The sequence below is a fragment of the Collinsella aerofaciens genome, assembly GCF_015554145.1.
In the GTDB taxonomy this organism is placed as follows: Bacteria; Actinomycetota; Coriobacteriia; order Coriobacteriales; family Coriobacteriaceae; genus Collinsella; species Collinsella aerofaciens_AA.
The window spans coordinates 1-57671 of the sequence record NZ_JADNHZ010000005.1 but is presented as its reverse complement, the minus strand read 5'-3'; the positions used below and the strand labels follow the sequence as shown (position 1 = coordinate 57671).

The window sequence follows — 57671 nt, the reverse complement described above, 5'->3', positions numbered from 1 at the left end:
GCCGCCCTCACGCAGGGGCAGGCGCACCTTACCGCCTGCGAGATGAGCATTCCCCGCGTCGAGAAGCTCGAAGCCAACCTCCACCGCCAAGGCGCAAAAAACGTGCCCGTCATGCGCATCGACGCACGCGAGCTCGACGAGTTCTTCCGCTTTGACCGCATCCTGCTCGATGCCCCCTGCACCGGCACGGGCACCGTCATCAGCGGCAACGAGAAAAGCCTGCGCGGCCTGACCGAGCAGCTGCTGAGTAAGTGTGCCCGCTCGCAGCGAGCGCTTCTGGACCGCGCCATGGGAGCCCTTAAACCGGGCGGCACGCTCGTCTATTCGACTTGTTCGATCTTGCCGCAGGAAAACGAGGACGCCCTGCAAGAGGCCCTCGACAAGCACATGGATTGCGAGCTTATCCCCCTCGACGGCACGCCGAGCGAAAGTGAAACGCGCCGTGCTCAGGAAGTTGGCGAAGAGCCACGCATCGAGTGCAACGCCCTCACCGAGGCCATCGCCGCCAGCCACGTCTCGTCCGTCGCCAACGGTATGCCCGGCACGCTGACCATTCCGCCTAGCCGCGACTTTGAGGGCTTCTACATTGCCCTGATCCGAAAACGCAGCTAGCGCACGGATCCAAAACTCAACAAGCTATCTCCGTGCGCGTTTGCCCTGCTGGTCGCGATGCTGTTTAAGCATCGCGCGCTCCTTGCGTTCGGCCCTTTTGCCTTTAATGGCCGTAACCACAAAGTAGATGACCGCGGCGGCTACGATTGCGCCCACGCATAGGCCAATCGAGCCCAACATTGCCGAAAATTCCATACCGCGTCACCTCTCTTTTAAACGGGACTTTCAAGATAGCACCTCGATCCCCGCCACCACAGCTCCTTCACGTTCGCCGCCCTTCGGTCTAACGGAGGACGCGGCGGGGAAAAATCAACTCGTCAAACGATTTAGTAAGCACAACGCTGCCGGCACCCTGCCGGCCGTCATCACATAGAATCGAGCCTCCATGGATACCCTCAACGATCTAAACGAGCGCGTCGACGCCTTCGTCGGCACCAGCTCCTTCGACACGCCTGCCGCGGCAAACGACCAAGCTCCCATCGATGTGCCCGCCGAAGTTCACGAAGACATCGTCGCCTCGGTCGATTTCTCCGAGGTCGAGCTCGCAGACGAGTTCACCGAGCCCCAGGTAGCCGTCACGCCCAACGGCCTGCTCCCTATGGAGCCCCTGCCCATCGACGGACGTCTGCGCAAGGCTGCCCTTCGCATGCCCGACGAGATCGAGGAGGCCAGCGGCTTCACGCTCTTCGGCCGCCGCATCAAGTCGCTCATTTACACCACCGATGTCGCGGTTATCCGCAACTCCAACGCCGATGCCGTCTTTGCCGTTTACCCCTTCACGCCGCAGCCGGCCATTACGCAGGCACTGTTGACCGTCGCCGAGTGCCCGGTCTTTGTAGGCGTGGGCGGCGGAACTACGACCGGTAAGCGCTCCGTGCAGATGGCAGCCGTCTCCGAGATGCAGGGCGCGGCGGGCTGCGTGGTCAACTCCCCCGCTACTGCCGAGATGGTCGAGCACATCACCAACATCGCCGACATCCCCGTCATCGCTACGGTCGTTCGCTGCGACGACGATGCCCACGCCAAGGTGCGCGCTGGAGCCAAGATTCTCAACATCGCCGCCGGCAAGAACACGCCCCAGGTCCTACGCGAGCTGCGCAAGCACTATCCCAACCTGCCGCTCATCGCACCGGGCGGCAAGACGCCCGAGAGCATCCGCGAGACCATCGCCGCCGGCGCCAACGCCATCATCTGGACGCCGCCTTCGGCACAGCAGCTACAGACCGACATGATGCAGCGTTATCGCAAGATGAAGGAAGACGCCACGCCTGTCATCTCGCACGACGATGTGCCCATTATCGACCAGGTCGCCGCCGCCGAGGTCAGCCAGGTCGAGAACATGAATCCCGACGTGCCGATTCCCGACGAAGTCATCGAGCGCGTCGCTTCGATCCACGATCATATCGAGGAGCGTCGCGCCAACCGTGGACTCAAGCCCTCGCTGCACGGCTTCTTCTTCCGCGGAAAGAAACGCTAGCAAAACATCTTGGCCCGCCCCACAAACGTGAGGCGGGCCGTTTTCGTTTGAGCAATCATGCAGCGACGTGATGGGGCAAATTAATCCACGCGCTTGTCGCCCATAAAGAAGAGCGCCACCGTACCAGGTCCGGTATGCGAGCCAATCAGAGTACCGATGTCATTGATCTCAATCTTGCCTTTAAGCTGCGGAACCTGTTCCTCAATCAGCGCCGCAACTGCCTCGGCATCCTCGCGGCACGCCGAGTGCGACATGATGCACTTACCCGAATAATCCACACCGTCCTGCACGTGTGCCATCATGGTCTTGGCCATCTCGGAAATCGCGCGCTTCTTAGTGCGAATCTTCTCACGTGGCGACAGCTTGCCGTCGCAATCGACCGTCATAAGCGGGCAAATCTTAAGCGCCGTGCCGATGATCGCACTCGCAGCCGAAATGCGACCGCCGCGCAGGTAGCTCGACAGATCGGTCGAGAAGAACCAGTAGTGCAGGTTGAGCTTGTGCTCCTCGATCCAGGCAGCCGTCTCGTCGAGTGAAGCCCCGCTATCGCGCACATCGGCGGCATATTCCAGCAACAGGCCAAAGCCCGAAGACGCCCCCAGCGAATCGATGACGCGCACCTTGCCGCCCTGGGGATAGCGATCTGCGAGCATCTGCGCCGCAACGCAGGCCGATCCATACGTGCCCGAAATACCCGACGACAACGTCAGGTGCAGCACGTCTTTGCCCTCGGCAACAAACGGCTCCCAAAACTCCTCGTACTCGCCCACGCTCACCTGAGACGTCTTGGGCATGGCGCCTGCGGCAATCTGGGCAAAAAACTCGTCCGGCGTAATCGACTGATACAGATCGTCCGTATAGACAACATCGTCGATCTCGTAATGAAAACACACGACAGGGATATTGCGCGATTCAAAGAACTCCCGAGTTCGATCGGCGGCGGATTCACAGGTCAGGACAAAATCACTCATATGAGGCTCCTTACTCATTGCTGCGCAAATTATCGCACAGTGAGCTTACATACGGTACATATGTCCACTATTTACCAAATCGAACCAATAATAGCGAACATCTCTACCACCATCGTCTCCACCGACCCCACGCATAAATATCTGAGAAAACACCTTCTGTCGTCTCCATCCAACCGCCATATCTACCTCAACTAAATCGATTTACCAAACCGTTCGGCCAACAATTCGACCTCCCACCCCCAATCGAAACAAAAGCGGCGCATACTGATAAACGTTTGACGCTGTTTATCAGTTTTACCAACCCCATCGGAAGGTGTTTCATGGTCGCATTCGATCGCAATCCGCAAGACTTCAAGTATCTGCGCCTGCTGTCGAGACGGTTTCCCACCGAGCAATCCGCGTTTACCGAGATTATCAACCTCTCGGCCATCCTCAACCTGCCCAAAGGCACTGAGCATTTTATGAGCGACGTGCATGGCGAGTACGAAGCCTTTATGCACATCCTCAACAACTGCTCGGGCGTCGTGCGCGAGCATGTCGACGAAATCTTTGGCGAAACGCTCACCTTTGACGAGAAGGGCGAGCTGTGTACGCTCATCTACTACCCGCGCGAGAAGATCGAGCTGGTCCGCAGCCAGCGCGAGGACTCGCCCACCTGGTACAAGACGATGCTTGACCAGCTCATCATGGTCGCCCGCTCGCTTTCGAGCCGCTATACGCGCTCCAAGGTGCGTAAGGCCATCCCACGCGATTACGCCTACATCATCGACGAGCTGCTACACACGCATCCGGACGAGAACAACTATCGCGTGCGCTATCACGAGCGCATCGTGGAGTCCATCCTGGAGACCGCAAGCGCCGACGACTTTATCGAGTCGCTTGCCTCGCTCATCAAGCGCCTGGCCGTCGACCACCTGCACCTGGTGGGCGACATCTTCGACCGCGGTGGCGGCGCGGCCAAGATTATGGACCGCCTGCTCACCTACCATTCACTCGACATCCAGTGGGGCAACCACGACCTGCTGTGGATGGGCGCTGCGGCCGGTGAGCCCGCCTGCATCGCCACGGTGCTGCGCAACAACCTACGCTACGACAACTACGAGATCCTGGAGAACGACTACGGCATCTCGCTGCGTGAGCTTGTCGCCTTTGCCGATGCCACCTACACCGCCGGTGAGTCCATCACCCCGCTGATCAAGGCCATCAACGTGCTGCTCTTTAAGCTCGAGGGTCAGATTATCCAGCGCCATCCCGAGTTCGACATGACCGACCGCCTGTTACTCGACAAGATCGACCACGACACCGGCACGGTCACGCTCGCCGACGGCAGTGTGTGGCCGCTCACGACCAACGACTTCCCCACCGTCGACCCGACGGACCCCTATACGCTCACGTCTCAGGAGCAGCACATCATCGACAAGCTCGTGTCCGAGTTTGTCACCGCCGATCACCTGCATCGCCATATCGATTTCCTCTATTCCCACGGCTCGATGTACAAGGTCGCCAACGGCAACCTGCTGTTCCATGGCTGCGTGCCGCTCAACGAAGACGGCACCTTTAGCAGCATGAACTGCCTGGGCACCTGGCACGCTGGCCGCGATTATCTCGATTTTTGCGACCACATCGCCCGCCGCGCCTGGCGCGTGGGCGACCGCGACGCTCTCGACTGGATGTGGTACCTGTGGATTGGCTTTAACTCACCCGCCAGCGGACGCCTGGTGCGCACCTTTGAGCGCGCCTATATCGCCGATAAGAGCACCTGGGTCGAGCCGATGGACCCGTACTTTACGCTTACCAAGTCGCCCTCGGTCTGCGACGACATCATGCGCGAGTTTGGCGTCGCGCCCATGGCATGCTCACCGACCGGTCACATCATCAACGGCCACACGCCCGTTAAAACCACCAAGGGCGAGCGGCCCATCCGCGCCGAGGGCAAGCTGCTGGTCATCGATGGCGGCTTCTGCCGCGCTTACCATCCCAAGACGGGTATCGCCGGCTATACGCTCATCTCGAGCTCGCGCGGCTGCCGCCTCAAGTCGCACCGGGCCTTTACGACGGTTGCCGAGGCACTCACCCGCAACGTCGATATCGAAAGCGAGACCAACCGCTTTGACGAGGCCGACCGTCGCCGCATGGTGAGCGACACCGATTCCGGTGCCAAGATCCGCAGCCAGATCCAGGACCTGCGCCAGCTGCTCGATGCATATAGAAACGGTGCTATCGAGGAGCGCGCCTAGCACCACCCGTGGGGATTGGCTAAACTTGCTGAGTTTGTCATCCCCGCGGCGCCCCGGCGCCACCATAAGGCAGGTACCATGCAAAAGCTCCTTGCACAGATCATGAAATTTGGCGTCGTCGGTGTCATTGCCACGGTTATCGACTTTGGCATTATGAATCTGCTCCACTACGGTCTGGGCCTCAACATCCTAATCGCCAATACCAGCGGCTTTATCGTCTCGCTCATCTTTAACTACCTCGCAAGCATGAAGTACGTGTTTGCGCACAAGGAAGGCATGAGCCGCCGCCGCGAGTTCATTATCTTTGTCGTGCTGTCCGTGATCGGCCTGGCACTCAACGACGGTATCGTGTTGACACTCAACGCCGGCCTGGGGCTCGAGGCCAATATCGCCAAGATTTGCGCCACCGCGCTTGTCATGGTCTACAACTTTGTGACCCGAAAGATCTTCCTGGAAGGCGATGAGACCAAGTAACTCGCAACCTTACAGCTTTACAATGCCCACGGACGACGCGCGTCGTGCGCTGTGTTGTTCGTGGGCATTGCTCGTTTACGGGCAAATTTTCAACGTTTGCGGATTAGCTCTTGAAAATTTGGCGAGTTCGTATAGTTCTTGGCAAGGACCTTACGTTTCCCTTGCAAAAGCTCTAAAGTATCCTCTGCTCGATTCATCAACGCATTGGATGTGATTACGTGCGCAAGGCACTGGCACAACCTCATACCAAGCAGTTCCTCAAGTTCGCTGTCGTGGGTCTTATCTCCTTTGGCATCGACTGGGGTATGCTCATTGCGCTCGTCGAGCTGTTTCACCTCGACTTTTTGATGAGCACCACGGTCTCGTTTACCACGTCCGTCGTGGTCAACTACTGGCTCAGCATGAAGTACGTGTTCGACCATCGCGAGGGCATGAGCCGCAAGCGCGAGTTCACGATCTTCACCATCCTGTCGGTGATCGGCCTGGGCCTCAACGACCTGTACATGTTTGTGGGCGTCACGTTTTTGAGCATCGGCTACCAGGCCATGAAGGCCATCGCCACGTTCCTCGTCACCTGGTACAACTACTTCAGCCGCCGCTTCTTCCTCGAGGGCGCACGGTCGTAGTCGATTCGCTATTTGCTTGAATGTATAACCGGTTGGAATTCCCATTCCAACCGGTTTTTTGTTTGCCGAGAGACCCGGCGACCCAATCCCATTCGCATGAAAAACGGGCGACCCGGATGTCTGTCCGAACCGCCCGTCTGGCGCGCTATGTCGAAGCCTCTAGCCTGTAACGTAATACCAGACCACGTTGTCGCCGTTGGAGAGAACGTAGTTGCTGCAGGCCGTCATGGGCGTTGTGCCGTTGACGGAGTACATCCAGCCGCTCGTGCCGCCGTACCGTTTCTCGGCCAAACCACCAATCGCGGAGACATACGTGCCGTACGACGAGCCATGTGCGTTGACAGAAAGGCCCAGCGCGCACAGGGCATCGTAGACGGTAGCGCCTTCGTTAAAGGTAAAGGTGCCACCAGAAGACACAGGATTGCCCACAGCGCTCGATGTGACCGAAACCGTCACTGTTATGTAGCTGGACTCCTGCGAGCCGCTCTGGCCGCCCGAGGAGGCGTTTCCACCATTAGAGGATGAGGCTCCATCGGACGACTGGCCACCGCCAGACGCATTGGAAGTATCACCGACTCCCGTATTTTGGGCAGCGGATTTATCGCCAGACTTCTTGCCGTCCTGACCATCGGACTTCTTGCTATCCGAGCTTTTATCCGATTCCTTGTTTGAAGACTCGGAATCGTCCTTGGACTTGGACTCATCAGAATGCTTGGACTCATCTTTTGCGTCATTCGATGACTTGGAATCCTTGGAACTGGCCTCGCCCGAAGTCGTAGTCGAGCCAGACACCTTGGTGTCCTTGGTTACGACGCTCTCCCCCGTCACGGTCTGAATGATCCAGTCGATGGACCAGGCACCGCTTGTGGAAGGGTGGACGAAACCCAGCGAGACGACGATCAGAATGGTGCAAGCGGCAGTCAGAACGCCAAGGAGTGCCTTGCGACGAGGGGCGGACGCCGCCGAAGCGGCGCCCTTTTGCTTTGGATCATCGAGCTGGATAAACGAGGAGTCGGGCTGTTGCCCGTTGGTCTCCTTGGGCTTATCGGGCATTACCGTCACCCTTGTCGCGCTTGGTCAGCACGAAGACGGCGATTAGCGCAAGGCCAATCACGCCGGCGGCGATGCCAACGATGGCGAGCGGATTGGTGCCAGTCTCCTGCTCGGCAGCACTATAGGACTTCTTAGCAGTGGTCGTGGAAGCAGCACCCGTATCGGACTTGGAATCGGACTTCTTGTCGGACTTGCTGTCCTTCTTGTCAGACTTCTTGTCAGACTTCTTCTCGTCCTTCTTGTCGGACTTATCGGAGTCCTTCTTGTCGGACTTGTTGTCCTTGGTCTCAGTCTTGGTCGACACCGTCGTCTTGGTCGTCGGCTTATGACCCGGGGCGACAGCGCCGCCAGCCTGCTGGCCCTTCGTGCCGGAGCCGGAACCCGTGCCAGCGCCAGCACCGGAACCGTTACCAGCGCCACCATTGCCGCCATTGGAGCCAGAACCGCCATTGCCGCCAGGGTTAACGGCATTCTTGGTCCACTTGGCATACAGCGTCAGATCGGCCGTCACCGGCGTACTGAAGTCATACGCCTGCGTGCAAGCCTCATCGGTATACCAACCGCCGAAAGCGTAGCCATCGCGCGTCGGATCGGCCGGCTTGACCAGCTTGCCATCGGCCGTAGCAACAAACTTAGTGTCGCAAGCAGACCCGCCGTTGGAATTAAAAGCAACCGTCCAAGACTCAACGGCCCCAAGCTTGAACAGCGTGCCCGAGTCATTGATGTAGTAGAGATTGCCAGAAGCATCGGCAATGACCGGAGAGTCGCAGTGCTGGTAATGGCCAGCCGCATCATAAATCTGCGTCGCCTCTGCATCGCCGAGCGTATAGCGATACACGCCACCACCAGCAGAGTAGTTGACGTAATCCTTGCTATCCGCGCTGTTAACGGTGAAGTACACATGGGTCTTTCCACCCTGAACACTCACCAGCGGAGTAGCAGCAATACCGTTGAAGCCAGCCGGCAGCGCCTTGCCGTCAGCAGCGGTGACCATCGTGGTCTTACCGGTCTTCAGATTATAGAGAGCCAGAGCAGAGCCAGTAGCCGTCTGTCCGCCGACAATCAAGTTTTCGCCAGCCACCGCCGGTGCGCTCATGTTATTAGTAAGACCCAGGTCGACCGTCTTCTGCTCGCCCAGTACGCCCTTCGCCGAAAGCGAAATCACATGGAGCTTTCCATCGTGCGTCATCTGATAGAAGGTCGAACCATTGGACGGATCGGCGACACAGTCGGCGTTCGCGAGAGCGCCGAGCTTCATGGTCGAAACGACGTCGCCCGTCGTCTTATCAATGCACTTAAGCGTACCCGCGCTCGTAGGAACGATGGCATACTTATCCGTCAAAGCCGCACCAGTCCAGTAATAGCCCTCGGCAGGGTCGATGTTCTGCCAAGAAACTTCGCCCGTGGCAATCTTAATGCGCGCAAAGGAGCCGTTGCCGTAGGTCGCGTTGTAATTCTCGTCATACGAAATATCGACCGAGCCTACATAGACGTACTCGCCGTCCGAAACGACGGTGCAGGAGCTCTGCGTCAAGTCCGTCAAACCAGGCGTCAGCCACTTGCAGATCAGCTTGTCCGCAGTAATCGCCTGGACCGCACCGCCGTTGAGCGGAACGATGATAAGGCCATTGGCATAGATCGGACGAGAGGTATAGCTCACCTTGGAGGCAAGCGGCGCAGAGGCAACCTTTTTACCCGTGGACGAATCGATCTTAATGAGCTCGTTCTCGGTCGCGATGTACACAAAACCGTTAGCAATGACAGGCTCGCTGCAGTTGGCATACTGCTGGCCAGACTCGGCCTTCCAATCGAAGGCCCACTTAAGACCAGCGGCCTGCGCAGGCGTCTTGGCATCCGTTACGGTCGAACCGTTGCCACTGTTGCCGTAGCCGGCCCACTCGGCATCCCAATCAGGAGTCGTCGCACTCGGGTCCACGACAATCTTGTCAGGATCGGGCATGGGCGAATCGTCGGTGGTATAGGCAAGCGTAACCTTATCGTCGCTCTTGAGCGTAATCTGATTGGCGCAGAGTAAGGAGGGCTCTCCATTGATATACAGATGCCAATATTTATTGGTCGCAGCATCCCAGACATACGGCTTGTGATCGAACGGCGAAGTAATGGAATTCAGGAACCAGTATGCACCGCTCTGGGAGGCGTTGTAATCAACGCTCTTCGCCTTCAGAACCGTCTCAATAAGGTCCTGGGCCGTAGAGCCTTCGGGCAGAGAAACATTGCTTGCCGAGCCCCAGCGAGTATTGTTGCCGTTGACATCGGGACCGATAACATCGACGGACCCAAGAACCTGACCGGGGAGGGCATCGGCGTCAGCACCATACATAAAGGTGACGGCGTCACCCTCCTGGAGCTTGTAGGCACCGGCGCCAACGTCGGCGAACTTGCCATTTACGTAGAAGCGCCAATAGCTATTGGTCGCAGCATCCCAGCCATAGGACTTACCATCGAACGGCGAAGTAATGCCGTTGAGGAACCAGCCCCAAGACGATTCGCCAGCATCGAGAGTAAGGCCGGTCTGCTCAAGGAGATCCTTGGCAGTAGAACCCGCCTTGAGACTCGTCTGGCCCGTCGAAGCCCAAACCTGCTGCTTGCCGTCCTTGTCCTTACCGAGGACCTGAACGGAAGCATGGACGGAATCGGACGGCAACTGGTCGCCCCAGCCACCGTAGAACCACGTAACGGTATCGCCAGCATGAATGGTGACATTGTCTGCCGTGTAGTCGCTCGACTTGCCGTTAATGAACAGCTGCCAATGGGTCGAATAATCGAGCGGCGTACCCAGCTCAACGCCGTTGTACTTAAGGCTCAGAATGAAGGAGCCCGCAGCAACGGCGTCGATGTCATTCGCCTCGAGCGCGACCTTCGTAAGGTCAAGTGCGCTCGAGCCGGACGTCACCACATACTGCGCGTTATCGACCCAAGTCTGAGTCTTGCCCTGGGCATCGCGACCAATGACGGTCACATTCGCAGCAAGCTGGTCCTTAACGACAGGGGACGAGCTACCAGCCGTATAGGCAAACTCAATCTTCTGCCCCTGGGTGAGCTTGACGCTGCTCGCGCCAACCGAGGAAGACGCGCCATCAACAAAGAGCTGCCAGAAGGCACCAGTTGTCGCGTCGTAGGCAAGCGTGCGGCTATCCGTCGGGGACGTAATGCTCTTGAGGTAGAACCCGTATGCCGTGTTTGCATCGTAGTCCGCCTTGAAGCCCGTCTTCTGCTGCAGCTTAACGAAGGCGTCCGCAGCCGTCGCGCCCTCGTCGAGCTTGAGTTGCGTAGGTGCCACCCAGGTCTGAGCCTTGCCGTCGGCATCGGTGCCGACAATCGAGAACGAGACCTCGACTTGCTTCTTGGCGACATCGCCGGTTTCTGTCGGGTTCTCTGTCTGGACGGCAGTCGCGGCGGCAGATCCTGCTTGGCCAGCGGATGCCGTCGAAGACTGCACGCTCGTGGCAGGGCTCTCCCCCGTCGCCGAGCCTTCGTCGCCAGTTGCCGCCTCTGTAGTGGCGGCACTAGCTGCAGGCGCGCCCTCGGAATCCGAAACCTCGGCCTTACCCTGGTCGGCAGCACCATCCGCAGGCGCTGCACCCTCGTCCGGCGTCGTAGCCTGAGCCACAGCCTCGGCAATGCCCTCGGTGCCCTCGGCCCACAGCTGAGCCGGCGTGGTGCCAAAGGCCATCGCGAAGGCCAGGAATGCCACCAGGCCGCGCTTGGCTACGCCGCGCGCAATTGCGCCACGGCGATGCGAGACGCGCTGACACTCGTCCACAAACATATCCATTTGTCTCCCATTGTCTGTACTTGGAGCGTTGCCTTGAGGCTGCCCCACGTCATCGCGCATGTTGCGCTCGAGTTCCCCCATCGGGGTCCCCCTTCCCTCCAGAGCCCTATGCACACCGGCGGCATACGCCGCAGCCGCATGCAAGATGGGAGGCGATCCGACTTAACCTTAACGACTCGGGCACGTCGTCCGATCTGCGACGCGAACATCCCGAGCCAAGAGGAATTACGGTTACTGGTACAGCCGGGGACTTGCACCCCAATTCTCCCAAACGCGCAGGTAAACCGCGCATTCATGCGTCTCCGCACCACCATCTAGGCCATCGATTATTACCGTCAAAATGGTATCACGCAAAAGAGCCTCGCACGCAGGCGAAGCCCAAGGTAAAAGCTATTGTTTGCGATAGGAAAATGCGGTGACGGTCGCGGCCTCTAGTGCTTGCCGCCGTGACTGTTGAGCCAGATATTGCGGCCCAGCATAAGCGCCAGCACCAGCGCGCTCACGTAGCCCATAAAGCCAATGACTGGGATACCAAACACAACCGGCTCGATGCGCGCGTAGTACACCACCGACGAACCGATAAACAGGCCAGCAATCACAATTGCCATCGACATACGGTCGATAATTCCGCCCAGCTGTCGCAGCGCCTTATCGCTGCTCATGATCTGCGTGTTCACCTTAAGCTGGCCGCGCGTGAGCATGCGCGAAGCCAGGCCAAGATACTCGGCCGCCTCGAGCGAGCCTTTTGCCGCGCGATAGCTGCTCGCGGCAAGATCGCGTCCCATGTCGCGCACGCGCGCATAAGTGCTTTTTTCGTTTTTGATATGCGTCTGAATGATCTGGATCATGTTGACGTTGGGCATATACTCAGTCAGCAGGCCCTCGAGCGTCACCATGCCGCGGGCGAACATCGTTACCACGCTCGGCAGCTCAACGTCGTTTTTGCGCGCCAGGTTTAACAGCGAGGTCAAAAACTCGCCGATATCCAGATCCTTCAGGTCAAGGCCCGCAAAGTCAGCCACGATAAAGTCCAAATCGGACAAAAAGGCCGAATGATCGAGCTCGGCCGAATCGCCACGCGTCACGGCGAAGCGCATGAGCGAATCCTTGAGCTTGGGCACGTCACCCTCGGCCACGGCGAAAATCATGTCCTTGACGATACCGCGATCGTGACTCGACATGCGTCCGACCATGCCCAAGTCGATAAAGTAAACGATGCCGTCCTTGAGAATAATGTTTCCCGCATGCGGGTCGGCATGGAAAAAGCCGTCATCGAGCACCTGCGTCGAGTAATCCTCGACGATTGCGGCACCGATCTTTTCCAAGTCATAGCCCTCGGCCACCAAGCACTCAGGATCGGCGATCGAAATGCCGTCGACGTAGTCCATAACCACCACGTGCTCGGTGCACAGGTCCAGATAGGATTTAGGGCACGTCACGCCATGAACGCTCTTATGGAACTCGTAGAAGTCGTTGAGGTTTTTGGCCTCGGCCAAAAAGTTGGTCTCCTCGCGAAACGAGGTCCACAGCTCCTCGACTACGCCGTGCAGGTCAACGAATTGATCGGTGTTGACGAACTTGGAAACGATACGCACCACCGAGCGGATGATATCGATGTCCTGTGCCATAACCTGCTGCGCACCGGGGCGCTGCACCTTGACGGCCACGTCCTCGCCCGTCACCAGACGAGCGCGGTGCACCTGCGCGAGCGATGCGCTACCAAGCGGATTGGGGTCGATCGCATCGAACATCTCTCCCAGGCGCAGGCCGTATTCTTCTTCCAGACAACTGAGTACGACCTCGTACGGCACCGGCTCCACGTCGGACCGCAGACGACGCAGCTCGTCGCAAAAGCGTTGCGGCAGAATCTCGGACCGGTTGGCCAGAATCTGCCCCATCTTGACGAACATGGGGCCGAGTTCCTCGAGCAGGCGGCGCAAACGAACCGGCGTGAGGTTATCCCACACGCGGTACTTTTTGACCAGGCGAACAATCTGCCCGATGCGCTCGCGGCGACCCGCCGGCGTGAGCTGGTATTCTTCATCCGGCGCCATCGCGTCGGGCTCCTCGGGGACCATATCGACAGCGCGCGGCTTCTTGCGAGCGCCCGAGACGGCGGCATCGACCTCATCGACAACCGCCGCCTCGTCACCCAAAGGATCTAGATTGTTGTAATCGGTGGTGGAATCTGCCATCTGCGCTGCTACTCGGCCTCTTCGGTATCCTTCGCATCGTCGGGCTCAACGGACTCGACGGGCACCGAGGTCACGTTGTCCTCGACCGAATCGACGATGTCGCGCACATGGGCCAGGAAGGCCGTGCGCTCGGGGGCTGTCATGACGCGGACGCGAGCCAGAATGAGCTCGTCGAGCACGCGCTGGGCCGCGGTCTCGCCCTGCATACCCAGACGCTCGGTCAGATCGGAGATGGTACCGCCGGCCTGTTCGAACATGTCGGATACGCTGCGGGCGATACCGGGGGCGCCTGCGTCCTTGCGCACCTGCTCGCCCTTGGTGTTAAGGTCGTCGAGAACCTTCTTGCTGCCCTCGACGGCAACGGCGGCGGCGCCGAAGCCCACGTTGATGGCGCCGTTAACAAGCTGATCGAGTTTCATAACCATGGTTGTCTCCAATCACAAACAACTGCATTGGCGTTCTTGTACCCAAGATTGAGTGAAAGCGACAAAGCGTTTAAGCGCTATTCGATCGACGGGAAATCCCTATCTCACGTTGTCGTTCATCGCGAAAGAGTTCTTCATGGCGCAGCTCGTGGTGTAGAGCACCTTGCCCAACAGGGCATCGGTCTCCACGCGCACGAGCTCGGCAAACTCCTCGTTGGCGCGTGCAAGCTCGGCAGGCACCTCGGCCTCGGGCAGAACGGCTACGGCAGCGTCGACGTCATGAATCTGCTTGTGGCCCATGCCGCCGACCTTCTCCTGATAATCCTCGACTGCGCGGCCGCACTCATGGAAGCGGACGTCGGCCAGCGCGCCGATCAGGCGGTTGGCCCAGTAGAAGTTTTCGGACGTCACGCGAGCCTGCGTGTCGGCAAAGTACTCGGGCATGGTCTCGACGTTGGCGTACAGCGGAACCAGCGCGTTAAACGAGTTGGAGCCAAAGGCCATCCACTGCACGGCGCGGTAGGCCGGATGCGCATAGGGGCGCAGCTGCAGCACAGCGAGCTGGCTGTTGCGGTTGATGCCGATGGGGCGATAGGCGCCACGCGTGGCGGGCGTACCCTTGCTGCCGTAGCAGTCGTACTCCGTGCCCTGGTAGTGGCTCGAAAGCACGTACTTGATGTCCTCGATGGTCACCCTGCGCTCGGGCACGCGGCTCCAGGGAATATCGTCGCTCTCGGGCGTGTAGTCGGCCTCGGGACCGTCCCACACATCGCTGGGGTTAAGGCAGCGCTGCATATACCAGGCGCGCGGCGTGTTGTAGACGTGGTCGCTGTCGCTGTGCGAGCCAAAGGCCTCGCGCGGGTTGAAGACCGCGGCCGGACCGTCGCCCTCGACGCCCAGCGTCAGGTCCAGATGCCACTCGGCCATCCAAGCGCGCAGGTCGGCGGAGCACATGTGATCGGCCTGGGCGCCCTCGGCGTCATCCAGGTCAAAGCTATCGATACCCAGCTGGTTGGGCATGGTCACATAAGCGTCATCGGGCACGCGCTTGGCGATCCAGTGGTGACCGCCGATGGTCTCGAGCCACCAGATCTCGTCCACGTCGCTAAAGGCGATGCCGTTGTTCTCGTAGGTGCCATAACGCTCGAGCAGGTCACCCAGAATGCGTACGCCGTCGCGGGCGGATTTGGCATATGGCAGCACCAGGGTCACCATGTCCTCCTCGCCCAGACCGCCGGGCTGCGCCGGAACGTATCCGTCCTCGCCCTCGTTGCCCTTGGCGGGCACGTAGTCCACGAGCGGGTCGGCGCCGCGAACGCGCTCGTTGGTGGTGAGCGTCTCGGTTGCAGACATGCCCACATTGAGCTCGTTGAAACCGGCCTCGGCCCAGATGCCGTGGCCCGGGACAACATCGGGGACGCTCGTGTAGCGCATGGGGTTATCGGGCAGTTCAACGGTCAGGTGACTCAGAACGCTCGTGTAGACGCGCGGCTGCTCGTCGGGATGCACCACGCGCATACGCTTGGGCTCAAACACCCCGTTGGACGAATCCTCGTTGCGGGCGACCAACGTCGACCCGTCGTAGCTCGCGTTCTTACCAACCAAAATCGTTGTGCACGGCATGCGCATCCTCCTTGAGCGAAGAAATCAAACGATAACAGTGTATCGCTTCGGCGCAGAAAGGGCGAAACCACGGCGCTGGCAACCCCTGTGGTCAAAAAATGCCAAATATGAGTACTGTCACCAATTTAGTAACAGCAATTTTGCTACGTATGGGTGTCGAAAGTCTACATTTGTTCAAAAATTAGATGATGTAATTCCTCATAGGTCCAATAAAATAGGCTCTCTATCGATAATAAATATCGTTAGAGAGCCTATTTGACCTAAAATATATGTGACTATCTTGGCAACAGTACTCATATTTGGCATTTTTTGTCCACGGGGTATAGAGCTAACCCCTCAAACAGCCCAAAACGCCTATTTCGATGCGCGCTCGGCCGCCTCGATCACGTGTTTGGCGAGGATCGCCGTCGTCACAGCGCCCACGCCGCCCGGCACGGGCGTGATGGCGTTAACGACCGGCTCCGCAGCATCAGAATCGACGTCACCCACCAGCTTGCCAGCGGCCTCGTCCCAATTAATGCCAACATCGATGATCGTCTGGTCCTCGCGAATGGCATCCACGCCAATCGTGTGCGCGCGTCCAACGGCGGCAACCACAATGTCGGCAGCACGGCACTCGGCAGCAAGGTCGCGCGTATGCGTATGGCACGTCGTCACGGTCGCATTGCGCGCCGTAAGCATGGCGGCAACAGGACGCCCGATCACCAGCGAGCGCCCGACCACAGCAACCTTAGCTCCATCCAGCTCAACGCCGTAATGATCCAGCAAAGCAAGCACGGCTTCGGCTGTGCAGGGGGCAAAACCCTCGCCGCGCCCCGAAAGCGTGGTGAGCAGCGAAGCCGGCGTCATGGAGTCAACGTCCTTGGCAGGATCGAGTGCCGCGGCAACCGCGTCCTCGTCAAGGCCGGCGGGCAGCGGGCGGAACATCAGGCAGCCATGAACAGACGAATCGGTATTGATGTCCTCGATGGCCGCCAACAGCTCGTCCTGCGAAACATCGGCGGGAAGCAAAACGCGGCGAGCTTCAATGCCAACCTTCTCGCAGCGCTTGAGCGCACCGCGCTCGTAGGATAGGTCGTCCTCGCGTTCACCCACACGCACGATAGCCAACGTCGGAACAACGCCCCGCTCGCGCAGGGCTGCGCAGCGAGCAGCAAGTTCCTCAGTCAACGCGCGGGCGACGGGAGCACCCTTCAGTAGCTCAGCCATGGCTATCCCCTCTTCCTTGCAGCGTCGGCGGCGCGGCGCGCCAGCGCATCGGCGCGCGGCAACCACGTGTCGAGCAACTCATCACACGCCGTCTCGAGCTCCTCAGCACGAGCGCGATCCTTCATAGACGTGGTGTTGGCAAAGAGCGTCAAGCTCGCGCCCTGCATAGCGGAACGGCAGAACACGGCGCCGCACGCCACATCGGACAGCAGCTGACGCGAACCCTTGTCGGCCATGTCCTCGAGCAGCGCCAGTGCACGCCCGCAGGCATCCATAATGCGATACGGCGGCATAGCGGCCACATGCAGCGCATCCTGAATCGCGGTCGCTCGAGCCGGATCGCCACGCGGAATACCATACGCCGCGGACACCTGCCCATATGCACGAACGTCCTCGGCAACCAACTCGACAAGCTCCTGGGCCAACTCATCTGCCTGGGCAAATGCGCGCGTCAGGTCATCCGCACGATCAACAAGCGCGGGATTGGTCGCACCGTAGCGGGCAACCATTCCGCACAGCGAGGCGCCCAGCGCGCCCACAAAGGCGCTCGCGCTGCCACCGCCGGGAACCGGCTCGCGCGCGGCAAGTGCCTCGGCAAACTCTCGACAGGTTTTATCCATCATCTCTTGGCTCATACGCACGCACCTTCAAGTCATATACATCGGTCAGGCGGCAACCGCCGACCAACCGCATCGATCACGTAATGGTGCTAAGTCTAGCCCATAAGCACATGGGCGTCAGCGCACCTGGCCATCGCGGATTTCTATGGCACACGATAGGCGGCAGCGACACAAACATGGGACACATGGCCCACCTTTCGAGACTTCCGGGCAGCGGCAACTGGGGCATACATATAGGTAAGGAGCCCTATGTTGGGGCAAGCTCATCACGGCACCGGACGACGAATGGAGGAATCACCGCACAGCAAACAAAGTCATCATGTGCACGCGCAACCGCTGCCCCAGCGATCCGCGGCGCACGATGTCCCTGGCAGACAAGGAGGACGCCACCATGAAGAAAAAGACCCTATCGATTCTTTCCCTTTGCATCGCCCTCTTTGCCGCGTTTGCCCTTGTCGGCTGCGGCGGGAGCGCATCGGGCGGAGGCGGCAGCACCACCAAGAGCGAGAGCAAGGAAAAGGCCCCCGTCGCCAAGAAGACCGACTTTATCTGGTTTAAGGTCGAGATGCCCGAGGGCGTCGGCGTAAGCGACTCCGCCGGCAAGAATGCCGACAGGGTCCAGCTCACCTTCCCCGAAGACGAGAACGCCTCGGCCGATCGCTTTATCCCCGTTTGGAAAAAAGCGATGACAGCCGAGGAATCCCACGCCGACCAGGCGGAAAAGAAGGGGGATACGTTCCAGTGGAAGGATGGCGGGTCCATCGAGTATAACGGCAGGACGTGGCTCGTCGGAACGTACGAGGACAACAGTGGCATCACAACCCTCCTCTTTACCGACGTTGAGCCGGGAAGCATCTATGTCCTTATCTCGAACTTCGACCAGCACAAGAAAGAAGCCGAGGCGCTCCTCAACTCCATCGAATTCCCCGATGACATGGCAGAGGCAGTTTCCGAGGCGCGCGAAGTCGAGATTTCGAGCATCGAGCTCAAGTAACGGGACACCCGCACGCGCCTACGCGCACCTGCGCACATGCGCCCCATTAAAGCAACGGGCACCCAACCCCGGGGAGGGCCGACAGCATCGGCCCTCCCCTCTTTTGCGTCCGAGCATATTGCCACTTAACGGCGCAAATCCGGCCCCCAGAATGGGACACATGGCCCACCCGAATGAGCTGCTCACGCGTACAGTAAAGACAGGTAATCCATGGGCGGTTACAGATCGAGGAGGACACGACCATGAAAAAGAAGGCCTTTGCGATTCTCACCCTCTGCATCAGTCTCTTTGCCGCGGTTGCCCTGGTGGGTTGCGGCGGAAGCGGCGGCGCTACCGGCAGTGGCGGTGGCGGCGGCGCAGAAAAGCCAGCCGTGGATATGAGGACCGACTTCATCTGGTTTAAGGTCGAGGTGCCCGAGGGCGTCGAAATCACGGACGTCGCAGGCGACACGGCCGATAGGGCCCAGTTTAAGTTCACCGAGAGCGAGCACGCCAGCGACCGCTTCATCCCCGTCTTCGACACTGACAAGAACGCCGACAAGCTGTTTGACTACGAGGCAAAGTGGAAGGCCAACTCCGGATGGACCGAGAGCGATCCCGTTAAGTACAACGGCAAGACCTGGCGCAGCGCCTACTTTACGCACTCGGGCGGCGTGACGACCGAGTACTTCACCGACGTTGACGGCGGCAGCGTGTACGTGCGCATCGACAACGTCGAGGAACACAAGGACGCCGTCGAGACCATGATGAAGTCTCTGGAGTTTGCCGACGACATCGCCGAAGCCAAGACCGAAGCCATGGACGTCAAGCTCGACGACATCGAGATCAAGCGCTAAACGACTGGCGAGCGCAGCGGGAAACACGGGCACAGTGCAAACAAGCGACGATACCCCAGCGCTTCGCACCAAGGGAGGATCGGCTCGCCGGTCTTCCCTTTCTTATGCCGATAGCCGGCGAACGCGAGGGTGCCGGACGCCGGAACCGCCCCAAATGTGGCAACGGTACGAAAACGGCAAGCACCCAAACACGTCCGCCCGCCGATTTATAGCGCCGCGCACACAATTTAAGCCGACACCTTTAAACATCTGGGCAGTATAGTGACCAAAACTATCGCATAACCGCACCCTGCGAACGGAGGAGTTATGACCGAACACCACGCCATCAGCCGTCGAGCATTCACGTTGGGCCTAGGACTCGCAGCATTGTCGCCATTTGCAAGCCTGCCCGAAACCGCAGCGCCGGGCATTCCCCTGCGAGCGGCATTTGCAGACGACACGCCCAAACCGGCGGAGCACCTCGGTAATTTCGTCATTCGCCTTCGCCCCGCGGGCTATTTTCGCACCGCGAGCGTCAACCAAGACGGCAACGTTCGCGGCAACGTCTGCCACCTGTTTAACGACGGCACGTCCAGCAAGCTCATCCTTGAGAACGTAACGACCAAGAATGACGATACAAACTGGTATGCTATCCGCACCTTGCTCAATTTCGAAGAGCATAAAAAGACGGGCTACAGCATTTGGTCGGTCGACGACGACTCGGACAAAGATGGAAAGGTCATCCACGTATGGGGCGGCGAGTATGACAACAAGCCCAGCCGCGCTTTTGCGTTCGAGCGCCAATCAAACGGAACCTATATCATCCGAGACCGCACGGTCGAGAAAGAAACCGAGAAAAAAGACATTAAGTACTTGGCAATAGAATCGAACGGCAAAGACCAGGACAACAATAAGATCTGCCATAAGAGTAAGAGCATTCCGTGGGAGCTCGAACTTATCGGTTACGACATGAAAAAGAACGATGCCACGGTTAGCAGCCTCGACTGGATCACGTACAGCAGCTACGTCGATGGGCCATGTTGGATGAAATACGTCGACGACAACAAGTTCCTCGACGAGCTGAGCATCCCGGGTACGCACGATTCGGGCACCTGCAGCGTGGACAACGACACTGAGCCCCAATCCTCGCAAGTAAAATGCCAGCAGGATTACATTCCCACGCAGTTGCTCGAGGGAATCCGCTATTTTGATATCCGACTCGGAAAGGGCGACGACCCCGGTATCGACCACGGGATTTTCTACCTACTCAAAAAAGACGGGAACTATCTGCATCTCTCCGATGTCATCGGGTACTTCAAAACGTTTTTGAACGAAAACCCGTCAGAAGCGCTCATCATGCTCGCATCGCGCGGCAACGATGAGGCTGCCGACGAAAGCATAACGACGGCCTTCGCCAAGGTTATGGCCGATAACCCCAACCTGTTCTACACATCGAGCCGCGTTCCCACGCTACACGAGGTGCGCGGAAAGATCGTTCTGCTGCGTCGATTTAGGCTCGCCGGCAACAGTGTAAGCGGCCATACGTGGGGCCTCGACCTTGCCGAATGGGATGACAAGATCAAGGCTCACTCCGACAGCACCACTATGTGTCTCGTCCAAGACGCGCGGGGCTTTGAAGCCGCGGGGGAAACAGGCGACAAAGAGCCCTATTGCACCAAGGTATACGCCCAGGACAAGTACAAACTCACGGGAACCGACAAGCTCAGCTGGGTCGATAATGCACTGAAGGAAACGACCGGGCGCACGCGCAACAAGGTGGACGTCGTGGACGATGGCGGGGCCAAGGTGCAAGCGCAGGAGCGTTGCTGGTCTATCAACTACACCAGCTGCACGGGCTTGTCGCACGGAGGCAATCCTTTTACCTCGGCACGAGTAGTCAACGAGCATCTGTATAAGAGCCCGTACATCAACCCCAGCGGCAACGAGGAAACAAAGTCAGATTACCTCAAGCACATTGGCATCATCGCATCCGACTTTGTTGATGCGGCACTGGCCCGGAGCATCTACCAGCGCAATTACAATTACGATACGAAGCACACGCAGTCGGCTTCGTACTACCTCCCGACCCGTATGCGCATGACATACGGCGACTCGCTGAGCGATGCCTCACTCCAGGATGGCAAGACCGTTGGCGAGGGTCATTTCCGTCTCGTCGACAGCAGCAACGTACTCAACGTGGCGGCTTCGGGCCATGCGTTTACCATCGAATATGTGGATGTCGACGCCTTGGGCAACGAGACCGTTACGGAGCTGCGGGGTCATGTGCCCATCGATATCGATCCGCGCGCGTTGACGCCCCATTTTGAGGGGCTCGAAGGCCTTAAGGCCGGCGAAGACGTGCGCGCCAAGATTGCGGCATCACTCGAGGGCAAGCTCGAAACCGATGCCTGCACGGCCCAGCTCGAGTTTGCGCACGACGCGGACGGCGCTCCGGGCACGGCAATGGTCGAGGGCGAGGCATTTACCGCAGGGACGTACTGGGTGCGCGCGAAAGGCCTTTTGGGCGACGCGGCGCAGAACTACACGCTCGCCAGCGACGGAGCCGCAAGCTTTACCGTTGCAGCCTCGGGCAACGCGGGCGGCAACGGCGCCGGCACCGACGGTGGCACGGGCTCCAACGCAGGTAGCGCCGACAAGAACGGCAAGGGCAAAAGCTCGGCCGGAAAACTCGCCGACACGGGCGACGGCTCTGGCGTTGCCGCCGGGCTCGCTGCCGCCGCCGTGGCGACGACGGTCGCAGGTGCAGCAATGCTTGCCAGTGACCGCGAAGACAGCGAAGGCGCTAGCGAATAGGCAAGCCAGCCTTTTAGACACATCGACTCAATCGGGGGCGCAGAACACCGTTCTGTGCCCCCGATTTTTACCTTGGCCCGAACGCCGCTTTCGACTACATCACCATGTTCAGCGCGTTAACAAACTCCTGGGCCTTCGCACGACTGCTCAGGCTAAAGACACAAGCGGTCAACAGCCTGTTACGTAGGAAAACGTCGCGGCCCTTGATCCTGTTGACCCCAGTGATGTCCTTAAGGTAAACAATCTCGGTGTGCTTGCCACCAAACGTGCCCTTCTTGAGCACCTCAATACGGTTAGGGTAGATCTTGACGTCTTTAAACCTACCCGAACCTTTGTCCTGGAATAGCAGCGTGTTCTTGTCCGTGCATGTCACTCCCGTGGGGTTCGCTAAAACTGCCTTTATGGTCACATTTTAACCACCGCAAGGCCCCCATGCGAAGGTGCCAGACAACGCAGCAATTCGTGTCCGCGCGAGGCTTTAAACTAAATGTAATAAAGATGCATTCCTCAAGAGGAAAGTCGGGCGATATTGATGGGTGAACTGGTAAACCGCGGGGAATCGACAATCGTGCCAGAAGTTTTTTACAAGCAGGTTTCCTCGATTCTCAACGCCGCTCGCAACAAGGCATATACCGCCGTTAACTTTGCGATGGTTGAGGCATATTGGGAGATCGGCAAGAGCATTGTTGATGAACAGGGCGGAGAGGAGCGCGCAGCATATGGAGAGGCATTGATTGCGGGCCTCTCCAGAAGGCTTACCGCGGATTTCGGAAGAGGCTTTGGCATCGCAAACCTTCGCAATATGCGTCAGTTCTTTCTTGCGTTTCCAATTCGCGACGCACTGCGTAGCGAATTGAGCTGGACTCATTACCGCAGGTTGATGCGCATTCCCGACCCTGATGCTCGCGCCTGGTACATGAACGAATGCGCCAATTCTCGCTGGAGCACGCGCCAGCTCGAACGCCAGATCAACACCATGTTCCGAGAGCGCCTGCTTGCCAGCAAGGACAAGGAGGCCGTCACCCAGGAAATCCAAAAGAGCGCCCCGGCTCGTCGCCCCGAGGATATCATCCGCGACCCATATGTACTGGAGTTTTTAGGCTTCTCGGACGATACTGCGTTTCGCGAGAGCGATCTAGAGCAGGCGCTCATCACGCATCTTCAGAAGTTCCTGCTGGAGCTTGGCCGTGGTTTCGCTTTCGAGGCGCGCCAAAAGCGCATCACCTTTGATGGGCGCCATTTCTATATTGACCTGGTGTTTTACAACTATCTGATACGCTGCTTCGTGCTCATCGACCTTAAGACCGATGACCTTACGCATCAGGACCTGGGCCAGATGCAAATGTATGTGAACTACTACACGCGCGAGCTCATGAACGAAGGCGACAATCCGCCCATAGGCATCGTGCTCTGCGCGGACAAAAGCGATTCGATCGTCGAGTACACGCTGCCCGAAGACAACGACCAAGTGTTTGCCGCCAAATACCTGCCGTATCTTCCAAGCAAGGAAGAGCTGGCGCGCGAGCTGAGTGCCGAGTACCGCGCCATCAACGAAGCGACCAATGGCGAAACGCAAGGGTAGCAGCACGTTGCGACCGAAACGCCCGCACGCCTGTGAGCCGTCCCGCGCTGCGCTTCCCTACTTCCCAAAGATCGCAGCGAGCAAGCCCTTGCGTTTGGGCTTCTCCTCTCGGCAGGAACCCTCGGCCACCGCTACCACCTGACGCGGCTGCTCGCCGCCTCCACGGCGCACGATCTGGTACAGGAAGGGCGATTTAACGTATTTGACCTCGATGGGCGTGGCGTGCACGGTGCTTTCGCTCGACAGCATCACGTTGGGATTGAGCGGTGCCACGATATGCGTTTCGCGCTTGTCGCTAAACACCACCGCGGCCGCGCGGCCCGTCTGGCCGTTCACGGCGATGCGCACCTGCTCGCCGTCGCGGCTGTCCGTCGCCGGACGATCGACAAAGTAGACCGGCACCATAACTAGGCCGTCCTTGTGCTTGCGGGCCTTGCATGCCCACGTGCGGATACTCTTTTTATTGAGCCCCAGTACAGCCTCGGCGTCGTTGCCGGCAATGTCGAGCGCCAGCTTATCAATGACCACCTGGTCCTTGGTAGACGCATCGACGGAGACGACGCGGAAATCGCCTTCCTGCATGGCGGGATCGAACGGACCGACCTTGGCAAAGTCCCACGGCTCCAAAATGCCCATGAGACGAACGTCCAGGTAGTTTGCCCGCGGATACGCCCAGTCGAGCACCTCGTAGTACACCAGGGTTTCCTTGCTCAGGCCCTTGCCCGGGAAGCTCGCCATCATGCGCAGATCCGCGAGCGCCATGGGGAAGTAGAAGAGCATCATGTCGTTTTGGATCGCGTCTTCCACATCGTGCCCGGCAAAGGCGTCGGGGTACTGGCGCACCAGCTGCAACGCGTTGGCACGTGCCTGCTGCGGCGAGATTTCGCAGGGAATACCCTGCTCCGGCACATACTCCGCACCCACGCCCATGGTCAGACGCTTGCTAAACGTACCGGGCTTGAGCAGGTCGGCAATGCCGATCTTGTTGCCGCAGGACGGGCACTCAAACACACGCTGCGTTGACTCGCCCTCAAAGGACGCTCCGCAGAAGGGGCAAGGAATGCTCACATGCGTGGCCTCTTGGAACTCCTGGGCCGTGCCGCGGTCTTCCCACAGCAGATGCTCCAGAACCGACTGATTGCGCCAGTGCTCATTAAAGAAATACCAGTCCGGGTCCTCCGGGCGCTCGAGTTGCGACACATGCGTGAGCTTGAGCAGTCCATCCACCACCGTCAACGGCGTATGGCGAATGCCCAAAGCGCTCTTGGGCTCTCCGGCGTCCGCCTGCCACGGAATGACCGCACCGCAATAAGCGCACTCAAAACTGCGCTTAGCTTGGTGCGAGTACATAGGGCCGCCGCAGTTTTGACATTTAATGGCAAACATCTCGTCCATGGAAACGTCCTCCTTTGCACAGGGGCTGTCGACATTGAGTATGTCGAGCAAACAGGCACATGCCCATACCCATGTGGCCCAAAATGGACCACCCAGGCAGACGAGAAGGCTCGCTCGTTAGCACCGGCAGACTATTGCTGCATTTTCTGAGCATCGGTGCACGGCGCCCCCGCGCGAGCTACACTATCCCCTTAAACATGATTGTGAGGACGACCGCTATGCTATTTGTAAATCGGCTGGTACATACGCTTGTTCCCGGCAGCGAGGGCGAGCCGGTCGATACCTCCTGCCGCTCCAACGCGGGCTTCGCCGCAAGCCTCATCTGCATTGGCCTCAACATCACCTTGTGCCTGGCCAAGGGCATCGCGGGCCTGCTCGCTGGCTCCGTCTCCCTCATCGCCGACGCTTTCAACAACCTCTCCGATGCCTCGAGCAACATCGTGAGCCTGCTCGGGTTCCGCCTCGCCAGCCGCCCGGCAGACGAAGGCCACCCCTATGGCCACGGCCGCTACGAGTACCTCGCCGGCTTGTTTGTCGCCGTCCTGGTTTGCGCCGTCGGCATCAACCTGATCCTCGAGTCGGTCACCAAGATCATCAAGCCTTCCCCCACCGCTTACACGCTCGTTTCCCTTGCGGCACTGGCTACATCCATGCTCGTTAAGCTCTGGATGGCCGCATTCAACCGCGCGCTGGGCAACCGTATCGATTCCGAAACACTCATTGCCACAGCACAGGACTCCAAAAACGACGTCATCACCTCGGGCTCGGTCTTGGTGGCGGCGCTTATTTCGCAGACGGCCGGCTTTGACCTCGATGGCTGGGCAGGCCTGGGTGTGGGCATCTTCATCTGCATCAGCGGCATGGGCCTAGTGCGCGACGCCATCAGCCCGTTGCTGGGGCAAGCGCCCGACCCCAAGCTCGTCCAAGCAATCCGCGACAAGATCATGTCCTATCCGCAGGTCTTGGGCACACACGACCTGATGGTGCACGACTACGGCCCCGGTCGTCAGTTTGCCAGCGCTCACGTGGAGATGCCCGGCGAGGGCGACGCATTTGAGCACCACGAGATCCTGGACACCATCGAGCACGACATCAAGCGCCAGATGGGCATTGGCATCACGCTGCACTGCGACCCCATCGCGACAACCGGCGATGATTTGCGCGGCTGGGTCAAGCGCGGCGTTATGCAGATCGACCCCGCGCTCTCCATCCACGACCTGCACGAGCACGACGGGTTCGTTTCGTTTGACCTGGTGCGCCCCGACGGCTTTGACATATCCGACGAGGAGCTGCTGGAGCTCGTCACGCGCATCGTGCACGAGCGCCGACCCAATGCCTCATGCGTCGTTACGTTTGACTCGGGCTTTAGCTCGCCCGACCGTCCGGCTGAACAGCTGTAGCCCGCTTAACAGCTAGTTTCCCTGCGCGCCCGAGATGCCGTTTTGCAGTGCGTTCCAGGCATCCGTCGCCATGTCGCCCAAGTTCTGCGCGGTGTCGCCCAGGTTTTGTGCCGTATCGCCCAGCTCTTGCGCCTTGTCTCCCAACTCCTGTGCCTTGTTGCTCAAGTCCTCCAGCGTATTGGAGCTCGAGTTGTCGGTACCGCTTTGGCCGTCGGACGAGTTGCCCGAGCTGTTCTTGTGCGTGAGTTGAATTTCGAGGTTGCCGTTGTCGTTATAGTAGGCAGAAGTAACGACCCAGTTGGCATCGACGACGGGCGTTGAGCCATCATCAGTCAGGACCACGGCATCCGAAAGATCGGCGCCGCGCGACTTGAGGATCTTCTTGGCGTTGGACCAGTACTGCCCCGGGATATCGCTCAGATCGACGGTGCTAGACGAGGCGGACTCGGTTTGCTCGGCAGTGGCATCGGCCGTTGAACTCCCTCGTTTGTTAAGCATGCCCGACACGATGGCAAACACAACCGACAGCGCAAAGAAGATCGCCAGTACGATGAGGATCTTCTTGATCACGCTCGACGAACGCGACGGCGTCTCTTCCTCGTCCTCACCATACTGCGGGATCGATTTGGGGTACTCGCGATACGGCTCGCGCGACTCGTAGCGAGACTGCGCCGTGCGAGGCATATACGTCGTCTGCTGAGGCTGCGGAATGGGATTTTGCGGCAGGTCATCATAGGGATTCGGCGTCGAGGCGGCATAAGAATCCTGCGGCGCGTAATCAAACGGGTCCGGAGCTGCGTTGCCATAGGGGCCTTGCGAAGATACGGCATAAGAATCCCGCGCTGTGTCGCCATAGCCCATAACCCGGGTTGGCTCGGCAGAAGGCTGCGTCGCGGCGGGGTCGGTATAACCGGGGTTGGGAACAACGCGGGTCGCATCGGCGCTATCGCCAGCCTGCGCGGAACCGTAGCCGCCCATCACGGTTGTCTTGTCCTGATCCATGCAACGATTCCTTTCCGTCGCGCGTGAGCCTCAAGTTATCCATGCATTCTACCCGCGCAAAAGCCTATGATGGGCAGAGCCCGTCGGTATCTACAAGACATGCGCGGGCCTAAGGATAAAAAAGCCCCGCCGGGCCTTGTGGGCACGACGGGGCGGGCAAGCAGCTATGGGCAACAGGCTTAGAACAGGCCGGTGATGTTGCCGTCGTTGTCGACGTCGATGTTCTCAGCCGCGGGGACCTTGGGCAGGCCCGGCATGGTCAGAACACTGCCAGTCAGTGCGACCACAAAGTGGGCACCGGCGGAAACCTTGAGCTCGCGCACCGTGATGCGGAAGTTCTCGGGAGCGCCCAGGGCCTTGGCGTTGTCGCTAAAGCTGTACTGCGTCTTGGCCACGCACACCGGCAGGTTGCCAAAGCCGTTCTCGCGCAGCTCGGCGAGCTGGCGCTTGGCGGCCGGCGTAAAGTCAACGCCGTCGGCGCGGTAGACCTTGGTGGCAATGGCCTCAAGAGCGTCGGCCACATCGGCGCCGTCCTCATAGGCAAACTTGAGCTCGCTCGGCTGCTCAATCAGACGCATGACCTCATCGGCAAGCTCGAGCGCGCCCTCGCCGCCCTTGGCCCAGACCTCGGAAAGCTTAACGTTGACGCCGAGCTTCTGGCACTCGGACTCGATGAGCGCAAGCTCGGCCTCGGTGTCCGTCGGGAAGCGGTTGATGGCGACCACGCAGGGCAGACCATAAACGTTCTGGATGTTGTCGACGTGACGCAGCAGGTTGGGCATGCCGGCCTTGAGTGCCTCGAGGTTCTCCTCGTTGAGGTCGGCCTTGGCGACGCCACCGTTGTACTTCAGCGCACGAGCGGTCGCGACGACCACGACGGCGCTGGGGCGAACGCCCGTCATACGGCACTTGATGTCGAGGAACTTCTCGGCACCCAGATCGGCACCGAAGCCGGCCTCGGTAATGGCAACATCGCCAAAGCGCATCGCCATACGCGTGGCCATGATAGAGTTGCAGCCGTGGGCGATGTTGGCGAAGGGGCCGCCGTGGACAAACGCGGGCGTGCCCTCGAGCGTTTGCACCAGGTTGGGCTTGAGCGCGTCCTTAAGCAACGCGGCCATGGCACCCTGGGCCTTAAGGTCGCGGGCACGGACAGGCTCGCCGGCAAAGCTGTAGCCGACGACGATCTCGCCCAGGCGCTCCTTGAGGTCGTTAATGCTCGTAGACAGGCACAGGATTGCCATGACCTCGGAGGCGACGGTGATATCGAAGCCGTCCTCGCGCGGCACGCCCTGGGCCTTACCGCCAATACCGTCGATGACGTGGCGCAGCTGACGGTCGTTCATATCGACGACGCGCTTCCAAGTGATGCGTTTAACGTCGATGCCAAGCTGGTTGCCCTGCTGAATATGGTTGTCGAGCATGGCGGCCAGCAGGTTGTTGGCAGCACCGATGGCATGGAAGTCGCCGGTAAAGTGCAGGTTGATATCCTCCATGGGGATGACCTGAGCCCAGCCGCCGCCGGCAGCGCCGCCCTTAACGCCAAAGACGGGGCCAAGCGAAGGCTCGCGCAGGGCCACGGCGCTCTTGACGCCGCGACGGCGCAGGCCGTCGGCCAGACCGATGGTCGTGGTGGTCTTGCCCTCGCCCGCAGGCGTTGGGTTGATAGCGGTCACGAGGACGAGCTTGGCCTGGTGATCAGTCGGCTCGTTGAGCAGTGAATAATCGACCTTAGCCTTGTCGAAGCCGTACGGAATCAGGTGCTTAACGTCGACGCCGGCGTTCTTGGCCACCTCGGTAATAGGCAGCGGCGTGACAGAACGTGCGATTTCGATGTCAGTAGGCATGGGCGGTCCTTTCGTTACCGAATGAGAAAAAGACCAATTCAGCATAGCACGGGCGCGCAATAGTAAAACACCCGTAACCGATGAATGGCGATATGTTTATCCAATGCTCAGCGATAGCTTAACAGCCCGCCAAAACAAAGCGCCCTAAATGGTAGGTTCAATCCCCAAGTGCTCAAAGGTGCGAAGCGTTGCCTGGCGGCCCTGGGGCGTGCGAATCATCAAGCCGCACTGCAGCAGATAGGGCTCATAGACATCCTCGAGCGTTCCCGGGTCCTCGCCCACCGCGCTGGCAAGCGTTGTCAGGCCCACGGCACGTCCGGAGAACGTCTTAGCGAGTGTCTCCAAAATGCGAATATCCATCCAGTCCAGACCAAGCTCATCGATCTCGAAGAACTCGAGCGCCTGACGGCAAATATCAAGCTCAATGGGACCGTTGCCGCGCACCTGTGCGTAATCGCGCACGCGCTTGAGCAGGCGGTTGGCAAGACGTGGCGTGCCGCGCGAACGCGAGCCGATCTCGAGCGCACTGGGGTGGTCGATCGCCACGCCCAGGATGGACGCCGAGCGCGTCACAATCTGCGCGAGCTCCTCGACCGTGTAGTAATCCAGGCGATATGAAATGCCAAAGCGGTCGCGCAGCGGGCCAGTCAGCATACCCGAGCGGGTCGTTGCTGCTACGAGCGTAAACTTGGGGATATCCAGGCGAATCGAGCGCGCCGCCGGACCCTTGCCAATCACGATATCGAGGGCAAAGTCCTCCATCGCGGGGTACAAGACTTCCTCGACCGAACGGTTGAGGCGGTGGATCTCGTCGATAAACAGCACATCACCCGGCTGCAGGTTGGTAAGGATAGCCGCCAGGTCGCCGGTGCGCGCGATGGCAGGACCACTCGTGGTCTTGATCTGAGCGCCCAGCTCGTTGGCGATAACGGTGGCCAGCGTGGTCTTGCCCAGGCCCGGAGGACCCGAGAAAATCACGTGGTCGAGCGTCTCGCCACGGCTCTGCGCCGCTTCGATCAACACGCGCAGGCTCTGCTTGATGTGCTCCTGGCCACAGTAGTCGTCCAGGCGCTGGGGGCGCAAAGTGCGGTCGACATCGAGGTCCTCGGCCGTCAGCTCCGAGCCCACCATGCGCTCGCCGTGCGCCATGGATGCCGCCGGCGAGTTGCCGGGCGTCGACCACAGGTCCTGAGAGTCATCGGCTTCCCACATCACGCATCCATTCCGAGTCGCTTAAGCGCCGCGCCGAGCAGATCCTCGACACGCATATTCTGCCCATCATACCCGCTCAGGGCAACATCGGTCTCCTGCGGGCTAAAGCCCATGGAAAGGAGCGCCGCACGGGCGTCATCGATGGCCGAGGGAGCGGCAGCGGGCACGGGCATCGCAACCTGGCCGGGAATCACGTCGACCGGCACAAAGCCCTTGTCCTTGGCAAAGGTGCTCTTGAGCTCCAGGATCAGACGCTGAGCTGTCTTTTTGCCCACACCGGGCACCTTGGCCATGCCCTTGTCGTCCTCGGCCATCACCAGCGAATACAATTGCCCCACGGTATAGGTGGAAAGCACGGCGAGCGCCAAGCGCGGGCCAACGCCCGAGACAGACACGAGCCGATCGAACATCGTGCGCTCATCCTTAGAGGAAAAACCGAAAAGTGTCATGGCGTCCTCGCGCACTTGCATACGCGTGTAGAGGCGGACCTCGCCGCCGGGCGTCGGCAACGTGGCCGCAGTGCTGCCCGAGATGCCGAGCTCAAAGCCAACGCCCGACACATCGACGACAGTAGAGCTCATCGTGGCCTCGACAAGCGTTCCGTGGAGCTGGGAAATCATCAGTATCCGGTTCCTCTCTGTTGATAGAACTCGCCACCGGTGAGGGCGCGGGTGCGGCTGAGGTTTACGTGGCAGATGGCGCAAGCCAGGGCATCGGCGGCATGGTCGGGATGAGGGTCGTGGTCGAGCTGCGTGAGCGTGCGCACCATGTAGGCGACCTGTCGCTTGTCCGCGGCGCCGGTACCCACCACAGCCTGCTTGATCTGCATAGGCGTGTACTCGCCGATCTCGAGCGCGCACTCCGAAAGCGCCACGAGCGCGGCACCGCGGGCATGTGCCGTGGGGATGGCCGAACGAACGTTGGCGCCAAAGTAGACGCTCTCGACAGCAGCCGTGTCGGGTCGATAACGCTCGACGACATCCTTAAGGTCATGGGCGATATGCGACAGGCGCACCGCGAGCGGACTTCCGGCACTGGTCTCGATGCAGCCATAGGCACGGCAGCGGACCTCGCCACGCCGCTCCTCGATAATCCCCCAACCCGTATGAGCCAAACCGGGGTCGATACCCAAAATGACCAAGCCAACCTCCCCTCGCCACAAGCACAGCGCAAGACAAGGCCCCGCGCATCATTCACGAACGTCTGTTCTAGAATAACACAACGGGGCCAAGATGCTTAGTTGAAGTGTCGGGGTTGAAAGCGAATCCTATCCCATAGTTAGTTCTGCGAGAAAAAAGGAAACTGACGGGGATCCACCGGCGGATGCGGCATCGGGCCACCCTGGGGCCCACCCTGCGAGCCGCCCTGACCGCCCATCATCTTATCGATGGCGTCCTGAACCTCGCCCTCGAACTTTTTCATGCCCTCGTGCAAACGACGCTGACCGTCCTCAGAGCGCAGCTCCTCCATCTGCTCGGGCGAAATACCCAGCAGCTCACCCAAAATGCCCATCATCTCACCGCGCATACGGTCACTCGTATCGTCGTCGGCAAAGCGACGCACCTCGGCGCGCGCCAGCGAATCAACCGTCATGCGCTCCTTGCCGTTGAGCCCCAGATCGGACCACGCAAGCATGTACGGCCAGGCGCGCTCGGCAAACGAACGGGCAGAGACGATCGGCACCGTCGGCAGCATGCGGCGGGCGGCCTCGCCCTGACGCACGAGCATCAGCAGCAGCGAGCAGGCCTCAGGCTTGCCAGCGGCCATCGGGATGTCGTCGAAAGATCGATTGCGGTCCACGTGCGCCTCGAGCGCGCCATCGACCTCACCCGGCTCAAGCCCGCCGAGCAGCTGTGCCGCGCGGTCGAGCATATCGACCGGACCGTCGAGCGTCGAGAGCGCCTGCGCCAGCACTCGCTCCATACAATCTTCCACTGCGTTGAGCGTCACGAGCTCCTGGGGCACCACGGCAGACGTGCGGTTGCGCACGCGCGCCACAAACTCAAGCGTCGACAGGTACACATCGCCAAAGGGCGCGTAATCGCCCTGGTAGCCGCCGCAAAGCGCCGGCGCCGCCAGCGCGTACTCGGTTTTGGACAGCGGGCTCAGCGCCATCGCACCCAACTCGAGCGCCGTGTCCTCCAGCATGAGGCCCAGCGTGCGAGAGCGCAGGCGCTCGGCGTCGCCCGCCGACACATCGCGGTCGAGCACGCGCGCGGCATCCGGCGCATCGCGCTCAACCGTGCGAATATGCAGGCGCTCGGCAATGGCGCGAACGGCGGCACAGCGAGCAGCCTCGGCCTCCTCCTGCGCCGGCGTAAAGATGCGGTTGCGCCCCAGCACCAGGCCAATCACATTACGTGGGCCCAGAGCGTCGACGGCCAGCGCCGCCAGCAGGGACGACGGCAAGTCGCCCTCGAGTGCCACCACGGCGCGCGACGCACCGTGGGCCCGGGCGTTGTCGCGCACGGCGAGCACCAGCGCCTGCCACAGCCACTCCTCGGAACGGAACTCGGGCAGTTCGTGATCTTCCAGGGCATCGAGCATCACGCCGCGCTGAATCTCCTGAACCAGCAGGCTCTCCTCAAAACACGGCGCTTGGGCCACCACGCGACCGCAGTCGTCGAGCACAAACGAACCGCCGGTATACACCGACTCGTCATAGGCACCGACCGGCGCCATACAGGCAAACCACACACTGCGCTTGGATGCGATCTTGCGGTAGGCGCCGCTGCGAACGGCGGCAATGGCGGCAGTCTCGCGGTCGGTCATGTCAAACGCATTGAATTGGAAATACGCAATGAGGTCAACACCGGTCGGCAACATCTCGAGTTCGCGGTCCAAGTCAAAAATCACGGCGATGCGCACGCCGTCCACGTCGAACACCGGCGGCGCCCAACGCGTGTCGTTGTTCTCGCCACGCTGCAGGGCAATGCTCGAACGCGCCGGCACCACATGACCGTCCTTGAGCATCATGTAGTCGAGCAGCGGCTGGCCCTCAAACGAAACCGCCGCGGGCACGATGCAGATCATGTCAAGCTCCTGGATACGCTCGGCGACACCAGTCAAGCCGGCAAGCATGTCGTGCTCAAAGTCGGCAGTGCCCACCAGGCCCCCGGGCATGGCGCCCATAAAGAGCGGAGCCGGAACGCACAGCACGCGCGCCCCGCGCTCGTGGGCCAGACGAGCCTGGTCCTCGATGCGGCCGCAAATGCCCTCAATATCACCCAGGCGCATATCGATCTGTGCAAGCGCGAGCTTCATGGCTCAGCCCTTTCCGTCGTAAACCATCGTTGTCGTAGTAAAAGCGCCGGCCGCATAATGCAGCCGGCGCTCGCATGTGCATATGCTAGCTATGATACCCCGAGCGGGGGCGCGCTCCTAGAACGTCGCGGACCACAGCCCGTGCAGGTTGCAATAGGCATAGACGGTACCGGTCTTGGAGCCGCCCGCGAAAAACGTCGCGGGCTTCATGCCGGGCTCAAGGTAATGGACCTCTAAGCGGCCCTCGGCCTCAAGGGCGATCCACTCAATATAGTGCTCGGGCAGGCTGGGGTGCTCGACCGAGCCAACGCGTGCGCGAATCACGTGACCGTCGCGCTCGGTCTCGACAACAGGCACGTGCTTCTCGTGCGCCGCGTCCTCAGTGTTTGCGGTCAGTTCCGTGCAACCGGCAGGGGTTGCAACGTCGTTGCCAAGGGCGGCAATGAGCTTACCGTCGGGGTCCTTAAAGAATTTCGCCATGATGTTCTCCTTTGCTGACGTGCCAATGTTCTTGATGGTTCTTATGCCCAAAGGCAGACAAACCATCCACGGCATTGCAAATGAACACATAACGGGCGGGGACGATGGGGCAGCGTGCGCTATCCGCCCTGGCGGCCCCACCCGAGCGGGTTAGCGCCCGTCGCCGCCCAGCAGCGCCAGAACATCTTCGCGGGTAAACAGCGCCGACGAGATGCCGTCGCCGCCGAGCACGCTGTTGACCAGGTCGCGCTTGGACTCCTGCATCTGCATGATGCGCTCCTCGATCGTGTCCTTGGCGATGAGCTTGTACACGGTCACGGTATGTTGCTGGCCAATACGATGCGCGCGGTCGGTCGCTTGGTCCTGCGCCGCCACGTTCCACCACGGGTCGTAGTGGATGACCACGTCGGCCGCCGTCAGGTTAAGGCCCACGCCGCCCGCCTTGAGCGAAATCAAAAAGACCGGGACCTCGCCCGCTTGGAACTGCGCGACCATCTTGGCGCGGCTCTCCTTAGACGAAGCGCCCGTGAGCTTAAGGAAGGCGATGTCCTCCTTGGCCAAGCGCTTACCGATGATATCGAGCATACCCGTAAACTGGCTGAACAACAGGATGCGATGCCCGCCGTCGAGTGCGCCGTGCACGAGCTCCATACACGTATCGAGCTTTGCGCTCCCCGCCTTGTAATCCTCGTAGTGTAGACGTGGGTCGCAGCAGATCTGGCGCAGCTTGGTGAGCTCGGCGAGCACCTTGAGCTTGTCCTTCTTAAACTCCCCAGCCTCGCGGTGCTGCACCTGCTGGGCGATGCGGTCCTGGTTGGCCAGGTAGAGCTTGCGTTGCTCGCCGGTAAGCTGTGCCATGACGGTGTCCTCGATCTTCTCGGGCAGGTCGGCCACCACGTCTTCCTTAACACGGCGCAGCACAAACGGCGACACGAGCGCCTGCAGGCGAGCGGCGCTATCGCCCTCGGCATGCTCGACGGGGCTCTCAAAGCGCTTGGCAAACGACTCGCGCGTCCCCAAAAGGCCCGGCATCAAAAAGTCGAAGATGCTCCAGAGCTCGGACAGGCGGTTTTCGATGGGCGTGCCCGTCAGGGCAAAGCGCACGCCGGCAGGCAGGCGCTTGGCAGCGCGCGCCACCTGCGTGAGCGGGTTTTTAATGTACTGGGCCTCATCGAGCACCACGCGGGCAAAATCCTGCTCGACGTACTCGTCGATATCGCGCCGCATAAGATCATACGACGTCACAACCACGCTATGCTCGGCCACGCCGGCAATCTGTACACGACGTTGAGCTTTGGCGCCCACGATGGCGCACACATCGAGCGACGGGGCAAAGCGCTCCAGCTCGGCGGTCCAGTTGTACACGAGTGAGGCCGGGCATACCACGAGCGTGGGCTTGGTGTTCCCCGCCTCCACGCGCGCCAGAATATGCGCAATCATCTGGAGCGTTTTGCCCAGGCCCATGTCGTCGGCCAAGATGCCGCCAAGGCCCAGGTGTTCGAGCGAGCCGAGCCACTGGTATCCGTCGACCTGGTAGCCGCGCATCGTTGCCTTGAGCGAGGCGGGTACCGTAAAGTCCATCTTGCCGAGCGTGTCCAGGCGCTCGACGGTGCGGCGGAACGCAGCGTCGCGATCGGCCTCGAGCGCCGGCGTGCGTGCGAGCATGCTATCGACAAAAAGGGTACTCGACGCGGGAAGCGACACGCCGTCGAGCAGGTCGACGGCATCGACGCCTAGGTCCTCGGCAAGACCAAACGCGGCACGCGCTCCCTCATCCAGGCGCACGATGTCGCCGGACGTCAGGCGCGCGAACGTCTGGTGGCGCTTGTACGAGTCCAGATAGATGGCAAGATCTGCCGCCGAAAGGCCGCTCGCGCCCAGTTCGACATCGAGCAGGTTACTCTTGACGGTCGCGCGCACCGAGAGCTTGGGCGCAGGGCGGACCGAAATCTGGCGCAGACGGTCGCTGAGCATGACCTCACCCAGCTCGGACAGGGCAGACAGGCCCTCGGTCAGCAAGTGGAACAGGCTCTCATCATCGCGCTCCTCAAACGCCAGACCGCCCTTGTAGAAATCGAAGTACAGGGCCGCTGTATCCATAACGCGAAACTCCGCCACCTCGTCGCGGGGTGGCACACCGGGGCGCTGCTCTTCGAAGGGGCTGCCCGGAGCGCCCAGGCTAAAGAGATCCGCCGACCAATCGCCGTAGGTAACCGTAATTTTGCAGGTCACGAGCCCATCGTCGACACCGATCGCCATAGCAAAGCTCGGCTCGGGTGCCACGGTATCGAGCGCGGCGGGCGCGGTGAGGTCGGTGTAGTCGCGCAAAATGGGCAGCGCCATACGGCAGAACTCACCCACCTGCTCGGCGGCAATATGGGCGGGCGTGCGGCACGGCAGCAAGCGCGACAAAAAAGGTGCGGCATGCTGAGCAAATGCAGCGTCGGTACGGCGCGCGCGGCGCGTGTCAACCAAGTAGGCGGCATCGCCCGACGCAAAGCAGTACATATCGGCGGGCAGGCGCAGGTCATAGCTACCACCAGCCGCCGGCGCGATTTTGGCGGCAAGCAGCGGTGGGCGCTTAGCGGATGCCTCGTCCTCCCCTTGCGGAGACAGCTCAACCGCCACGTCGTAGGTGCGATGCGTCGTCATCCCCCGCGACCAGGCGGGCTCAAAGGAGATGGTCTGGCCGCGCAGCAGGTCCAGCACATATACGATGCTATGCTCGGACAGCGGCAACTGACGCTCGGCAACAAAACCGCTGCGGGCAAAGTCGTACGACGCCGAACGCGAGCTTGTGATGTCATCGAGATAGGCAACTGTCGTCACAACAAGGTTGAGCAGCTTTGCCGATGTTTCGTCAAAGGCCTCAGGTGAATGGACAAACGTGAGCTTCTTGCCATAGGAGAACGTGCCGCCGCGCACGTAGGCATCGGCCATGCCGTCGATGTCCTTGACCACGTAGGAGACCGATCCGCAGCGAATGCGGAACTCGAGCGCCCAGCTAAAGCGGTCAGCGAACAGCGGATTGTAGTACGGCACCAACGAGGGCTCCAATGCCGCTTTGGGGGCGTCGGGATCAACGGCACCGGCAAGCTTGCGGCGCATGCTCGCCAGCTCATCCATGCGCGCGTCCGAAAGATCGGAGAGCGCCGCCACAAGGCTCGGGCTCGTGGGGACGGGCGCCGGAAAGGGAAAGTTGGGGTTGACGGCCGGCGCTTTGGGTGCGGTGCGCGCGGGCTGTTTCGACTGCGCCGTAAACGTGCGAACCGGCGTGCGCAAACCTTCGACGGGCTCGGCGCCGCTGGCATCCAAATACGCCAGAGCCGTGGCAATAGCGTGCTTGCACATACCGGGGTAACGATAGGCGGCGGGGCAATCGCAGTCGTAGTCGATTACCTCGTGCTCGTCCATGTCGAGCGCCACGTGCGTCTTGTACAGGTCGCCACGCGAACCGCGCACCGAGCCCTCGACCGTCACGTTTTTGGAGAAGCGCGAGCCGCTGTCCTCGATCGACAGCACGGCGCCGTTGAGCATGAGCGAACGCCCCTTCATAAAGGTGCCGCTCAACGCCGCCTCTTTGCGAAGCGCCTGCACAAACGTCCCCTGCGCCATCACTTCCTCCAATCTCACCCGGGGTAGCTTAGATCACCGTCACGCGGCCCTGGTTACCCACAATGGCCTTGGCCTCGGCCAGCAGCGGAATCGAACGCGCGTTGACCTTGGCAGGTACCTCGGCACGCAGCACGCGCCCGTCCACCTGCTCGATAAAGATCTCCACGCGGTCGCCGCCCGGGTTTGCGGTGAGCACCGTGGCCAGGCGCGCCATATTGCCCTGGCTAAAGCGGCTGTTGGGCACCATGACCTCAAACACCTTGGGCTTGTTGTTCTCCTCGTTGAGCTCGAGCGGCACGATCTCCTGCGCGATGATCTGGTCGCCGCGGTCCGAGCGCTCGAGCTTGCCCTTAATGCGCACAAAGGCATCGGACAGCTGCGCGCCGGTCTCGGGATCGACCTCGCCGTACAGGTACCCCTCGGCCTCCTTGTAGGTCTTGGGGAACACGACGACGGTGGCCTCGCCTTCCATGTCCTCGAGCTGCACGATGCCCATGGGGTCACCGTTTTTGGTCACGCGCTTGGACACGCTCGAGACCATGCCGGCCCACCACAGCGCCTTGCCCTCGGGAATTTCCTGGTTGATGGTGCCGCCCGTAGGATTCTGAACTTCGTAGCCGGTGTCGATCTGCGAGAACGAGAAGTCACGCGCCTTGGCTAGTGCATACTCAAACGGGCGTAGCGGGTGGTCCGAGACATAGATGCCCAGAACCTCCTTCTCCTGACTCAACTTAAGGTGGCGGTCCCATTCCTGGCCATCCGGATCGGGCACGCTCACCTCAAAGCCCGAGCCCTCAACGTCGCCAAACATATCGAAGAACGACGTCTGGCCGCTCGCGCGATCCTTCTGGCGCTTTACCGCGGCATCGATGATGTTCTCGGGGTTGTTCTTGTCCACAAAGTGCATCATCTGGCGACGCGGATACCCCGTGGAGTCGAAGGCGCCTGCCTTGATGAGCGATTCGATCACGCGGCGGTTGGCCTGGCTCGAGTCCACGCGCTCGACAAAGTCGTGCAGCGTCTTAAACGGACCGCCCGCCTCGCGCTCGGCGATAATCGCCTGCGCCACGCCGGTGCCCACGCCGCGGATGCCGGCCAGACCAAAGCGCACGCCCTCCTTGGTAGCCGTGAACTCGGTACCGGACTCGTTGACATCTGGCGACAGCACGGGGATGCCGTCGTGACGGCATGCCGAGACGTAGTGCACGATCTTGTCGGTCTTGCCCGTATAGGACGTCAGAACGGCCGCCATGTACTCGTGCGGATAGTGCGCCTTGAGCCACGCCGTCTGCATAACCAGAATGGCATAGCCGGCGGAGTGCGACTTGTTGAAGGCGTAGGACGCGAACTCGAGAACATCGTCCCAAATCTTCTGGGCGACCTCGCGCGTGTAGTTATTCTTGATAGCGCCGTTCATCCAGTGGTCGTAGGTGGTCTCGTCCGAGCCATCCTCCCAGTGGAGCACCGTCGACGTGAGCAGCTTGATCTTTTTCTTAGCCACGGGCTTACGGATACGCGAGTCCGATTCGCCCTTGGAGAAGCCGCACATCTCGACGGAGATGAGCATAACCTGCTCCTGGTAGACCATGGTGCCGTAGGTTTCGCCCAGGATGTCGTCCAGGCGGTCGTCGTAGGAGACCGCCGGCTCCTTGCCGTTCATACGGTTGATGTAAGACGAGACCATGCCGGCGCCCAGCGGGCCCGGGCGGTACAGAGCGATCAATGCCACGACGTGCTTGTACTCGGTGGGCTTCATGTTCTTGATCGTGGCCGTCATGCCGGCGGACTCGACCTGGAAGACGCCGGCGGTGTGGCCGGAACCCATGAGCTTAAAGATCTCGGGGTCGTCAAAGGGAATCTCTTCCTCTTTGATGTCGATGCCGAAGTTCTTTTTGATGTTTGCCTTGGCCTTGGAGATAACAGTCAGCGTGCGCAGGCCCAAGAAGTCCATCTTGAGCAGGCCCATGTCGGCAACGGTATGGCCCTCGTACTGGGTAATCTCGACGCCGCCCTTGGTGTCGAGCTTGGTGGGCACGTGCTCGTTGACGGGGTCGCGGCAGATCAGAACGGCGCACGCGTGCACGCCCTCGCCACGGGTGAGGCCCTCGATTGAGAGCGCCGTGTCGATGATGCGGCGGGCGTCGTCGTCCTTTTTATATGCCTCGGCAAAATCGGGGTTAAACAGGTCCTCTTTGCCGGGTTGCTTTTCGAGCACCTGCTTGAGCTTGACCTTGGGGTCGCTCGAGACCATCTTGGACAGACGCTGGCCCATGTAGACCGGGTAGTCCAGGACGCGAGCGGCGTCGTTGATGGCCTGCTTGGCCTTAATGGTCGAGTAGGTGATGACGTGGGTGACCTTCTCGGGGCCGTAGAGCTGGCGAACGTGCTCCACGACCTCGAGGCGCCGCTCATCGTCGAAGTCCATATCGATATCGGGCATCTCGGTACGCTGCGGGGACAGGAACCTCTCGAACATCAGGCCGTTCTCGAGCGGATCGAACGCGGTGATGTTCATGGCGTAGGCGACGATAGCGCCGGCAGCCGAGCCACGGCCGGGGCCGACGCCGATGCCGTTGTCTTTGGCCCATTGCACGTACTCGGCAACAATCAAAAAGTAGGCGGCAAAGCCCTTGTCGCAGATGACTTTGTATTCGTACTCAAAGCGCTCTTTGATGTTGACGCCACCGATCTCGCGCGTGGCCCAGTCGTCACCGTAGTGCTGGCGCAGGCCCTTCTCGCACTCGCGGCGGAACTGACTCTCGTGCGTCTCGCCGGGGTCGAGCAACGGGAAGCGCGGCAGAATGATGGAGTCCCAGTCCAGCTCGACGTAGCACTTGTCGGCGATCTCGAGCGTGTTGTCGCAGGCCTCGGGGCAATACGGGAACATCGCCCGCATCTCCTCCTCGGTCTTCATGTAAAACTCCGAGCCAGTCATGCGCATGCGGTTGGGGTCGTCGACCTTGGCGTTCATGCCGATGCACATGATGACGTCCTGCACGGGAGCGTCCTCGCGGCGCAGGTAGTGGAAGTCGTTGGTGGCGATGACCTTGACACCCACCTGTTTGGCGATGTCGATGAGCGTGCGGTCCATCTGCTCATCGGTCAGGCCGTTGTCGGTGGTGATGCCGTGTTCCTGGATCTCGATATAAAAGTCGCCAGGTTCGAAGGTATCACGGAAGGTCTCGGCCCACTTGATGGCGCCCTCCATGTCACCGCGGTCGATGTATTTGGGAATGATGCCCGCGATGCAGGCGCTGGTGCAGATCATGCCCTTGGCGTGGCGGCGCAGGTTGTCGAGCGTCACGCGGGGCTTGTAGTAAAAGCCCTGCACGGCTGCCTCGGAGACCGTCTGCATCAGGTTGACGTAGCCCTCCTGGTCCTTGGCCAGAAGGATCATGTGGTAGAGCTCGGGCTTATGGTCGCGAGCAAGGGTCTCGTCCGGCGTAAAGTAGACCTCGCAGCCAAAGATGGGCTTGATGACCAGAGGCGGCTTGAGCTCGTCGATGTTGCCCTTCTCGTCCCACATGGCCATGTCCTTCACATACTGGGCATGCTCGCGCGGGTTTTCCTCGGGATCGGGCTCCACCAGCTCGTCGCGGCGATCCTTTTCCAAGAAGGCCTTGTCGTGGCTCCAGGTTTTGTACTCAGGCGTGTTGTGGTTGACGGCGTCGCAGGCCAGCGCCAGGTCGGGCACGCCATACATGTAGCCGTGGTCGGTAATGGCGACGGCGGGCATGCCCAGCTCTACGGCGCGATTGACCATATCCTGGATACGGGTTGCGCCGTCGAGCATGGAGAAAACGGTGTGGTTGTGCAGATGGACGAATGCCATGTGATGAGCTCCGATGCGGGTTCGTGTTCTGACTGAACGATTTTACCGCACGGCGCGGATAGCACCCGAACCTAGCCAAACCAACACGGGTAGTCAATTTGGGACCTTCAAAAAGGGGAATGAGGGCATCCAGATATATCGAGTATTACTGGAACCCCGGCGATGCGCGGAATGATTTGTGACGAATAGTCATGTCCATCAAGAAGGCTCGACGCTTCGGATAGCTCGTCAATCGATATATCAATTCTTGGAGACCTGTATTCCTACCATTTTTAATGAAACAACGGCGGTAATTGCTATCGCGATTGCACCAATAATACCGAGCGCTATCTGAATGGGATATAACCCCAACACATGTCCAAATATGGAGAAAAACATTGCGGAAAAGAGGGCCCTTACCAGAGACGCGACGGAAAGGATCGTCGCGCGGAGATCGTCCGCAATCGCGTCTTGAATTTAGTTTTCCGAAGTGATGTACACCACTTCCGGGAGAAAACAAAGCACCATGCTAAGGCCAAACAAACACAGAGGATTTGAAGCGAGCCACGGAAGAATCAAGAAAAGGCCAGCTTCGATTAGCATCGAGCCGAGCATGGTATTTCTTTTCCCGAAACGCGATGAGAAGAAATCTGCTGCAATGTAGGCCGTCGCATTTACTGCATAGGATGCACCGAAAAAGATTCCTATTATGGAGACGGGAGCATCAAATGCGTCGAATACCAACTGATTCAAGTTGTAATAACTCCCATAGAATCCGTCGAGCATGCTTGTGCCGATTAGAAGAAGCAATACCGCAAAAGCGGATTCTCCAATGCACCAGGTTTCGCGTCTGAAGATCTTGGCTACGTCAAACCTTTCCTCCCCAGAGTTTTTGGAATGGGTCGTTTCCATCCTCTCAATGGGATACAGAAGGAAAAGCTGCAGAAGATAGAAAACGGAAACGCATACGTAGAGGGCACTCCAAGATATTTGGGCAATGAATGATCCAAGTACGATTGCCACTCCCGTAGCGATTGATTGTGCGGCAAGCAGCCGAGCATTGATGGTGAGGAAGCGCTCTCCTTGACCGGCATTCCGGGCAATTTCATATAAAAGTGCTTGTTCGGATCCCGATTGAAGGGAGTAGGCGAGTGCCTCAACAAGGGAAAGTACGACAAGAAAGGGGCCTGAGAGCAACAGCATGCCAGCCGTATGGAAGAAAAGCAGCAGCACGCCCACTTGAATCGAAAACTTCTTTCCAAAGAAATCGCCTATCAGCCCTGTTGGCAGCTCGAGGACGACCGTTGCAATGTTAAACAGAGCTTGATAAAGCGCGATTTCCGTGACAGACATTCCTTTCTCCGCAAGGAAAAGTAGAAACACTCCCCGATTTAAAACAAATCCCGCGAGAACGAAAAGGGCGGAATAGATGTGCAGCTGCGTAGCGGCATTCTTATTCATTTGGCACTTCCATCAACTACTTTTGTCGGGCCGCTCGCTACTGACTCGAAGCCTGAAGTGTTCACAGTTGATGTGAAGAGCGGTAAAGCTTTTGCACAGGGTATCAATGGAATACATCCGAAGCGTTTTCGGCAGTATCATCGGCGAAGGCGGGATTAGCCTTTACGCGGCGCTCACCCTCGATGTATTTGACGATTTGATCAATCGTCTGGTTGGCGTGGCTCTTGAGCTTGCGCTCGTAGAAGAAGAGGCCGAGCTTGCCGCGCATGCCAGACGTGTTGCCACCCGCACCCTGAAAATCCTCGGTATAGGTGAGCTCGCAAGCACCATCGCCAGCAGGTGCAGTCTCATAGCGCATGGTATTGATGCCCGCCGCATACTGAAAACGGACCTCATAGAGGCACGGGTAGTCAAAGTGCTTGATCTTAACCTTGATCGCCGTGCCCTTGGTCTTGCCTTTTGCGGACTGGGCGCGCTTCTCGTACTTATAGCCGTTGAGCTTATTGCGGCTAGGACGTTTGCCCGTGACGTTCTCGATATCCCGCATGATGGACCCCGCCAGAGCGTCAAAAAGCTCCTCCGGCGTCACCTTAAGCGTTTTGGTGAGCTGCATGATGGCCCCTTATTCGTTTGAACCGTTCGGGCCATTGTACCGCCCCAAGCTCTCCCATGCGTTGCGGTGCCATTTGGACGATTGAGGGCCTTACGGCCGCAAAACCAACCAAATAGCACCATAAAGCCTGAGGTGGCTAGAGGCTGTAGGTGACTACTTGAGGCTCGCAGGGGTTGGCGGGGTCGACTTGCTCCACGCGGACGAACTTGACGGTCACGGCCTCAAAGCCCGCCTTGTGCAACACATCGGAGTAGACGCGCGCCTGCAGGGCGTGCTTCTCCTGCAGCTGTTCCGGCGTCTCGTCCGGCGTCCTGCCCGTCTTGTAGTCGATGACCAGCGCGCATGACGAATCCGCCGGGTTCGTCGCCAAAGCGTCGATGGCGCCCTCGGCATATGCACCGTAGCGGGCGATGTCCTCGTCCTCGCAGCCCAGCGAGAAGAACGGCACCTCGGCGCGAACGCACGGCCACGCGAGCAGGTCGGCACGAGCAGCCGACTTGAGCCAGCGGTCCAGGGCAACGTCGAAGCGTTCGCGCTGCTCCGGCGTCAGGCACCACAGGCGCGCCAGCGCATCGGCACGCTCGGCGGGCAGCGCATCGGCACCCATCTCGATCAGCCACTGGCAGGCGGCATGGAACGCCGAGCCCAGCGCCATGGGGTTGCCGGCGGGCTCAACGGCGGCCACGCCTGCATCCGTCATCTCGGAACCATCCGACTCCACATCATCGCCAGCCTCGTCTATGGGCACATGCGCCTCGGCGGCTCGGTCCTCGGACTCGGCATGCAGCGCCGCGGCAATTGACGAGTAGCTGTACGAATCGCGCGCCGGATACGGGCAGGTGCCCATGCGCACGCCCACCGCCTGGGGATACACGAGCTCAAACGCATCGGGCTCGGGGTCGGCTGGACCGGGAACAGCGGCGTGGGCATCCGCACCGGCACCCTCCGGCTCCGCATCGCCGCGGACAAGCCTGCCCTCGACATCCAGCGAAGCGTTGACCTCAAACGCCTGCTCGCCAAACGTAAAGTCCGCCAGCGAGATGAGCTCGTAGTCGCCCGGCTTGGAGTTGTCGAACACCAAACGGTCGCTATCGAGCTGCGGTATGTCCAGGCTGTCGGTCGGCAGGATGCGGCGCAGCACGTCGTAGGTCAGATCCGTCTCGACATCGAAGGTCGGCGCCGTCACCTTGCCGCGGCTCACGCCGACATCCATCGCCAGAATGACCAGCTCGCGCGCTCGCGTCATGGCGACATAGAGCAAGCGAGCCCGCTCCTCGAGCGAAAGCTGCAGGTCGTCGTTGCGCAGGCGAACGAATGCCTCGGCGGGAGAACCCGTCGCGCAGACATCCTCCATGAGCTCCGGCGGCAACCATAGCGACGTGCCCTTACCCTTAAACGCATGCTCAAACTGCTTTTTGACGTCATCGCCCTTTACGAACGTGCCGTCCGCGAGTTTAACGCCGTCGAAGCGTGCCGGCAGCGCCACGACCTGCGCTCCGCCCTCGACACGCCCCATCTGAGCCGCACCGGACGATTTGCGCACGCCAAAACACTCGGCAACCGCTACGACCGGATACTCCAGACCCTTGGACGCATGCACCGTCATGATGCGCACCGCGCCGTCGCCCTCCTCGTTGAGCGCGCCCGGGGCCTCCTTGCCCGCCAAGAAGCGGTCGAAGGCGAGCGCGATGGAGCGCGGAGAATTGCCGAGCTCGGCCTCTGCCTCGGCCACGGCGTCGAGCGCCTTGAGCACGTTGGCGGCGATGGCCTTGCCCTCGGGACCACGCTGCGCCAGACGCACAAACCAGCCGGAGGCGTTGACAGTATCGCGCGCGATGGCGGCGAACGAATCGCGCCCCACGCGACGAAGCGCATGGCGCAACACCTCGCGGGCGCGCGTCAGCAGCGGCAGGTCCCGCAGCCCCGGCACGTCACAATCGCTCATGATGCCCGCGTCGATGTTGCGGCGCGAGGTCTCCCCCGTCTGGTCGTCCAGCTTGGTCGCCAGCGCCAAAAACTCCTGGGCGCCCAGCGCAAACATCGGCGATGCCAGCAGCGGCATGAGGCCCTGCGCCGTATCGGCCGGATTGGCAAGCGCGCACACCAGAGCACGCACCGTCTGCACCTCGGCTGTCTGGGCAAAGACCGAGCCGCCCGCGATGACGCAGTCGAGCCCCTGGTCGCGAAACGCCTGTGCGTAGACATCGGCATTGGTCATGCGCCCTAGCAGCAGCACCATACCGCCCTGGGGCTGGCCCGCTTTAACGAGCGCTTGGAATCGCTCCGCAATCGCACGAGCTTTCGCCTGCGTTCGCTCCTGGGTGCTGCCGCCGGCAACGAAGATCGCCTGGCGGCGCGATGCCTTCGCCTTGAGCTTGTCCTCGCGTTCGTCGCTCGGTTCAAGATCCAAGAACCCCTGCATCAAACCACCGGTGTCGCCGTCAAAGACGCGCGCCACATAGCGCAGCACCTCGTCGTGGCTGCGGAAGTTGCGTACAAGCTTGACGAGCTCGCCGGCGGGGGCATCGGACGTGGCGACCGTCTCGGACGCCGTCGTCGAACCCACCTTGCGCTCCTGGCGACGGAACACCTCGACCTCGGCACCACGGAAGCGGTAGATCGACTGCTGTGCATCGCCCACGGTACACAGCGCACGCTCACCCGCGCCGGTCAGGTAACGGATCAGGTCGACCTGCATCTGGTCGGTATCCTGGAACTCGTCGATCATGACCATCTTAAAGCGGCCCTCATAGGCCGCTCGAATAGCCGGATAGTCGCGCAGCGCCTCGTACGCCATACGCAGTAGGTCGTTGTTATCGAGCGCGGACTGGCCGGCCTTCAGCGCGCGATACTCAGCCTCCACGGAACGGGCCAGGCCCACCAGCGCATCGAGCGCGGGACCACCGCAGGCCAGCACGATATTGATAAACGCATCGGCAGCCTCGGCCTTGAGTAGCTCCACCTGCTCCTTAGAAAACGCCTTGCTCGCCCGAGGCATGCTGCACGACATCATGAGTCGCGCCGCATCCTCCATGGTTTTGCCGCTCGCCTCAAACGCGTCGATGGCGTCGAGTGCCACCTGTGCCTTTTCGGTCGCGGCCTTGCTCGCACCCAACGCCGCGCGATAGGCGTCGGCAAGCGCCGAGGTGTCAGCCTGGCCGCGCGCCACGCACACATCGTCCATGCCGCCCGGCAGCTGGCTCGATAGCTCCAGCAAGTCGCGCACCAGTCCTTTAATGGTGGTACCGGCGCCAAACGGCCCACCCTCGCCCGCCATGGGATACCAAGCGTAGAGGGCCTTAAGCGAAGCGGCGAGCTCGGGGGCGGCATCGGGCGCCGTCGCGCGGGCCAGCACATGCTCAACAGCCTGGTCCATAAGCTCGTCGGTATCGGTGAGCACCGTGAACTCGGGATCGATGCCCAGCTCCAACGCATGTGCGCGCAGGATACGCGAGCACATGCCGTGAATGGTCGAGATCCACGCATCGTCGACGGTCAGGGCTTCCTCGTCCATGCCCTCGTCGATGAGCGCGCGGCGCACACGGTCACGGATCTCGGCCGCGGCATCTTTGGTAAAGGTAATGGCGAGCACCTGGTCCAGATGCTCAACGAACGGACCGGATTCGGGCGAGAGCGCGTAGACGATGCGGCGCGTGAGGGTAAAGGTCTTGCCCGAGCCGGCACCTGCCGAGACAAACAGCGGGCGGTCGAGCGTTTTGACGACTTGCAGTTGTTGCGGCATCAAAGTCGAAAGATCCATGGTCTACACGTCCCTCCTTACAAACGTTCCTTCGTGGTTATACGAGCAGCGCGCATGCGCGGCCTGAGCCGACGTCGGGTCGACGGCGGCAACGTTGCCTGCCTCGAGCTCGCGCAGACGCTCGGCAATGCCGGTCTCCACGCGATCGAGCAGCGCATCAAAGTCCATGTTGCCGCCCTCGCCGGGAAAGCCCTTCTTAAGGCCTGGGATGCGGCTGTCGCCGCGCTCTTCCTCAAGCAACTCGGCACTCGCGGCGCCGCGCAGCGCCGGTTTGCCGCCCTTGGTCGAAAAATAGAGCGCCGCACGGGCATCCAGATCCAGCGCCCGGCGCATGGCCTGCGCATAGATAAGCGTCTGGGTATGGGGCGGCAGCCACCGCGGGTCGTCGATGGCGGCCTCGCCCGATTCCTCGTCGCGCACCGTGGGGTCGGCGAGTTTAAACTCCTCAACGCCCGTGCGATGCTTGTAGTCGATTACCACGGCGCGATTCTCGGCATCCACATCCACGCGGTCGATGCGCCCGCCGAGCGGCCAGCCGGCATACTCGACCTGGAGCTCGTTGAACGCAAACTCCAGGTAGCGCGGCGCGAAGGGCGCGAGCGCCTCGGACTCGTAGGCAAGAACGCCCTCCAGCTGCGGCAAAATCTCGGCCACCTGGCGCTCCTCCACCGGGGAGAGCGGCACGAGCGGGCCCTCGGTACCGCGCTTGCCCGCATGCTCGGCCAGGGTCTCGTCAAAGACCTCGCGCAGCAGCTCCTTCGCGCGTGGCAGATTCATGGGTGTCACGCGCTCCATGCCCTCCTGGGGCAGACGGGCATGCAAGTGTTCCAGCACGTCGTGGACAAAGTTGCCCTTCTCCATATTGCCAAAGCCAGCGTCGATCGACTGAGGCTTCACGCGGTACGAGACGAACCAGCATAGCGGGCAGGTCGAATAGGCCTCGATCTGCGAGGCAGACGTCAGGCGCGGCACCAGCGGCGCATCCTCGCCCTCGCCATCGCGACGACGCAGGACCAGATACGGAATGGCTTCATCGCTCAGATGCTGAGGAGCTTCGCAGGTCACGCGCTCGCGCCTAAGACCTTCGCCTGCCGCGGGATCAAAGTCCCTTACGATATCGCCCTCACCCACACACTTCGCCTTGTCGGCGCCAACGGCCTTAGCATCGTCAGCGGCCTTGTCGGCGTCAGCGGCCTTAGCATCGTTAGCGGCCTCGGCATGCGCCCGCAACTCGGTCCACACGGCCGCCGGATAGCACTCGCGCGCCTGACGATCGTGGGTCACACGGGCGAGCGTAACCGGACCACGCGACGCTTGTATCGCGCGGCCAAAGCGTGCGCGCAGCAAGGCCGCAGGCTCAAGCGTCACGCCCTCGCGACCGAGGCTCGCCGTCAGCGTGGTCAGCGGCCCCTCTTCGTGTGAGAGCGGATAGCTGTCCAGATCGACATCGGCAAACAGCACGGCATCGTAGCTGCCGGGGCGCAGAGCCGCCGCATCGGCAAGCGAAGCAAAGCGAACCTGGGCGCGTGGCGCACGGTCAACCTCGTAGGTCTCGTAATCGTAGGCGGAGCTACGCTTGTCCACCTTGGTTCGAATGTCATCGAGCACGGGCACGGTCGCGGCCTGCGACACGTCGAGCGCACGGGCGCCATTCATAAGGATGTCGATGACGTGGCACAGCAGGGCCACCTCCGCCTGGCGACGGGCCTGACCGTCGAGACCGCCAAGTGCGCGATCGGGCAGTGCCTCGGCAACGGCAAGCATGGCCTTGAGCGCCGTCACGGGTTTGTCGCGCCACAGCGCCTGGAACACGTCCGAGATCACGCACGGCACGTTCTTAAGCCAGTTCTCGTCGCTCGCCGCTTTACGCGCGCCCCTCACCTGGCCCTGCACGCTCTGCAGCAGGCTCTTGACGCCCGCAGTGGTCTTGCTGCGCGACAGTCGCATATTCTTGTCGAACGTGCGCGCGCTGGCGGCGTCGGCACCCGAAAGCGGGCTGTAAATCCAGTCGGTAAGCTCCGGAGCGGGCCACCACTCAGTCTTAGAAGCTGCCCCTTCGTCAGCGGCCTTCATACGCTCGATCAGGTTGGCGAGCGCCGTGAACTGCCTGCCCGCAATGGATTGGGAAAACGCCGTGAACTCGGCCGTCTCGGCAGCAACGTGGCGCGCCGCCAAACGAGCGGCAAGCTCGCCGAACAGCTGGGGTGCCCGGGCAGAAACAACGAGCACGCGTACGGGGTCGGCGGGTGTTGCAGCAGCTTTATCGTCCTTGGACTCCTTGTGCGCTTTCACCAACTTATCGATGACGTCCGCATAAGCATGGGCACGGGCATGGGGGCCGGCGACCTCAATAAAGGCAGGCTGAGCAGCGGACTTGGAGGCAGTCTGGGGCGCGGCGGCGCCCTCCCCCAGCGGCGCGATCTCAAACAGCACACCGCGGACATCAAATGCCGTGGCCAGCTCCTCACGCATCGCCGCTTGCTCGCGGGCGAGCAGCACGACAACCTCTCCCCCGTTGTTTGCCACGGCGGACAGCAGCTCGAGCAGGCTATACGTAAATGACGTGACGCCGCGCACGCAAACGGCGCGGGCGCACCCCGGCAGGTTGTCGGCCAAAGCGCCGGCCATAATGTCAGCCGCCTCGCAGGGCTCGACCATATCTCGACGGTCCAAACCGCGCGCATAGGCGCACAAAAGTTCAAACACGCGAGCCTCGGCGTCGCTTTTGGGCTTGGGCTTGCAAACGTTGTCGCAGCAACGCTCGGCACCTGTCCCTGCCACACCCGGCAGCACATCGCGAGCCATACGCGCGAGCATACGCACCGTGCCCTGGCTGCGCGAAAGCGGCTGCAGGTCGGCGTCGTCGAGGCGCGCTACCATGTCCGAAAACAGCATCTGGCGCTGCAGGTTGTCGACGAAACCGCGCCCGTCGCCCAAAAGCTCCCAAAGCGAGCGAAGCCACGATGTAGGCGTCTTGTAGTCAATACCCAGCGAAACGCCGGCTTCCGCCGCATCATGACGGCACAGGTCGAGCTCGGCAAACGTTGGCGCCAGCAGCACGGCACGCCCGTGGCGGGCAATAAGGTCGGCAAGCAGCGCCGCCTCGGCATCGCTCAAATCCGCGCCGGCGTTGGTGGTATAGATTCGAACAGGCATGGTCCTCCACTCAAACCGTTCGCAATATTCAATGCTTCCATCCTACCCGCCCGCGCGGACAGATTTGCCCCACGCCAACAGATTTGACCCCTTGGAGACGGAGGAAAATGGATCACCGAGGAGGTCAGTCTAACCCAGTGATCCGTTTTCCTCCGTCCCCAAAGGATCAAAAAAACCGCCCCCGAAGGGACGGTTCTGCGCAATTCGTTTTTACCGCTGGCCTACTCGCCATCCTCCAGCTTGATGAGGATCTTGCGATAGCCGCCGTACTCGCCGTTGAGTGCCTTTGAAACGCGGCTCACCGTAGTGGACGAAGCGCCGGTGCGGGCCTGAACCTCAACATAAGGCTCGCCCTCATCCAGATAACGCGCAACCTGCAGACGTTGCGAAAGATCGCAGATCTCGCGCGGCGTGCAGATATCGGTCAAAAACGCCTGGATATCCTTCTCGTCATCCAAAAGACTAAATGCGTGGACCAGCTGCTTGACATCAGGCTTGTCAAACATGTTCTCGATATTCATCGATCACCGCCAAACCCGCCAAAAGGCATCGAAGTTGATACTGACATCGGGCATCGTTCGCCCGTTCTATGCAATAGGGCAACGCCTGTGGCTTTTGCCCGTAGCAGTTTAGCACACCACCAAACTAAAGCGACAAAACTCTCTGCCAGCGGCGCGTTTTCTAGGACGAACGCCGTTTTGAAACCGAATGCGCACGTAAGCTCCACGAATATCTGAGACAATGGGCGGCCGAACAAGGCGGCACACCCGAGCGGCCGTCCAAGCTGCCGCAGCAAACCGCTTCACGCGACACCGACGCACCCTGCGCAAGAAAGGATTCACACCATGCGCTTTATGCTTAACTGGCTCTTTACCTCTATCGCCATCGCGATTGCCACGTTCCTCGTCCCCGGCATCCAGCCCTTCGGTTTTGCCGAGGCCTGGGTCTGTTTCGCCTTCGTGGGACTGTTCTTGAACATCGTCGATTCGCTCGTCAAGCCGTTCCTGACGGTTATCTCGCTGCCGCTCACGATCATTACGCTGGGTATTTTTCAGCTCGTAGTCAACAGCTTTATGCTCGAGCTGGCCAGCTATCTGTCGGTCAATCTGCTGGGCGCGGGTATCTCCATCGCCAGCTTTGGATCGGCCTTTATGGGCAGCATCCTGGTGTCCATCATGCGCAGCATCCTTGACAGCATCGCCGAGGGCTAAAACGGCCATTCCGGCCGCGCCCGTCTCAACAGCCCAAAACGAAGGCCGCCCATCACAAAAATGGGCGGCCTTCTTATTTGCCAAGTCTCAAAGGGCGAGAGAATCTGCCATTTCCGCCCCGTCCCCAAATGGCAGGTGGGCTAGATCACGTAGTCGTAGCCTTCGTTGGGAGCGACAAGTTGATCGAGCGTCACACCGTCGAGGTAGTCGTTGATAAGCTTGTCCAGGTTCTTCCACACGTCGAGCGTGGGGCACTCGTCAGAGCGCGAACAACCCTTGCAGTCGCCATCCAGGCAGGCGACCGGCGCCAGGCTGCCCTCGGTCAGGCGCAGGATCTCGCCCACCGTGTACTGCTCGGGCGGGCGCGTGAGCACATAGCCGCCGCCCTTGCCGCGCATGCCCGAGAGCATGTTGGCGCGCACGAGCGTAGCCAGAATATTCTCGAGGTACTTCTCCGAAATCCCCTGGCGCGCCGCGATCTCTTTGAGCGGGATGCGACCGGCCGCCTGATGCTCGGCCAGGTCGACCATAACGCGTAGGGCATATCTGCCCTTTGTGGAAACCAACATATATAGCTGCCTTTCGGTCTTTTAATTCGTAGAAATTCTAGCCGAAAAATTGGTTTTGAAAATACCTATTCCCGTCAAGATGGTTAATCGACTCGTAATAATCTTCTATTTCCTATTGCGTTACTAGGCTTTACTGTCTACTATGCTTGCCAACAGCAAAACGAACAACCTATAAGGTTTGTGGGTTTTGCTGTCACACACACCGTAAAACCACACGGTATCCAGTCATTTGAACACTTTGGAGGTTCACCATGAGCAATGTTTACACGTCCATCGATCAGCTTATCGGCCACACCCCGCTTCTGGAGCTCACCCACTTCGAGGCCGACGAGGACCTCAAGGCCCGTGTGCTCGTCAAACTGGAATACTTCAACCCCGCCGGGTCCGTCAAAGACCGCGTCGCCAAGAACATGATTGACGAGGCCGAGAAGGCCGGCAAGCTCGTGCGCGGTGGCGACTACACCATCATCGAGCCCACGAGCGGCAACACCGGCGTCGGCATCGCTTCGGTGGCGGCGGCCCGCGGCTACAAGGTGATCATCACCATGCCCGAGACCATGTCCGTCGAGCGCCGCAAGCTGATGCAGGCATACGGTGCGCAGCTCGTGCTCACCGACGGCTCCAAAGGCATGAAGGGCGCTATCGCCAAGGCCGAAGAGTTGCAGAAGGAGACCCCCAACAGCATCATCGCCGGCCAGTTTGTGAACCCCGCGAACCCGGCCATTCACAAGGCCACGACCGGCCCCGAGATCTGGGACGACACCGACGGCAAGGTCGGCATCTTCGTCGCCGGCGTCGGCACCGGCGGCACCGTGACCGGCGTGGGCGAGTTCCTCAAGGAGCAAAACCCCGAGATTCAGGTCGTCGCCGTCGAGCCCGCCACCTCCCCGGTGCTCTCCAAGGGCCAGGCCGGCCCGCATAAGATCCAGGGTATCGGTGCCGGCTTTGTGCCCGACGTCCTCGACACCCAGGTCTACGACGAGATCATCCCCGTCGAGAACGACGACGCCTTTGCCACCGGCCGCGCCGTGGGCCACAAGGAGGGCGTGCTCGTGGGCATTTCGTCCGGCGCCGCCGTGTGGGCCGCACTGCAGCTGGCCAAGCGCCCCGAGAACGAGGGCAAGACCATCGTGGCGCTGCTCGCCGACACCGGCGAGCGCTACCTGTCCACGGCACTCTTCCAGGACTAGAGCTCTCGTTCTTAGAACGAGTCCAAGGCACGCCGGTCTCCCCTCTCTTCTGGCAGCCTGAGCTCATCCCAACAGGGTGTCCCACAGGACGCCCGAACTTGCTACAATGTCTGCGGCGCGGAACCAGCCTCCCGCGCCGCTTTTCTTTTTTGGCCACATGCCACCAAGGAGAACCTCCCCATGCACAACAAGCGCGTGCTCGTCGCCATGAGCGGCGGCGTCGATTCCAGCGTGACCGCGTATCTGCTCAAAAGTCAGGGTTACGAATGTGTCGGTGCCACCATGCGCCTCACCTGCCCCGCGCCCGATCCCGCCACGGGCATGAGTAAGGTCGACCACGACATCGCCGATGCAAAGGCCGTCGCCGAGCGCCTGGGGATACCCCATCACGTGCTCGACTTGCAGCAAACCTTCGACCGCAACGTTGTCGAGCGTTTTATGAACGCCTACCAGGAGGGGCTGACGCCCAATCCGTGTATCATCTGCAACCGCCATATTAAGTTTGGCGCGTTGCTGGATGCGGCGCTGGATATGGGCTGCGACTACATCGCCACAGGCCACTATGCCAAAACGAGCCAGGCGCCCGACGGCACCTGGCAGCTGCATCGCGGCGAGGACCCCAAAAAGGACCAGAGTTACTTTTTGTATTCGCTCACGCAGGAGCGCCTGGCGCACACGATCTTTCCGCTAGCAGGCCTAGACAAAGAGCGCGACGTGCGCCGCATAGCCGCCGAGCAGGGCTTTACCAACGCCCAGAAGGCCGAAAGCGAGGACATCTGCTTTATTCCAGACGGTGACTACGCGGGCTATATCGAGCGCCGTTGCGGACATCCCGCTGCACCGGGCGACATTGTGTGGCGCGACGGCAGCGTGGTCGGGCGCCACAACGGCGCGCTGCGCTACACCATCGGCCAGCGCAAGGGCCTGGGCGTCGCGATGGCGCATCCCGTGTACGTAACGGGTGTCGACGCCGTCAACAACACTGTGCATCTGGGCGAGGCCGAGGACCTGACGGCCACGGCGCTCACGGCCAACGACTGGATTTGGAGCGCCCCTGCCGACCACATGGAGGTAGAGCTCACGTCCGGCGGCATTCGCGTGGGCGCCAAGTACCGCTACCGACAGAAAGACCAGGCAGCGACCCTTACGCGCGGCGAAGACGGGCAAATGTTGCTGACCTTTGACGAGCCGCAGCGAGCCATCGCCCCCGGCCAAGCCGTTGTAGTCTACCGCGGCGACATCGTCCTGGGCGGCGGCACCGTGACCGGCGCACTTAAGTAGCCGCGGGTTTATCGCTGCACGTGTCGAAGTACCTCAACAGCGGCACCAACCTCGATTACGCGACGCTCGAGGCCGCGGCGGATGGCCTCGAGTCGACCCTCCGCCGTGGCCCATTTGCTCTGCGAAAGAATCTCGATCGCCTCATCAACAAATCCGTTGAGCCGCGATGAATCGAACCAATCGAGCAAATCCGCAAGCGCCAGCTGGACGGAAGGGTCGGGCCCAAACGGCTTAGCGGAAAACCCAAACTCCCCAGCTGCGAGCACGGCAGTTGGTACGTTGTACCACAGGCAGTTGCCGCTATCGAACAGCGGAGCAGGTTTTATCTCCAGGGTGTCGACATTGCGGATGATGCCGAAGTTTCGCCAATGGCGATCGCTGTTGGCCAAAAGGGCATCGCAAACGATCATCTGCGACATAGACCTTCTCACGGCAGCCTCGTCTGCTCCATGCTTACCAAGAAAGCGGCAGTACCGGTCGTACGTCGAACTTCCTCGCTGGCCACCAAGGGCGTTCTTAACGTAAACAGCCGGAACATATTCCTCGCGGCCGTCAAGAAAGTCGTCGCACAGACACACAGGGCCATCGAACATGCGCTCAACCGTGTAAGGAACAAACTCCCCCTTGGAAAGCAAGCGACAATGCAGAGCCGTTGCAACCGCCTCGTTAAAGGGCCGTTGGTCGTCCATGCCGCACCCCTTGACCAGAACGCGAACACCGTTGCGAATCATCCACGATTTAGGAAGCTCGCCCTCGGATGTGTTGTCGGGATTTTTAAGACCGATGCCCTCCAGCCAACCCGAACGCCCCTCGGGCGCCGATCGCTCAAAATCATTCTCGAAGTAATTGAGGTTTCGCCATTCGAGCCCATCGCATTCTGCCGGCCGCAGCCAATAGCAATCCGAAAGCGAGAGGCCCAGGCACTGAACCGGCGCCTCAACGCCGTTGACAATTCCCAGCTCGCGGTAGCGCGAGATAAGCCCGGGGCGAACATCGGGCACCGACCGATGCCCCCACCACGCGTTGAGCTCCCGCTTATTCACCGTTGGAGAAGAGCTCGAGCATGTGCCAAACGGCATTCGTTGCGCATCGAGGACCTCGGCGATTTCGAAGGGAAACTCACGCGTCGGATCAAATGAGACATGCGCGACCTCATGGTCGGCCGACATCAGCGTAAACTTGCGTCCCACATCGGCCGCAGGACGGCGTCCTCGCTTGCGGACCTTTTGGTAGGCGGTCGCAGAATTGTACTCGATCATCTTCCGGCCGCCCACAATATCGCACACAAGCGTCCCCGATGCGGCAAGTTGCGATATGCGGGCTTTCGTAACGCCCAACAGGCGGGCGGCATCACCCATAGATAAGTACTCAGATGTATTCATATGCCGCATCACCTCGTTAAGTAATTTACGCGTTTAGTTAATAGATTACTTACATCATAATACTAAATGACCTAAAGCGAAAAAAGGCCCGAGAGATCGGGCCTTATCGATTGGTCAGCCGAGTCGCAAACTGCTTCCTTAGCGCTGTACGTAGGCGCGGACGAGCTCGAAGGTGTTGCGCACACCGTCGATGTGGCTGCGCTCGTAGTTGTGGCTCGCATACACGCCTGGGCCGATCAGGCCATGGCGAATGTCATAGCCGGCCGAAAGCGTGGCCTCGACGTCGGAACCGTAATGCGGGTACACGTCGATGGCGTAATCGAGCTCCAGCTCGCGCGCAATATTGGACAGTGTGGTCACCAGATCGTAGTTGTAGGGGCCGCCCGAATCCTTGGCGCAAATCGACACCATGCGCTCGGTGCAGCCCAAGTCGTCGCCCACGCAGCCCATGTCAACGCTGATCATCTCGCGCGTGTCGGCCGGCACAAAGGCACCGCCGTGGCCAACCTCCTCGTACACGGTAAAGAGCAGCGACACCTTGCGCGAAAGCGTCACCTCGCCGCCAGCAACGGCGCGGGCCAGGCCCAGCAGAATCGACGCCGACAGCTTGTCATCCAGGAAGCGGCTCTTGATGTAGCCGCTCTCCGTCACCGTGGTACGCGGATCCATAGCGATGATGTCGCCGGTCTGAATACCCAGCTCGAGCACATCGTCCTTGCTGTCAACGTTCTCGTCGAGCAGGATTTCCATGTTCTTCTCGATGGTCTTGACCGGCTCATCGGCCACATGCGCCGAAGGCTCGGTATTGAGGACCACGCCCGTGTAGACATTGCCATCGCGTGTGTAGACGGTACAGTTCTCGCCATCGGCCGTAGACCACTGGTGCCCGCCGAGCGTCGTGGGGCGCAGGCGACCATTGTCCTTAATGGAGCGTACCATGGCGCCCAGGGTATCGACATGGCTCGCCAGTACGAGCGGCTCACCCTCGCCACCAAGCTCAACCAACACGTTGCCCTTATTGGAGCGCTCGGGGCCAAAGCCCATATCGCGCAACGTTTCCATTAGATAGTCAGTAGCCGCACGGGTATAGCCCGTAGGTGAAGCAATCGAGGTAAGCGCCTTCAACTGGTCAGTAATATAGGAGAGCGTAGAATCCATCTTGGACACCAAAGTCACCCTTTCATATCGAATTAAACCCACAGCAACAATACCACCGCGAGCCATCTTTTTACCTAGCGAGATGACCCATCGAGCTCTTCAGAACTGCGCCCGCCACGATAAGCAGATACAAGGCGCCATCCAACAATGCGCCCCTCACATCCCGCCTTTCCGGCACCCCGGCATCTGAGAAAAGAACGCAGGCGGTCCCGGGCTTCCCTCCGGGCGCATTCCGCAGGATGTAAAAGACCCCGCCGCGCAACGTGAACTGCGTCCCAAATCTTGGACGCCCTAAATAGCGACTAGGCCGCGAGGGCCTGATTCCGGAACTCCTCCGGGGT

41 protein-coding genes (1 of these 41 running past the window's edge) are annotated in these 57671 nt (G+C 60.5%); 13 read left to right on the top strand and 28 right to left on the bottom strand.

Annotated features, from left to right (window positions below):
* Positions 1–612: the 3' portion of an RsmB/NOP family class I SAM-dependent RNA methyltransferase gene (locus I2E13_RS03065; RefSeq protein ID WP_195404156.1), read on the top strand. The gene continues 492 nt to the left of window position 1, outside the view; 612 of the gene's 1104 nt are visible here — the last part of the coding sequence; its start codon lies beyond the left edge, outside the window; it ends in the stop codon at positions 610–612.
* A 24-nt stretch (positions 613–636) separates the two neighbouring features.
* On the opposite strand, the gene I2E13_RS03060 is transcribed toward I2E13_RS03065, so the two are convergent.
* The gene (locus tag I2E13_RS03060) at positions 637–807 is read right to left on the bottom strand and encodes a hypothetical protein (RefSeq protein WP_158557554.1); all 171 of its coding nucleotides are present in this window, start codon (positions 805–807) and stop codon (positions 637–639) included.
* 190 nt (positions 808–997) lie between these two features.
* Here I2E13_RS03060 and I2E13_RS03055 point away from each other — a divergent pair, with 190 nt between their 5' ends.
* Positions 998–2089 (top strand): beta/alpha barrel domain-containing protein, encoded by a 1092-nt coding sequence (locus tag I2E13_RS03055; RefSeq protein WP_117735930.1) that lies wholly within the window; start codon positions 998–1000, stop codon positions 2087–2089.
* An 80-nt stretch (positions 2090–2169) separates the two neighbouring features.
* Here I2E13_RS03055 and I2E13_RS03050 read toward each other — a convergent pair whose 3' ends face one another.
* On the bottom strand, positions 2170–3060 hold the full coding sequence (locus I2E13_RS03050) for a DegV family protein (protein ID WP_195404155.1): 891 nt from the start codon (positions 3058–3060) through the stop codon (positions 2170–2172).
* Positions 3061–3380: 320 nt separating this feature from the next.
* On the opposite strand from I2E13_RS03050, the gene I2E13_RS03045 reads away from it, so the two are divergent.
* The 3 genes from I2E13_RS03045 (at position 3381) to I2E13_RS03035 (ending at position 6397) form a co-directional block, all read left to right on the top strand.
* On the top strand, positions 3381–5297 hold the full coding sequence (locus I2E13_RS03045; protein ID WP_195404154.1) for a fructose-1,6-bisphosphatase: 1917 nt from the start codon (positions 3381–3383) through the stop codon (positions 5295–5297).
* A gap of 78 nt (positions 5298–5375) precedes the next feature.
* On the top strand, positions 5376–5771 hold the full coding sequence (locus I2E13_RS03040; RefSeq protein ID WP_117758763.1) for a GtrA family protein: 396 nt from the start codon (positions 5376–5378) through the stop codon (positions 5769–5771).
* Positions 5772–5989: 218 nt separating this feature from the next.
* A complete protein-coding gene (locus tag I2E13_RS03035) occupies positions 5990–6397 on the top strand; it encodes a GtrA family protein (protein WP_055250894.1) in 408 nt (135 codons plus the stop codon).
* A 159-nt stretch (positions 6398–6556) separates the two neighbouring features.
* Here the strand turns inward: I2E13_RS03035 and I2E13_RS03030 are convergent, their stop codons facing one another.
* The 7 genes from I2E13_RS03030 to I2E13_RS03000 all read right to left on the bottom strand — a co-directional run bounded on the left by I2E13_RS03030 (position 6557) and on the right by I2E13_RS03000 (position 17333).
* Positions 6557–7450, bottom strand: coding sequence for a DUF4430 domain-containing protein (locus I2E13_RS03030; RefSeq protein WP_195404153.1), 894 nt, complete (start codon positions 7448–7450; stop codon positions 6557–6559).
* The gene (locus I2E13_RS03025; RefSeq protein ID WP_195404152.1) at positions 7440–11246 is read right to left on the bottom strand and encodes a DUF4430 domain-containing protein; all 3807 of its coding nucleotides are present in this window, start codon (positions 11244–11246) and stop codon (positions 7440–7442) included. The genes I2E13_RS03030 and I2E13_RS03025 overlap by 11 nt, the downstream gene beginning before the upstream one ends.
* Before the next feature lie 431 nt (positions 11247–11677).
* Positions 11678–13441 carry an ABC1 kinase family protein gene (locus I2E13_RS03020; RefSeq protein WP_195404151.1) on the bottom strand — a complete coding sequence of 588 codons (1764 nt, stop codon included), beginning with the start codon at positions 13439–13441 and terminating at the stop codon, positions 11678–11680.
* Between the two features lie 8 nt (positions 13442–13449).
* Positions 13450–13866, bottom strand: coding sequence for a hypothetical protein (locus I2E13_RS03015; RefSeq protein WP_117639744.1), 417 nt, complete (start codon positions 13864–13866; stop codon positions 13450–13452).
* Between the two features lie 99 nt (positions 13867–13965).
* Complete coding sequence (locus I2E13_RS03010) at positions 13966–15489, bottom strand: C69 family dipeptidase (RefSeq protein ID WP_195404150.1); 1524 nt, start codon at positions 15487–15489, stop codon at positions 13966–13968.
* Positions 15490–15843: 354 nt separating this feature from the next.
* Entirely contained in the window at positions 15844–16698 is an 855-nt protein-coding gene (locus I2E13_RS03005) for a bifunctional 5,10-methylenetetrahydrofolate dehydrogenase/5,10-methenyltetrahydrofolate cyclohydrolase (protein WP_195404149.1), read from the bottom strand.
* A 2-nt stretch (positions 16699–16700) separates the two neighbouring features.
* Positions 16701–17333: a cyclodeaminase/cyclohydrolase family protein gene (locus I2E13_RS03000; protein WP_195404148.1), complete on the bottom strand. Its 633-nt coding sequence runs from the start codon at positions 17331–17333 to the stop codon at positions 16701–16703.
* A gap of 376 nt (positions 17334–17709) precedes the next feature.
* On the opposite strand from I2E13_RS03000, the gene I2E13_RS02995 reads away from it, so the two are divergent.
* The 3 genes from I2E13_RS02995 to I2E13_RS02985 all read left to right on the top strand — a co-directional run bounded on the left by I2E13_RS02995 (position 17710) and on the right by I2E13_RS02985 (position 21941).
* Entirely contained in the window at positions 17710–18312 is a 603-nt protein-coding gene (locus tag I2E13_RS02995) for a hypothetical protein (RefSeq protein ID WP_195404147.1), read from the top strand.
* 242 nt (positions 18313–18554) lie between these two features.
* Entirely contained in the window at positions 18555–19148 is a 594-nt protein-coding gene (locus I2E13_RS02990; protein ID WP_195404146.1) for a hypothetical protein, read from the top strand.
* 306 nt (positions 19149–19454) lie between these two features.
* A complete protein-coding gene (locus I2E13_RS02985) occupies positions 19455–21941 on the top strand; it encodes a phosphatidylinositol-specific phospholipase C (RefSeq protein WP_195404145.1) in 2487 nt (828 codons plus the stop codon).
* A 94-nt stretch (positions 21942–22035) separates the two neighbouring features.
* On the opposite strand, the gene I2E13_RS02980 is transcribed toward I2E13_RS02985, so the two are convergent.
* Entirely contained in the window at positions 22036–22314 is a 279-nt protein-coding gene (locus tag I2E13_RS02980; protein WP_195404144.1) for a hypothetical protein, read from the bottom strand.
* Between the two features lie 195 nt (positions 22315–22509).
* Between I2E13_RS02980 and I2E13_RS02975 the strand changes: the two genes are divergently transcribed.
* Positions 22510–23523, top strand: coding sequence for a PDDEXK nuclease domain-containing protein (locus I2E13_RS02975; protein WP_195404143.1), 1014 nt, complete (start codon positions 22510–22512; stop codon positions 23521–23523).
* 57 nt (positions 23524–23580) lie between these two features.
* Here I2E13_RS02975 and I2E13_RS02970 read toward each other — a convergent pair whose 3' ends face one another.
* Positions 23581–24918 (bottom strand): TFIIB-type zinc ribbon-containing protein, encoded by a 1338-nt coding sequence (locus I2E13_RS02970; protein WP_195404142.1) that lies wholly within the window; start codon positions 24916–24918, stop codon positions 23581–23583.
* A gap of 218 nt (positions 24919–25136) precedes the next feature.
* Between I2E13_RS02970 and I2E13_RS02965 the strand changes: the two genes are divergently transcribed.
* Positions 25137–26318 carry a cation diffusion facilitator family transporter gene (locus I2E13_RS02965; RefSeq protein WP_195404141.1) on the top strand — a complete coding sequence of 394 codons (1182 nt, stop codon included), beginning with the start codon at positions 25137–25139 and terminating at the stop codon, positions 26316–26318.
* 12 nt (positions 26319–26330) lie between these two features.
* Here the strand turns inward: I2E13_RS02965 and I2E13_RS02960 are convergent, their stop codons facing one another.
* The 14 genes from I2E13_RS02960 to I2E13_RS02895 form a co-directional block, all read right to left on the bottom strand.
* A complete protein-coding gene (locus I2E13_RS02960; RefSeq protein WP_195404140.1) occupies positions 26331–27320 on the bottom strand; it encodes a hypothetical protein in 990 nt (329 codons plus the stop codon).
* A gap of 179 nt (positions 27321–27499) precedes the next feature.
* Positions 27500–29167 (bottom strand): formate--tetrahydrofolate ligase, encoded by a 1668-nt coding sequence (locus I2E13_RS02955; RefSeq protein ID WP_089572156.1) that lies wholly within the window; start codon positions 29165–29167, stop codon positions 27500–27502.
* Between the two features lie 144 nt (positions 29168–29311).
* On the bottom strand, positions 29312–30379 hold the full coding sequence (gene ruvB, locus I2E13_RS02950; RefSeq protein WP_195404139.1) for a Holliday junction branch migration DNA helicase RuvB: 1068 nt from the start codon (positions 30377–30379) through the stop codon (positions 29312–29314).
* Positions 30379–30999, bottom strand: a complete 621-nt coding sequence (gene ruvA / locus I2E13_RS02945) for a Holliday junction branch migration protein RuvA (protein ID WP_195404138.1) — start codon at positions 30997–30999, stop codon at positions 30379–30381. Before ruvA ends, ruvB begins: the two co-directional genes overlap by 1 nt.
* Positions 30999–31520 (bottom strand): crossover junction endodeoxyribonuclease RuvC, encoded by a 522-nt coding sequence (gene ruvC, locus I2E13_RS02940; RefSeq protein WP_195404137.1) that lies wholly within the window; start codon positions 31518–31520, stop codon positions 30999–31001. Before ruvC ends, ruvA begins: the two co-directional genes overlap by 1 nt.
* 137 nt (positions 31521–31657) lie before the next feature.
* Complete coding sequence (locus I2E13_RS02935) at positions 31658–33643, bottom strand: NAD(+) synthetase (RefSeq protein WP_195404136.1); 1986 nt, start codon at positions 33641–33643, stop codon at positions 31658–31660.
* A gap of 117 nt (positions 33644–33760) precedes the next feature.
* Entirely contained in the window at positions 33761–34123 is a 363-nt protein-coding gene (locus I2E13_RS02930) for a desulfoferrodoxin family protein (protein WP_089572163.1), read from the bottom strand.
* 150 nt (positions 34124–34273) lie between these two features.
* Positions 34274–37738: a DEAD/DEAH box helicase gene (locus I2E13_RS02925; protein WP_195404135.1), complete on the bottom strand. Its 3465-nt coding sequence runs from the start codon at positions 37736–37738 to the stop codon at positions 34274–34276.
* 28 nt (positions 37739–37766) lie between these two features.
* Positions 37767–41570, bottom strand: a complete 3804-nt coding sequence (dnaE, locus tag I2E13_RS02920; RefSeq protein WP_117716861.1) for a DNA polymerase III subunit alpha — start codon at positions 41568–41570, stop codon at positions 37767–37769.
* Between the two features lie 456 nt (positions 41571–42026).
* On the bottom strand, positions 42027–43010 hold the full coding sequence (locus I2E13_RS02915; protein WP_195404134.1) for an MFS transporter: 984 nt from the start codon (positions 43008–43010) through the stop codon (positions 42027–42029).
* Positions 43011–43113: 103 nt separating this feature from the next.
* The gene (locus I2E13_RS02910) at positions 43114–43623 is read right to left on the bottom strand and encodes a DUF3284 domain-containing protein (protein ID WP_195404133.1); all 510 of its coding nucleotides are present in this window, start codon (positions 43621–43623) and stop codon (positions 43114–43116) included.
* 136 nt (positions 43624–43759) lie between these two features.
* Positions 43760–47383: a UvrD-helicase domain-containing protein gene (locus I2E13_RS02905; protein WP_195404132.1), complete on the bottom strand. Its 3624-nt coding sequence runs from the start codon at positions 47381–47383 to the stop codon at positions 43760–43762.
* Positions 47384–47386: 3 nt separating this feature from the next.
* Positions 47387–50539 carry a PD-(D/E)XK nuclease family protein gene (locus I2E13_RS02900; protein ID WP_195404131.1) on the bottom strand — a complete coding sequence of 1051 codons (3153 nt, stop codon included), beginning with the start codon at positions 50537–50539 and terminating at the stop codon, positions 47387–47389.
* 221 nt (positions 50540–50760) lie between these two features.
* Positions 50761–51060, bottom strand: a complete 300-nt coding sequence (locus I2E13_RS02895) for a YerC/YecD family TrpR-related protein (protein WP_022094855.1) — start codon at positions 51058–51060, stop codon at positions 50761–50763.
* A gap of 324 nt (positions 51061–51384) precedes the next feature.
* Between I2E13_RS02895 and I2E13_RS02890 the strand changes: the two genes are divergently transcribed.
* Entirely contained in the window at positions 51385–51750 is a 366-nt protein-coding gene (locus tag I2E13_RS02890) for a phage holin family protein (protein WP_055250947.1), read from the top strand.
* 140 nt (positions 51751–51890) lie between these two features.
* Here the strand turns inward: I2E13_RS02890 and I2E13_RS02885 are convergent, their stop codons facing one another.
* On the bottom strand, positions 51891–52319 hold the full coding sequence (locus I2E13_RS02885; protein ID WP_089572175.1) for an RrF2 family transcriptional regulator: 429 nt from the start codon (positions 52317–52319) through the stop codon (positions 51891–51893).
* Between the two features lie 251 nt (positions 52320–52570).
* On the opposite strand from I2E13_RS02885, the gene cysK reads away from it, so the two are divergent.
* Positions 52571–53509, top strand: coding sequence for a cysteine synthase A (cysK, locus tag I2E13_RS02880; protein WP_195404130.1), 939 nt, complete (start codon positions 52571–52573; stop codon positions 53507–53509).
* 57 nt (positions 53510–53566) lie between these two features.
* Positions 53567–54790, top strand: a complete 1224-nt coding sequence (gene mnmA, locus I2E13_RS02875) for a tRNA 2-thiouridine(34) synthase MnmA (protein ID WP_267472463.1) — start codon at positions 53567–53569, stop codon at positions 54788–54790.
* A gap of 8 nt (positions 54791–54798) precedes the next feature.
* On the opposite strand, the gene I2E13_RS02870 is transcribed toward mnmA, so the two are convergent.
* Complete coding sequence (locus tag I2E13_RS02870; RefSeq protein WP_195404128.1) at positions 54799–56172, bottom strand: HipA domain-containing protein; 1374 nt, start codon at positions 56170–56172, stop codon at positions 54799–54801.
* Positions 56173–56310: 138 nt separating this feature from the next.
* Positions 56311–57330, bottom strand: a complete 1020-nt coding sequence (locus I2E13_RS02865) for a M42 family metallopeptidase (RefSeq protein ID WP_117637363.1) — start codon at positions 57328–57330, stop codon at positions 56311–56313.
* Positions 57331–57671 lie beyond the last annotated feature (341 nt).

Coding starts and splice junctions, on each gene's coding strand:
- I2E13_RS03060 (WP_158557554.1), bottom strand. CDS start 807: ATGGAATTTTCGGCAATGTTGGGCTCGATTGGCCTATGCGTGGGCGCA.
- I2E13_RS03055 (WP_117735930.1), top strand. CDS start 998: ATGGATACCCTCAACGATCTAAACGAGCGCGTCGACGCCTTCGTCGGC.
- I2E13_RS03050 (WP_195404155.1), bottom strand. CDS start 3,060: ATGAGTGATTTTGTCCTGACCTGTGAATCCGCCGCCGATCGAACTCGG.
- I2E13_RS03045 (WP_195404154.1), top strand. CDS start 3,381: ATGGTCGCATTCGATCGCAATCCGCAAGACTTCAAGTATCTGCGCCTG.
- I2E13_RS03040 (WP_117758763.1), top strand. CDS start 5,376: ATGCAAAAGCTCCTTGCACAGATCATGAAATTTGGCGTCGTCGGTGTC.
- I2E13_RS03030 (WP_195404153.1), bottom strand. CDS start 7,450: ATGCCCGATAAGCCCAAGGAGACCAACGGGCAACAGCCCGACTCCTCG.
- I2E13_RS03025 (WP_195404152.1), bottom strand. CDS start 11,246: ATGGATATGTTTGTGGACGAGTGTCAGCGCGTCTCGCATCGCCGTGGC.
- I2E13_RS03020 (WP_195404151.1), bottom strand. CDS start 13,441: ATGGCAGATTCCACCACCGATTACAACAATCTAGATCCTTTGGGTGAC.
- I2E13_RS03015 (WP_117639744.1), bottom strand. CDS start 13,866: ATGGTTATGAAACTCGATCAGCTTGTTAACGGCGCCATCAACGTGGGC.
- I2E13_RS03010 (WP_195404150.1), bottom strand. CDS start 15,489: ATGCCGTGCACAACGATTTTGGTTGGTAAGAACGCGAGCTACGACGGG.
- I2E13_RS03005 (WP_195404149.1), bottom strand. CDS start 16,698: ATGGCTGAGCTACTGAAGGGTGCTCCCGTCGCCCGCGCGTTGACTGAG.
- I2E13_RS03000 (WP_195404148.1), bottom strand. CDS start 17,333: ATGAGCCAAGAGATGATGGATAAAACCTGTCGAGAGTTTGCCGAGGCA.
- I2E13_RS02995 (WP_195404147.1), top strand. CDS start 17,710: ATGAAGAAAAAGACCCTATCGATTCTTTCCCTTTGCATCGCCCTCTTT.
- I2E13_RS02990 (WP_195404146.1), top strand. CDS start 18,555: ATGAAAAAGAAGGCCTTTGCGATTCTCACCCTCTGCATCAGTCTCTTT.
- I2E13_RS02985 (WP_195404145.1), top strand. CDS start 19,455: ATGACCGAACACCACGCCATCAGCCGTCGAGCATTCACGTTGGGCCTA.
- I2E13_RS02970 (WP_195404142.1), bottom strand. CDS start 24,918: ATGGACGAGATGTTTGCCATTAAATGTCAAAACTGCGGCGGCCCTATG.
- I2E13_RS02965 (WP_195404141.1), top strand. CDS start 25,137: ATGCTATTTGTAAATCGGCTGGTACATACGCTTGTTCCCGGCAGCGAG.
- I2E13_RS02960 (WP_195404140.1), bottom strand. CDS start 27,320: ATGGATCAGGACAAGACAACCGTGATGGGCGGCTACGGTTCCGCGCAG.
- I2E13_RS02955 (WP_089572156.1), bottom strand. CDS start 29,167: ATGCCTACTGACATCGAAATCGCACGTTCTGTCACGCCGCTGCCTATT.
- ruvB (WP_195404139.1), bottom strand. CDS start 30,379: ATGTGGGAAGCCGATGACTCTCAGGACCTGTGGTCGACGCCCGGCAAC.
- ruvA (WP_195404138.1), bottom strand. CDS start 30,999: ATGATTTCCCAGCTCCACGGAACGCTTGTCGAGGCCACGATGAGCTCT.
- I2E13_RS02935 (WP_195404136.1), bottom strand. CDS start 33,643: ATGAAGCTCGCGCTTGCACAGATCGATATGCGCCTGGGTGATATTGAG.
- I2E13_RS02930 (WP_089572163.1), bottom strand. CDS start 34,123: ATGGCGAAATTCTTTAAGGACCCCGACGGTAAGCTCATTGCCGCCCTT.
- I2E13_RS02925 (WP_195404135.1), bottom strand. CDS start 37,738: ATGGCGCAGGGGACGTTTGTGCAGGCGCTTCGCAAAGAGGCGGCGTTG.
- dnaE (WP_117716861.1), bottom strand. CDS start 41,570: ATGGCATTCGTCCATCTGCACAACCACACCGTTTTCTCCATGCTCGAC.
- I2E13_RS02915 (WP_195404134.1), bottom strand. CDS start 43,010: ATGAATAAGAATGCCGCTACGCAGCTGCACATCTATTCCGCCCTTTTC.
- I2E13_RS02910 (WP_195404133.1), bottom strand. CDS start 43,623: ATGCAGCTCACCAAAACGCTTAAGGTGACGCCGGAGGAGCTTTTTGAC.
- I2E13_RS02905 (WP_195404132.1), bottom strand. CDS start 47,383: ATGGATCTTTCGACTTTGATGCCGCAACAACTGCAAGTCGTCAAAACG.
- I2E13_RS02900 (WP_195404131.1), bottom strand. CDS start 50,539: ATGCCTGTTCGAATCTATACCACCAACGCCGGCGCGGATTTGAGCGAT.
- I2E13_RS02895 (WP_022094855.1), bottom strand. CDS start 51,060: ATGAATATCGAGAACATGTTTGACAAGCCTGATGTCAAGCAGCTGGTC.
- I2E13_RS02890 (WP_055250947.1), top strand. CDS start 51,385: ATGCGCTTTATGCTTAACTGGCTCTTTACCTCTATCGCCATCGCGATT.
- I2E13_RS02885 (WP_089572175.1), bottom strand. CDS start 52,319: ATGTTGGTTTCCACAAAGGGCAGATATGCCCTACGCGTTATGGTCGAC.
- cysK (WP_195404130.1), top strand. CDS start 52,571: ATGAGCAATGTTTACACGTCCATCGATCAGCTTATCGGCCACACCCCG.
- I2E13_RS02870 (WP_195404128.1), bottom strand. CDS start 56,172: ATGAATACATCTGAGTACTTATCTATGGGTGATGCCGCCCGCCTGTTG.
- I2E13_RS02865 (WP_117637363.1), bottom strand. CDS start 57,330: ATGGATTCTACGCTCTCCTATATTACTGACCAGTTGAAGGCGCTTACC.